51 protein-coding genes and 1 pseudogene (1 of these 52 running past the window's edge) are annotated in these 57,671 nt (G+C 53.4%); 41 read left to right on the top strand and 11 right to left on the bottom strand.

What is annotated here, in order from left to right; all coding sequences use genetic code 11:
- From AC07NP_RS20330 to fucO, 7 genes are all read left to right on the top strand, one after another.
- Positions 1 to 443, top strand: the 3' end of a protein-coding gene (locus tag AC07NP_RS20330; protein WP_494661548.1) for a sugar ABC transporter ATP-binding protein. 1,057 nt of this gene lie to the left of the window's left edge; the window shows 443 of its 1,500 coding nt (coding positions 1,058–1,500); its start codon lies beyond the left edge, outside the window; the stop codon is at positions 441 to 443.
- Between the two features lie 3 nt (positions 444 to 446).
- Positions 447 to 1,430, top strand: coding sequence for an ABC transporter permease (locus tag AC07NP_RS20325; RefSeq protein ID WP_203360161.1), 984 nt, complete (start codon positions 447 to 449; stop codon positions 1,428 to 1,430).
- Positions 1,431 to 1,503: 73 nt separating this feature from the next.
- On the top strand, positions 1,504 to 2,454 hold the full coding sequence (locus AC07NP_RS20320) for an ABC transporter substrate-binding protein (protein ID WP_192613305.1): 951 nt from the start codon (positions 1,504 to 1,506) through the stop codon (positions 2,452 to 2,454).
- 54 nt (positions 2,455 to 2,508) lie between these two features.
- A complete protein-coding gene (locus AC07NP_RS20315; protein WP_494661547.1) occupies positions 2,509 to 4,089 on the top strand; it encodes an FGGY-family carbohydrate kinase in 1,581 nt (526 codons plus the stop codon).
- 64 nt (positions 4,090 to 4,153) lie between these two features.
- Positions 4,154 to 5,152, top strand: coding sequence for a LacI family DNA-binding transcriptional regulator (locus AC07NP_RS20310; RefSeq protein ID WP_494661546.1), 999 nt, complete (start codon positions 4,154 to 4,156; stop codon positions 5,150 to 5,152).
- Between the two features lie 146 nt (positions 5,153 to 5,298).
- Positions 5,299 to 5,946, top strand: coding sequence for an L-fuculose-phosphate aldolase (fucA, locus tag AC07NP_RS20305; protein WP_494661545.1), 648 nt, complete (start codon positions 5,299 to 5,301; stop codon positions 5,944 to 5,946).
- A 27-nt stretch (positions 5,947 to 5,973) separates the two neighbouring features.
- Entirely contained in the window at positions 5,974 to 7,122 is a 1,149-nt protein-coding gene (gene fucO / locus AC07NP_RS20300; RefSeq protein ID WP_494661556.1) for a lactaldehyde reductase, read from the top strand.
- A gap of 105 nt (positions 7,123 to 7,227) precedes the next feature.
- Here the strand turns inward: fucO and xni are convergent, their stop codons facing one another.
- The 5 genes from xni to queF all read right to left on the bottom strand — a co-directional run bounded on the left by xni (position 7,228) and on the right by queF (position 13,673).
- Positions 7,228 to 7,983: a flap endonuclease Xni gene (gene xni / locus AC07NP_RS20295; protein ID WP_494661544.1), complete on the bottom strand. Its 756-nt coding sequence runs from the start codon at positions 7,981 to 7,983 to the stop codon at positions 7,228 to 7,230.
- A 110-nt stretch (positions 7,984 to 8,093) separates the two neighbouring features.
- On the bottom strand, positions 8,094 to 9,461 hold the full coding sequence (gene sdaB / locus AC07NP_RS20290) for an L-serine ammonia-lyase II (RefSeq protein ID WP_192613299.1): 1,368 nt from the start codon (positions 9,459 to 9,461) through the stop codon (positions 8,094 to 8,096).
- Between the two features lie 59 nt (positions 9,462 to 9,520).
- The gene (locus AC07NP_RS20285; RefSeq protein WP_192613298.1) at positions 9,521 to 10,810 is read right to left on the bottom strand and encodes an HAAAP family serine/threonine permease; all 1,290 of its coding nucleotides are present in this window, start codon (positions 10,808 to 10,810) and stop codon (positions 9,521 to 9,523) included.
- Between the two features lie 537 nt (positions 10,811 to 11,347).
- Positions 11,348 to 12,712 (bottom strand): nucleotide 5'-monophosphate nucleosidase PpnN, encoded by a 1,365-nt coding sequence (gene ppnN / locus AC07NP_RS20280; RefSeq protein ID WP_203360167.1) that lies wholly within the window; start codon positions 12,710 to 12,712, stop codon positions 11,348 to 11,350.
- 112 nt (positions 12,713 to 12,824) lie between these two features.
- Complete coding sequence (queF, locus tag AC07NP_RS20275; RefSeq protein ID WP_192613296.1) at positions 12,825 to 13,673, bottom strand: NADPH-dependent 7-cyano-7-deazaguanine reductase QueF; 849 nt, start codon at positions 13,671 to 13,673, stop codon at positions 12,825 to 12,827.
- 67 nt (positions 13,674 to 13,740) lie between these two features.
- Here queF and syd point away from each other — a divergent pair, with 67 nt between their 5' ends.
- The 6 genes and pseudogenes from syd to AC07NP_RS20245 all read left to right on the top strand — a co-directional run bounded on the left by syd (position 13,741) and on the right by AC07NP_RS20245 (position 18,069).
- Complete coding sequence (gene syd / locus AC07NP_RS20270; protein ID WP_494661543.1) at positions 13,741 to 14,286, top strand: SecY-interacting protein; 546 nt, start codon at positions 13,741 to 13,743, stop codon at positions 14,284 to 14,286.
- Positions 14,287 to 14,919: 633 nt separating this feature from the next.
- The gene (locus tag AC07NP_RS20265) at positions 14,920 to 15,249 is read left to right on the top strand and encodes a YqcC family protein (protein WP_192613294.1); all 330 of its coding nucleotides are present in this window, start codon (positions 14,920 to 14,922) and stop codon (positions 15,247 to 15,249) included.
- Complete coding sequence (gene truC / locus AC07NP_RS20260) at positions 15,249 to 16,031, top strand: tRNA pseudouridine(65) synthase TruC (protein WP_494661542.1); 783 nt, start codon at positions 15,249 to 15,251, stop codon at positions 16,029 to 16,031. Before AC07NP_RS20265 ends, truC begins: the two co-directional genes overlap by 1 nt.
- A gap of 18 nt (positions 16,032 to 16,049) precedes the next feature.
- The gene (locus tag AC07NP_RS20255; RefSeq protein ID WP_203360172.1) at positions 16,050 to 16,499 is read left to right on the top strand and encodes a flavodoxin; all 450 of its coding nucleotides are present in this window, start codon (positions 16,050 to 16,052) and stop codon (positions 16,497 to 16,499) included.
- Between the two features lie 117 nt (positions 16,500 to 16,616).
- Positions 16,617 to 16,845, top strand: a pseudogene (gudD, locus tag AC07NP_RS20250) (glucarate dehydratase); the annotation flags it as partial.
- Positions 16,846 to 16,926: 81 nt separating this feature from the next.
- Complete coding sequence (locus AC07NP_RS20245) at positions 16,927 to 18,069, top strand: glycerate kinase (protein ID WP_494661541.1); 1,143 nt, start codon at positions 16,927 to 16,929, stop codon at positions 18,067 to 18,069.
- Between the two features lie 83 nt (positions 18,070 to 18,152).
- Here AC07NP_RS20245 and barA read toward each other — a convergent pair whose 3' ends face one another.
- A complete protein-coding gene (barA, locus tag AC07NP_RS20240; RefSeq protein WP_494661540.1) occupies positions 18,153 to 20,909 on the bottom strand; it encodes a two-component sensor histidine kinase BarA in 2,757 nt (918 codons plus the stop codon).
- Between the two features lie 57 nt (positions 20,910 to 20,966).
- On the opposite strand from barA, the gene rlmD reads away from it, so the two are divergent.
- The 5 genes from rlmD to eno all read left to right on the top strand — a co-directional run bounded on the left by rlmD (position 20,967) and on the right by eno (position 28,706).
- On the top strand, positions 20,967 to 22,265 hold the full coding sequence (gene rlmD, locus AC07NP_RS20235; RefSeq protein ID WP_494661539.1) for a 23S rRNA (uracil(1939)-C(5))-methyltransferase RlmD: 1,299 nt from the start codon (positions 20,967 to 20,969) through the stop codon (positions 22,263 to 22,265).
- A gap of 51 nt (positions 22,266 to 22,316) precedes the next feature.
- Positions 22,317 to 24,554, top strand: coding sequence for a GTP diphosphokinase (gene relA / locus AC07NP_RS20230; protein ID WP_203360176.1), 2,238 nt, complete (start codon positions 22,317 to 22,319; stop codon positions 24,552 to 24,554).
- 112 nt (positions 24,555 to 24,666) lie between these two features.
- The gene (gene mazG, locus AC07NP_RS20225; protein ID WP_494661538.1) at positions 24,667 to 25,458 is read left to right on the top strand and encodes a nucleoside triphosphate pyrophosphohydrolase; all 792 of its coding nucleotides are present in this window, start codon (positions 24,667 to 24,669) and stop codon (positions 25,456 to 25,458) included.
- 227 nt (positions 25,459 to 25,685) lie between these two features.
- On the top strand, positions 25,686 to 27,323 hold the full coding sequence (gene pyrG, locus AC07NP_RS20220) for a glutamine hydrolyzing CTP synthase (RefSeq protein WP_135324499.1): 1,638 nt from the start codon (positions 25,686 to 25,688) through the stop codon (positions 27,321 to 27,323).
- Between the two features lie 87 nt (positions 27,324 to 27,410).
- On the top strand, positions 27,411 to 28,706 hold the full coding sequence (eno, locus tag AC07NP_RS20215; RefSeq protein ID WP_203360178.1) for a phosphopyruvate hydratase: 1,296 nt from the start codon (positions 27,411 to 27,413) through the stop codon (positions 28,704 to 28,706).
- A 56-nt stretch (positions 28,707 to 28,762) separates the two neighbouring features.
- On the opposite strand, the gene AC07NP_RS20210 is transcribed toward eno, so the two are convergent.
- Positions 28,763 to 29,587, bottom strand: coding sequence for a MurR/RpiR family transcriptional regulator (locus tag AC07NP_RS20210; RefSeq protein WP_494661537.1), 825 nt, complete (start codon positions 29,585 to 29,587; stop codon positions 28,763 to 28,765).
- 166 nt (positions 29,588 to 29,753) lie between these two features.
- On the opposite strand from AC07NP_RS20210, the gene AC07NP_RS20205 reads away from it, so the two are divergent.
- The 3 genes from AC07NP_RS20205 (at position 29,754) to queE (ending at position 32,742) form a co-directional block, all read left to right on the top strand.
- Positions 29,754 to 31,313 carry a PTS transporter subunit EIIC gene (locus tag AC07NP_RS20205; protein WP_494661536.1) on the top strand — a complete coding sequence of 520 codons (1,560 nt, stop codon included), beginning with the start codon at positions 29,754 to 29,756 and terminating at the stop codon, positions 31,311 to 31,313.
- On the top strand, positions 31,310 to 31,999 hold the full coding sequence (locus AC07NP_RS20200; RefSeq protein ID WP_192613280.1) for an N-acetylmannosamine-6-phosphate 2-epimerase: 690 nt from the start codon (positions 31,310 to 31,312) through the stop codon (positions 31,997 to 31,999). Before AC07NP_RS20205 ends, AC07NP_RS20200 begins: the two co-directional genes overlap by 4 nt.
- Before the next feature lie 71 nt (positions 32,000 to 32,070).
- Positions 32,071 to 32,742 carry a 7-carboxy-7-deazaguanine synthase QueE gene (gene queE / locus AC07NP_RS20195; RefSeq protein ID WP_203360182.1) on the top strand — a complete coding sequence of 224 codons (672 nt, stop codon included), beginning with the start codon at positions 32,071 to 32,073 and terminating at the stop codon, positions 32,740 to 32,742.
- Between the two features lie 97 nt (positions 32,743 to 32,839).
- On the opposite strand, the gene queD is transcribed toward queE, so the two are convergent.
- Positions 32,840 to 33,202, bottom strand: coding sequence for a 6-carboxytetrahydropterin synthase QueD (gene queD, locus AC07NP_RS20190; protein WP_203360183.1), 363 nt, complete (start codon positions 33,200 to 33,202; stop codon positions 32,840 to 32,842).
- A 305-nt stretch (positions 33,203 to 33,507) separates the two neighbouring features.
- On the opposite strand from queD, the gene cysJ reads away from it, so the two are divergent.
- The 3 genes from cysJ to cysH all read left to right on the top strand — a co-directional run bounded on the left by cysJ (position 33,508) and on the right by cysH (position 37,856).
- Positions 33,508 to 35,307, top strand: a complete 1,800-nt coding sequence (gene cysJ / locus AC07NP_RS20185; RefSeq protein WP_494661535.1) for an NADPH-dependent assimilatory sulfite reductase flavoprotein subunit — start codon at positions 33,508 to 33,510, stop codon at positions 35,305 to 35,307.
- Complete coding sequence (gene cysI / locus AC07NP_RS20180) at positions 35,307 to 37,019, top strand: assimilatory sulfite reductase (NADPH) hemoprotein subunit (RefSeq protein WP_494661534.1); 1,713 nt, start codon at positions 35,307 to 35,309, stop codon at positions 37,017 to 37,019. Before cysJ ends, cysI begins: the two co-directional genes overlap by 1 nt.
- 102 nt (positions 37,020 to 37,121) lie before the next feature.
- A complete protein-coding gene (gene cysH / locus AC07NP_RS20175; RefSeq protein WP_494661533.1) occupies positions 37,122 to 37,856 on the top strand; it encodes a phosphoadenosine phosphosulfate reductase in 735 nt (244 codons plus the stop codon).
- Between the two features lie 65 nt (positions 37,857 to 37,921).
- On the opposite strand, the gene AC07NP_RS20170 is transcribed toward cysH, so the two are convergent.
- On the bottom strand, positions 37,922 to 38,965 hold the full coding sequence (locus AC07NP_RS20170; protein WP_494661532.1) for an aminopeptidase: 1,044 nt from the start codon (positions 38,963 to 38,965) through the stop codon (positions 37,922 to 37,924).
- A 247-nt stretch (positions 38,966 to 39,212) separates the two neighbouring features.
- Between AC07NP_RS20170 and cysG the strand changes: the two genes are divergently transcribed.
- From cysG to rpoS, 13 genes are all read left to right on the top strand, one after another.
- The gene (cysG, locus tag AC07NP_RS20165) at positions 39,213 to 40,562 is read left to right on the top strand and encodes a siroheme synthase CysG (RefSeq protein WP_494661555.1); all 1,350 of its coding nucleotides are present in this window, start codon (positions 39,213 to 39,215) and stop codon (positions 40,560 to 40,562) included.
- Between the two features lie 9 nt (positions 40,563 to 40,571).
- Positions 40,572 to 41,480 carry a sulfate adenylyltransferase subunit CysD gene (gene cysD, locus AC07NP_RS20160; protein ID WP_203360188.1) on the top strand — a complete coding sequence of 303 codons (909 nt, stop codon included), beginning with the start codon at positions 40,572 to 40,574 and terminating at the stop codon, positions 41,478 to 41,480.
- 9 nt (positions 41,481 to 41,489) lie between these two features.
- A complete protein-coding gene (gene cysN / locus AC07NP_RS20155; RefSeq protein WP_494661531.1) occupies positions 41,490 to 42,917 on the top strand; it encodes a sulfate adenylyltransferase subunit CysN in 1,428 nt (475 codons plus the stop codon).
- Complete coding sequence (gene cysC / locus AC07NP_RS20150; RefSeq protein ID WP_203360190.1) at positions 42,917 to 43,522, top strand: adenylyl-sulfate kinase; 606 nt, start codon at positions 42,917 to 42,919, stop codon at positions 43,520 to 43,522. The genes cysN and cysC overlap by 1 nt, the downstream gene beginning before the upstream one ends.
- Before the next feature lie 49 nt (positions 43,523 to 43,571).
- Entirely contained in the window at positions 43,572 to 43,895 is a 324-nt protein-coding gene (locus AC07NP_RS20145) for a DUF3561 family protein (protein WP_203360191.1), read from the top strand.
- Positions 43,896 to 44,100: 205 nt separating this feature from the next.
- Positions 44,101 to 44,412, top strand: a complete 312-nt coding sequence (gene ftsB / locus AC07NP_RS20140; RefSeq protein ID WP_192613270.1) for a cell division protein FtsB — start codon at positions 44,101 to 44,103, stop codon at positions 44,410 to 44,412.
- A gap of 17 nt (positions 44,413 to 44,429) precedes the next feature.
- Positions 44,430 to 45,140: a 2-C-methyl-D-erythritol 4-phosphate cytidylyltransferase gene (gene ispD, locus AC07NP_RS20135; protein WP_203360192.1), complete on the top strand. Its 711-nt coding sequence runs from the start codon at positions 44,430 to 44,432 to the stop codon at positions 45,138 to 45,140.
- Complete coding sequence (ispF, locus tag AC07NP_RS20130; protein WP_192613268.1) at positions 45,140 to 45,619, top strand: 2-C-methyl-D-erythritol 2,4-cyclodiphosphate synthase; 480 nt, start codon at positions 45,140 to 45,142, stop codon at positions 45,617 to 45,619. Before ispD ends, ispF begins: the two co-directional genes overlap by 1 nt.
- Positions 45,616 to 46,665: a tRNA pseudouridine(13) synthase TruD gene (gene truD, locus AC07NP_RS20125; RefSeq protein WP_494661530.1), complete on the top strand. Its 1,050-nt coding sequence runs from the start codon at positions 45,616 to 45,618 to the stop codon at positions 46,663 to 46,665. Before ispF ends, truD begins: the two co-directional genes overlap by 4 nt.
- Positions 46,646 to 47,407, top strand: coding sequence for a 5'/3'-nucleotidase SurE (gene surE, locus AC07NP_RS20120; protein WP_203360194.1), 762 nt, complete (start codon positions 46,646 to 46,648; stop codon positions 47,405 to 47,407). The genes truD and surE overlap by 20 nt, the downstream gene beginning before the upstream one ends.
- On the top strand, positions 47,401 to 48,027 hold the full coding sequence (locus AC07NP_RS20115; protein ID WP_192613265.1) for a protein-L-isoaspartate(D-aspartate) O-methyltransferase: 627 nt from the start codon (positions 47,401 to 47,403) through the stop codon (positions 48,025 to 48,027). The genes surE and AC07NP_RS20115 overlap by 7 nt, the downstream gene beginning before the upstream one ends.
- Before the next feature lie 140 nt (positions 48,028 to 48,167).
- Positions 48,168 to 49,295: a murein hydrolase activator NlpD gene (nlpD, locus tag AC07NP_RS20110; RefSeq protein WP_494661529.1), complete on the top strand. Its 1,128-nt coding sequence runs from the start codon at positions 48,168 to 48,170 to the stop codon at positions 49,293 to 49,295.
- A 62-nt stretch (positions 49,296 to 49,357) separates the two neighbouring features.
- Positions 49,358 to 50,350 carry an RNA polymerase sigma factor RpoS gene (rpoS, locus tag AC07NP_RS20105; protein ID WP_000081498.1) on the top strand — a complete coding sequence of 331 codons (993 nt, stop codon included), beginning with the start codon at positions 49,358 to 49,360 and terminating at the stop codon, positions 50,348 to 50,350.
- A 118-nt stretch (positions 50,351 to 50,468) separates the two neighbouring features.
- Here rpoS and AC07NP_RS20100 read toward each other — a convergent pair whose 3' ends face one another.
- Positions 50,469 to 50,873, bottom strand: coding sequence for a MarR family winged helix-turn-helix transcriptional regulator (locus AC07NP_RS20100; RefSeq protein ID WP_203360196.1), 405 nt, complete (start codon positions 50,871 to 50,873; stop codon positions 50,469 to 50,471).
- Between the two features lie 170 nt (positions 50,874 to 51,043).
- Between AC07NP_RS20100 and AC07NP_RS20095 the strand changes: the two genes are divergently transcribed.
- From AC07NP_RS20095 to AC07NP_RS20085, 3 genes are read left to right on the top strand one after another with little or no spacing between them, the layout of a single operon-like run.
- Entirely contained in the window at positions 51,044 to 51,637 is a 594-nt protein-coding gene (locus AC07NP_RS20095; protein WP_203360197.1) for a non-oxidative hydroxyarylic acid decarboxylases subunit B, read from the top strand.
- Positions 51,637 to 53,064, top strand: a complete 1,428-nt coding sequence (locus AC07NP_RS20090) for a non-oxidative hydroxyarylic acid decarboxylases subunit C (RefSeq protein ID WP_203360198.1) — start codon at positions 51,637 to 51,639, stop codon at positions 53,062 to 53,064. The genes AC07NP_RS20095 and AC07NP_RS20090 overlap by 1 nt, the downstream gene beginning before the upstream one ends.
- A 10-nt stretch (positions 53,065 to 53,074) precedes the next feature.
- Positions 53,075 to 53,311 carry a non-oxidative hydroxyarylic acid decarboxylases subunit D gene (locus AC07NP_RS20085; RefSeq protein ID WP_203361219.1) on the top strand — a complete coding sequence of 79 codons (237 nt, stop codon included), beginning with the start codon at positions 53,075 to 53,077 and terminating at the stop codon, positions 53,309 to 53,311.
- An 82-nt stretch (positions 53,312 to 53,393) separates the two neighbouring features.
- Here AC07NP_RS20085 and mutS read toward each other — a convergent pair whose 3' ends face one another.
- Positions 53,394 to 55,961, bottom strand: coding sequence for a DNA mismatch repair protein MutS (gene mutS, locus AC07NP_RS20080; RefSeq protein ID WP_494661528.1), 2,568 nt, complete (start codon positions 55,959 to 55,961; stop codon positions 53,394 to 53,396).
- A 159-nt stretch (positions 55,962 to 56,120) separates the two neighbouring features.
- Here mutS and AC07NP_RS20075 point away from each other — a divergent pair, with 159 nt between their 5' ends.
- A complete protein-coding gene (locus AC07NP_RS20075) occupies positions 56,121 to 57,572 on the top strand; it encodes a tyrosine-type recombinase/integrase (protein WP_494661527.1) in 1,452 nt (483 codons plus the stop codon).
- The last annotated feature ends 99 nt before the right edge of the window (positions 57,573 to 57,671 follow it).

The raw sequence follows: 57,671 nt of genomic DNA, 5'->3' as shown, positions 1-57,671 counted from the left end.
GCAATATTATGCTGGGAAATTACCCTGAATATTCCGATCGCTATGGCAATGTGGACAGCAAACGCTGCCAGACTACGAGCCAGGAACAGGTTAGCGCCCTAAGAATTAAGACCCCGCATCTGGAACAAGCGGCCTTGAATTTAAGTGGTGGTAATCAGCAGAAAATCATTATTGCGCGTTGGGTATGTAAGGATACCGATATTCTCATTTTTGATGAGCCTACCCGAGGTATTGATGTCGGTGCGAAACTGGAAATTTATGAATTAATGAATCGCCTTGTGGCAAAAGGAAAGTCAATTATTATGATTTCCTCTGAATTACCGGAAGTACTGGGTATGTGCGATCGCATTTTAGTGATGCGTAATGGACGTATTACCGGAGAGTTAACTTCTGATGACGCCACACAAGAAAAAATCATGCAATATGCGACGTTAGAGGATTAAATTATGACCATCTCTGTAACCTCTTCAGACAGCAATAATAAGAAGATAAAAATTAATAAAGAACTCTTGATGCGCCTTGCGCCACTTTTTAGCCTGATTATTTTAGTGGTGTTTTTCAGTTTCAGTTCACCTTTTTTCTTTAATACCGAAAACATTATGACGATTGCTCTGCAAACGTCGGTGATCGGGATTATGGCGATTGGCGTCACTTTTGTGATTATTACTGCCGGGATCGATCTCTCTCTGGGATCGGTGGTGGCCTTTTCCGGCGTCGCCGTCGGGATTTGCGCCAGTTTCGGTATGCCGTTGCCCGTCTGCATTCTGGCGGGGGTACTGGCGGGAGGGCTGTGCGGTTATGCCAATGCGCTGCTGGTCACGAAAGCAACCATCCCCCCGTTTATTGCCACGCTGGGTCTGATGATGTCTATCAGGGGGATCAATATGGTCATGACCGATGGCCGCGCCATTTACTTTGCTGACTACCCCTCATTCAAAATGCTGGCACAGGGACGGTTATTCGATGTGCTTCCTTATCCGGTGTTTTACCTCGTCATCGTGGCGCTGGTGGCCAGCTACATCCTGAAGAAAACCGTTATTGGCCGCTATGTTTACGCAGTCGGCAGCAATGAAGTGGCGGCTCACCTTTCCGGGATCAAAGTTCAGCGCGTCAAGGTTTTCGTCTACGCCTTCTGTGGCCTGCTGACCGGGATCGCGGGCGTCATTCTGGCATCGCGTCTGAACTCAGGACAGCCGACGGTCGGTGTGGGTTATGAGCTGGAAGCTATCGCGGCAGTCGTCATTGGCGGCACGAGCCTGATGGGTGGCATTGGCACTATTGGCGGCACGATTATTGGCGCATTCATTATGAGTGTGCTGAAAAATGGCCTGAACCTGATGGGCGTTTCACAGTTCTGGCAAATGGTGGCGATGGGTATCGTGGTGATTGCTGCCGTCTATCTCGACACATTACGCAAAAAGATTCGTTGATTTACGCTCCCGGAAGTCACGGGGAACAATGACCCTGACGTTAAGGGTGACTCACTTAAAACGGAGTACCACAATGAAAACCAGGCATTTTGTCTATGCGTTATCTCTGCTGGCTTGCATGACATCCAGCGCGTTGGCTAAAGATTTGAATCTTCCTGTCGTCAGCAAAGGTTTCCAGCATGAATTCTGGCAAACCGTAAAAATGGGGACAGAAGCAGCGGCTAAAGAGCTGGGCGATAAAACCAGCTATGTTGGTCCTGCGGATGAAACCCAGATTGCTGAGCAAATCCAGCTGGTTGAAAACGCGATGGCGAAAAAACCGAACGGATTGCTGCTGGCTGCGTTAGACGCCAATGCCCTTGCCCCGCTGGTGGAAACCGCCAATTCGCGCGGGATCAAGGTGGTGACGTTTGATTCTGGCGTCAATTCCGATATTCCGGTCAGTTTTGTGGCGACAAACAACCGTAAAGCGGGGGCCGAAGCCGCCGATGCGCTGGCTGCACAAGTCAATAATAAAGGCAAAGTCGGCATTATTGCTCACGTGGCAGGCACCTCTTCGGCGATCGAACGTTCGGAAGGTTTTGTCGCCCGTATGAAGGAAAAATATCCTGATATCAAAGTATTGCCGGTGCAGTACAGTGATGGCGACCCGCAAAAGGCGATGGACAAAACCATTGATATGATTCAGGCGAACCCGGATCTGGCGGGGATCTACGGTACCAATGAAGGATCGACGCTGGGCGTCGCGAACGCAATTGATAGCCAAAACCTGAAAGGCAAAGTCAAGGTCATTGGTTTTGACAGCACTGAGGCCATTATTAATTTCCTGAACTCAGGCGTCATTCAGGGCTTCGTCGTCCAGGACGCTTTCCAGATTGGCTACCAGGGGATCAAAACGCTGAACGCCTCGCTGTCTGGTCAAACCGTACCGAAAGAAATCGATATTCCGGTGAAATTCGTTAATGCGCAGAACATTAATACGCCGGAAATTGAGAAGTTATTACACCCATTTGGTAAGAAATAAACCCGTGGGGGCAACCCTTTTGCCCCCCTTTTAAGCCAGCGTCAGGGAGTCATTATGCGTAGTGGATATTTCCTCGGTGTGGATGTCGGTTCGGAAAGCGTCAGGGCGGGGGTATTTGATGCCAGCGGAACGCGACTGTCTTTTGCCACGCTCCCTATTTCTCAATTTCGACCTGGTGGGGAGCGGGTGGAGCAATCTTCCGCTGAAATCTGGCGGCAGGTTTGCCTGGTTGTCAAAGGGGCGGTAGCCAGTGCAGGTATTTCTGTCAGTGCGATTCGCTCGTTAGGTTTCGATGCAACGTGCTCTCTGGTTGCGCTGGATGAGCAGGGAAAAGGGCTGGCGGTCTCGCCTGAAGGCGTAGCCGACCACGACATTATTATGTGGATGGATCACCGAGCAACCGCAGAGGCTGAGCGCATTAATGCCACCCAGGATCCTGCACTGCGTTACGTTGGCGGTGAAGTTAGCGTTGAAATGGAACTGCCCAAGGTGCTCTGGTTGAAAAACCATTTTCCAGAAACCTGGCAGCAGGCCCATCGCTTCTTCGATCTGGCCGATTTCCTGGTCTGGAAAGCGACCGGCAATGATGTTGCCGGGCTGTGCACACTGACCTGCAAATGGAACTACTTAGCGCACGAACAACGTTTTAGCGATTCTCTGCTGGGGGCTGTCGGGTTGACCGACTTGCTCAGTAAAATTCCTCGGCAGATCCTCCCGCCTGGCGCCGCCGCAGGAACGCTCAGTCCTGACGCCGCACAGGCCTTAGGGTTGACGACAGACGTTGTGGTGGCCAGCGGAATGATTGATGCCCATGCTGGCGGCGTTGCGCTCGCGGGGGCGCAGCCTGCGGGGACGCTGGCGCTGATCAGCGGAACGTCAAACTGTCACATGCTGTGCAGCGAGCAGGAGATCCACACGGCGGGTGTGTGGGGGCCTTACTGGTCGGCGATGCTACCGGGCTACTGGCTGACGGAAGGTGGGCAAAGTGCCGCAGGGGCGTTGGTTGACTGGACGCTACAGGAATCCGGGGCCAGCGCGGCGTTGTTTAGCAAGGCTGAACAGCGGGGATGTCATCCGGTTGAATTGGTCAATGAATGGGTGGCGGCGCTGGAAGAGAAAGAACATGAACCGACCCGCTATCTGCATGTGCTGGCCGATCATCACGGTAACCGTTCGCCACGTGCGCGTCCGGATGCCAGGGGGAGCGTTTGCGGCCTGACGCTGGAGCGAGGAGAATCTCAGGTGGCGCGGTTGTACCTTGCCACACTACAGGCTATCGCCTGCGGTACGCGGCATATTATGGATGCCATGCGCGAAAGCGGGCATACGATTTCCCGACTGACATTATGCGGCGGCGCAACGCACAACCCGCTGTGGTTGCGTGAATATGCGGATGCCACGGGGTGCGACATCCATCTTATGCAAGAGGAGGATGCGGTAACGCTGGGAGCGGCGATTACCGGAGCTGTGGCAAGCGGTAGCTGGCCAGATTTCTCTTCCGCATGTCAGGAGATGGTGGCGGCGGGTGAGGTGATTAAGGCAAACCCCGAGAGGCAGGACTTTTTTGAACGCAAGTATCAGGCTTACCTTGCGCTCTGGGAGCAGCAGCAGTTACTTAACCGACTGATGCAGTAAGACAAATGTTCAAAATACTTTTATGATTGGGCATAGGTGTTTGGAAGTGTACTGGGGCGCATAAATGGCTAAAACAGTAGAGCAGATAGCCAGTGATCTGGATTTATCGGTGACGACCGTAAGACTGGTGCTAAATGGAAAAGCTGAACAGTATAGGATCAGCGTCAAAACACAAACGCGCATCAATGAGTATGTAGAACGATATGGTTATGTGATTAATCATTCGGCCCGGAGTCTGAAGCTTAATAAGACGGACACATTGGGTTTGATCGTGCCTAATATTTCTAACGTCTTTTTTGCCACGCTTGCTGAAAAACTTGAACAGCGCTGTCGTCGTTCGGGTTATCAATTAACGATCAGCTGTACTTATGATGATGTTGATTACGAAAATAAATTAACAAAAGCGTTAATTGCCAGGAATGTTGACGGCCTTTTTATTGTGCCTTCAACATTAGAGAACCAACAGCATCATTTACGCCAGGTCAGAAAGCCAATGGTATTACTTGACCGTGACTTTAAGTATACGGATAACGCTCTGGTCGAAAGTCACAATATCGCTGGCGGTGAAAAATTGACGCAAAGCATATTGGATGCCGGCAAATCGCCAGTATGGCTTTTAGTTGGCGATGCCGGGTTGCCCAGTATTAGCGACCGTATTACCGGTTATCTTAACGCACTGGAAAAAAATGGAATTTGTCATCGGGAGTGGGTTCGCGAAGGACCGGTTAATACACCGGAAGGCGGCTATCTGATTATGGAGCGGTTGATCAGTGAATGGGGCTGCCCGCAGGCGTTTATCGCCTCATCGTTGCCGGTACTGGAAGGGGCTGTCAGCGCTATTCGCGATCGCTTCGGTGTGGTTCCACCAGAGATCAACATTGGCACATTCGATGAACACCCCATGTTGGGGTTCCTGTCCAATAATGTATGGTCAATGCAACAGGATGAAAATGCCTGGGCGGAAAAAGCATTCGATATGATGTTGAGTGCTATTGAGGAACGACCCATTAAAGAGACGGTAAAAGTTGAGATGAAACTTATCAAGCGCGTACGACAAAAATAATACGTGACAGTAATATAAATAAAACAGCCATATGAATCAGAATAAAAGTATTCAGTGGCTGCCCTTACCTGAAACCTGACCCGTCTTCATTTGCGGTTGTTTCTTTTCGCGATAAAGACGAGGGGAACTGTACCCGGAGAATAAAGATGGAAAGATCGCGTTTATCTCGTGAAATAATTGAAACCTGTCTTGAAATGACACGTCTTGGTTTAAATCAAGGCACCGCAGGTAATGTGAGCGCTCGCTATGAACAAGGCATGTTAATTACGCCTAGCGGAATTCCTTATGAGCGACTTACTGAAAATATGATCGTGTATGTCGATAACAATGGGAAATATGCCGAAGGGCAGCTACCTTCCAGCGAATGGCGTTTTCATCTTGCGGCTTATCAGACGCGGCCTGATGCAAATGCCGTGGTACACAATCACGCCATTCATTGTACCGCTGTCTCGATCCTCAACCGTCCTATTCCGGCGATCCACTACATGATTGCCGCCGCAGGGGGAAACTCGATTCCTTGTGCTCCGTACGCCACATTTGGCACGCAGGCCCTGTCCGAATTCGTCGTAACGGCGTTAAAAGATCGCAAAGCAACGCTGTTACAGCATCACGGGCTCATCGCCTGTGAAATTAATCTGGAAAAAGCCCTGTGGCTGGCACATGAAGTGGAAGTGTTGGCGCAGCTTTACCTCAGTACGCTGGCGATTACCGATCCCGTACCGGTGTTGGATGATGAAGAAATTGCCGTGGTACTGGAGAAATTTAAAACCTACGGGTTACGTATTGAAGAGTAATTTCGCAAGGCGAAAAGGAGACGGATGATGGCGAACAGAATGATTCTGAATGAAACGGCATGGTTTGGCCGTGGGGCGGTAGAGGCGTTAACCGGTGAGGTGACACGCCGTGGTTATCTTAAGGCGCTGATTGTGACCGATGAAACGCTGGTACAGTGCGGCGTGGTTGCGAAAGTCACCGATAAGATGGATGCAGCAGGGTTGGCCTGGGAGATTTACTCCGGCGTAATTCCAAATCCGACAATCGGTGTCGTCAAAGAGGGGCTGAGCGTATTTCAGCAAAGCGGGGCGGATTATCTCATCGCGGTTGGCGGTGGTTCTCCACAGGATACCTGCAAGGCAATCGGCATTATCAGCAATAACCCGGAGTTTGCGGACGTGTGCAGCCTGGAAGGATTGTCACCGACACGTCACCCGAGCGTGCCGATTATGGCGATCCCCACCACGGCGGGTACTGCGGCCGAAGTTACCATTAACTACGTGATCACCGATGAAGAAAAGCGGCGCAAGTTTGTCTGCGTGGATCCGCATGATATTCCTCAGGTCGCGTTTATTGATGCCGACATGATGGATGGCATGCCTGCCGCGCTCAAAGCGGCAACTGGCGTTGATGCGCTGACGCACGCCATTGAGGGGTATATCACGCGTGCCGCCTGGGCTCTGACCGATGCGCTGCATATCAAAGCGATTGAAATTATTGCTGGCGCGTTGCGGGGGTCTGTTGCCGGAGATCGTGACGCAGGAGAGGCCATGGCGCTGGGGCAGTATGTTGCCGGCATGGGTTTTTCCAATGTCGGGCTGGGACTGGTGCATGGGATGGCGCATCCGCTAGGCGCGTTTTATAACACGCCTCATGGTGTCGCCAATGCGATTCTGCTCCCCCATATCATGCGCTATAACGCGGAATTTACCGGGGAAAAATTCCGTGATATTGCCAGAGTCATGGGGGTAAACGTAGAACACCTGAGCCTGGAAGAGGCACGCAATGCGGCGGTTGATGCTGTCTTTGCCCTTAACCGTGATGTCGGTATCCCGTTGCACCTGCGCGATGTCGGTGTGCTTAAAGAGGATATTCCGGCGCTGGCGCAGGCTGCGTTTGACGATGTTTGCACTGGCGGTAACCCACGGGAAGCGACGCTTTCCGATATCGTCGAGTTGTACCATACAGCCTGGTAATTGGGCGGAGTAAAAATGGCCGGATGGCGCTGCGCATATCCGGCTTACAGTGTCAGTGATATTGTCGGCCGGATACGGTGTTTGCACCGCTATCCGGCAGCACAGTCACCGCGCCAGCCGAAGCTGCTGTAAATTTCCGTCGAGATGTAAATCCGTTTGCAGGCGGGCAATGTCGCGGCATAAAAACGCCATCTCTTTATGCGCTTCAAGTTTTTTCCGCCACTTTTCCGGCACCTCGTCTAACTGCGCGTAGATCCCTTCCAGCGTCTGGAACTGAACCAACAGTTGCGTGGCGCTTTTCGGGCCTATCCCGGCCACACCTGGCACTTTCGAACTGCTGATTCCCGCCAGCCCCCAGTAATCGGGGAGTTGTTGAGGAAGTACGCCAAACTCTTTCTCAATAAAGGGGGCATCCAGCCAACGTTTTTGGAAATAATCACGAATGCGCAATGTGGGGGAGAGCAACTGACAGTAGCCTTTGTCGGTTGAGACAATGGTGGCCTGGTGTCCGGCCTGCGTGACTTTTACGGCCAGGGTGGCCGCTAAATCATCGGCTTCATTCCCGTCTGAGACCCAACAGGGCACCCCGTGCTGTTCAAAGGCGGCGCGTAACGTGGGCATTTCGCGATGCAGATCGTCGGGCATAGGCGGTCGGCCCGCTTTGTAATCCGGGAGTCGCTGGTGGCGCCAGCTATCGTTGCGTGCTTCGTCATCAAACACGGCGACAGCGTGTGTTGGCTGGCTGTGCATGATTAATTGATCGAGTGCGCGCTGACAGGTTTCGACGCAGGGGGACCCCTGAACCGCATGAATACGGCGAATCAAATTAAGTGCATCGACAATGAGCAGATGGACGGCCACGGCGTTCTCCCTGATAGATCATGCGCTAAGGGTAACATTCACGGCAAAGTCAGGCTATTCACAGCGGTGAAAATGGGAAAGGGCTTCGCAAAACGAAGCCCTTTGGGAGATTAATCGCAGGTGACAATCTTCATGGCCAGACCACCACGAGAGGTTTCGCGGTATTTGGCGTTCATGTCTTTACCGGTTTCGTACATGGTCTCGATGACTTTATCGAGGCACACACGCGGCTCACTGGTGCGACGCAGCGCCATGCGCGCGGCATTGACTGCTTTCACAGAGGCGATCGCATTACGCTCGATGCAAGGAACCTGTACCTGACCGGCAACCGGGTCGCAGGTCAGACCGAGGTTGTGTTCCATGCCGATTTCTGCGGCAATGCACACCTGAGTCGGGCTACCGCCCAGTAACTCGGCTAAACCCGCAGCGGCCATAGAGCACGCCACGCCGACTTCACCCTGACAACCGACTTCCGCACCGGAAATAGAGGCGTTCATCTTGTACAGGGAGCCAATCGCGCTGGCGACCAGCATATAGCGCGCCAGTGAGTTAGCGTTTACTTCGCGGATAAACTTGTCGTAGTACGCCAGCACTGCCGGAACAATACCGCAGGCCCCGTTGGTTGGCGCTGTGACCACGCGTCCACCGGCGGCGTTTTCTTCGTTAACCGCCAGCGCGAACATATTGATCCAGTCAACAACCGCCATCGGGTCGGTGGTGGTTTTGTCGCTGCTGACCAGCATACGGCGAAGCGCTGCCGCGCGACGCGGAACGCGCAGTTTACCCGGCAGTACGCCTTCGGTGGTGATACCGCGCTCAATACCGCCGCGCATCACTTCCCAGACGTTGGCAAAGTGCTGTTCCAGCTCTTCTTTGCTATGCAGCGCCAGCTCGTTTTGCATCATCAAACCGGAAAGCGACAATCCCGTTTCCTGACAATGTTTCTGCAGATCTGCTGCGGATTTATACGGATACGGTACGTTTACCGGCGCACTGTTCGGCAAACCAAAATGTTCTTCATCAACGATGAAACCACCGCCGATGGAGTAGTAGGTCTGGCTATAAATGGCCTTTTCGCCTGCCAGCGCCGTAATACGCATCCCGTTCTCATGGAGAGACAGGTTGTCGGCATGAAAATTCATGCACTTGTCTACCGGGAATTCGACTTCATGCTGACCGTTTGCCAGCAGCAAACGCCCGTGGGTATTCACATCCTGAATAAAGGAGGGAATAGAATCGATGTCGACGGTGTCCGGCAGATTTCCTGCCAGGCCCATAATAATGGCGATGTCGGTATGGTGACCTTTCCCCGTCAATGACAGTGAGCCATAAACATCAACGACGACGCGGGTGACATCAGTGAGTAAGTTGCGTGAAATCAGGTCATCCGTGAATTGTTTGCCTGCTTTCATTGGTCCGACGGTGTGAGAACTGGAAGGGCCAATGCCGATTTTGAAGATATCGAATACGCTAATCATAAGGCATCCATTGCGGTTGTGTCGGAAAGAGGCGCCGCCCGCAAGCGGCGCTTAAGAACTTAGCTGAACAGAGAGTAGAAAATTGCAGAGATAGCAATCAGACCCATCACGACAACGAATACGTTGCTGATGTGGCCGCTGTACTTACGCATTGCAGGTACTTTCTGGATAGCATACATCGGCATCAGGAACAGAATCATCGCGATGATTGGGCCGCCCAGGGTTTCAATCATGCCCAGGATGCTTGGGTTCAGGGTTGCCACGATCCAGGTGGTCACCAGCATGAACAGCGCCGTGATTTTGTTCAGTTTGTTGATTTCGATGGTTTTACCTTTACCACGCAGTGACTTGATAACCATCCCGTTAAAGCCTTCACGTGCGCCCAGATAGTGGCCAAGGAAGGATTTGGTGATAGCAATCATTGCAATGATCGGCGCCATCCATTCGATAAACGAGACGTTAAAGTGGTTTGCCAGGTAAGACAGAATCGAGATGTTCTGTGCTTTCGCGGCAGCCAGGTCTGCTGGGGTCAGGCTCAGTACGCAACTGAAGACGAAGAACATAACCGTCAGCACCATCATCACGTGTGCACACGCCAGGATTTTGGAACACTTCTTCTCAGCTTCCTGACCGTACTCTTCACGTTTCGCCACCGCGAAAGAGGAGATGATCGGGGAGTGGTTAAAGGAGAAAACCATCACCGGGATTGCCAGCCACAGGGTCATCCACAGACCTTTACCGGTCGTCGCAGCGGAATCAAAGGACAGGGTTTCCAGCGCCGCGCCGCTCCACTGAGGGATCAGGTACAGTGCCAGCAGCATCAGGGCTGCAACAAACGGGAACACCAGAATACTCATCGCCTTCACGATCATCTGTTCGCCAAAACGAACGATGGTCATCATACCGACGATCAGGATCAGTGACAGAATCGCACGCGGCGGTGCTGACATCTGTAACTGGTGAGTCATGAAGCTTTCAACGGTGTTGGTGATTGCAACGCTGTAGACCAACAGAATCGGGTAGATAGCGAAGAAGTAGAGCAGGGTAATCAGTTTACCTGCGCCAACGCCGAAGTGTTCTTCAACAACTTCAGTGATGTCTTCGCCCGGGTTTTTACCGGACAGCACGAAGCGAGTCAGGCCGCGGTGGGCAAAGAAGGTCATCGGGAAGGCGAGGATCGCCATGATGATCAGCGGGATCATACCGCCAACGCCGGCGTTAATAGGCAGGAACAAAACGCCTGCGCCGATTGCTGTGCCGTACAGACCCAGCATCCACATGGTGTCCGTCTTGCGCCATCCGCTGCGGGTCTGGCCCGTAACGATAGTGCTGGTTTGGGTGGTTTCCATCTATTTCTCCTGGAGGAATTTAAATGTCAGTTTTTTGGACTTAGCCAATAAAAAAGAAGCCTGACCGTAAAATGAAATTCGTTAAGCGACGATTTTTATATAATTTTTCGCCGTAATTATTTGAGGGCGGAAAGATACATTTAAGTTATGAATGTATCAGTGATCTCGATCTCAAATGCCATAATCCACCTTTTATGTGGGTAAATTTGGACCATTAATCTGTCAAAAAATCATCAAAGCGGATTTATGGGCGCGAAGGCTACCATTAACGAGATATGTCCAGAAAGAGCAGACCGCGAGATACCCATTTTTGGCTATAAATTGTTCTGTTTTTGGTGAATTCTTGCGATTAATGGCGATTTTTTGTGATAAATCACGGTTTCACTTGCAAGGTAAACGTTTGCTTTTTTCGGGCTTTTAGGGGAAATATAAGCAGAATTAACGAATGGGAATTTGCTATGTGACTGGTATCACTAAAAAATCTGGTTCTGCGGGCAAAGCGTGAGGCCCGACAGCTGGCGCTGCCGGGCATGCGAACTACCTGCAAATTTCGTAGCAGGGGATATAGGCAGAGCCAGGTAACTTCATGCGGTGCTGCGCGACAAAGCCCTGTAGCAGGTCATCCATACGGCGCATCATCTCGCGATCGCCGTGGATTTTATACGGGCCAAACTCCTCGATGGCGCGAATGCCGACTTCTTTAACGTTACCCGCAACGATACCGGAGAAGGCGCGACGCAGGTCTGCCGCCAGGATCTCAACTGGTTGATCGGGATACAGTTTCAGGTTCGACATGTTGTCATGCGATGGCTCGAACGGCAGTTGCAGATCCGGCGCAATACGAATGGACCAGTTGAAGCTGTAGGCGTCACCGGTATCACGACGGTTTTCTTTGACCAGCGGCATCGCTTTTTTCATCAGTCGCGCCACTTCCGCCGCGTCGTCAATGATGATGCGATAATGACGTCGCGCTTCCTCGCCTAGCGTATGCACAATAAACTCATCAAGCACGCGGAAGTAGTCCGCACTCTCTTTGGGTCCGGTAAGGATCAGCGGCAGAACCTGATCTTTATTTGCCGGGTTCATCAGTATTCCCAGCAGATACAACAGCTCTTCCGCCGTACCGACGCCACCTGGGAAGATGATGATACCGTGCGCAATACGAACAAACGCCTCCAGCCGTTTTTCAATATCGGGCATGATGACCAATTCATTGACCAGCGGGTTAGGCGGTTCTGCCGCAATGATGGACGGCTCCGTCATACCGATAAAGCGACTGTCTTTATAGCGCTGCTGTGCGTGACCGACTGCGGCGCCTTTCATTGGGGCTTCCATCGCACCCGGCCCACAGCCGGTACAGATGTTCAGCTCACGCAAACCTAACTGGGTGCCAACGCGACGCGCGTACAGGTACTCATTTTCGTTAATGGAGTGACCGCCCCAGCACACCACCATATTCGGCGCTTCCCCGACGTGCAGCGCACGGGCGTTACGCAGAATGGAGAACACGAGGTTGGTGATGTGAACGGAACTGTCGAGTTTCAGATGTTGAAAACGCCCTGCGTTATGAATTTGACCGTTTACAAAAAGAATGTCGCGCAGCACGGCAAACAGGTTGGCTTGCAGGGCACGGATAATACGGCCGTCAACAAAAGCGTCTTCAGGTGGGTTGATCAATTCCAACTTCACGCCACGCTCGCGACGGAGCACGTTGATGTCGAAATTCTCAAAACGAGACAGCAGCTCTTTGCTGTTGTCGGTCAAACTGCCGGAGTTCAGTACAGCAAGAGAACAGTTACGAAACAGTTGATAAAGGTCGCTGCTGGCGGTGCGTTTAAGCATATCGACTTCCAGCTGCGACAACATGTCCATTGAGCCAAGCGGGCTAATATGTGTAATCAAGTAAACTCCTTATGGGATGCAACACGCCATTCCCTAATGATTACAATAGCGCCGGCTTATGACCTTTCACAACCTTGCGCGCGGAATCCGACGCGCAAAATTGAGAAAAAAATTACTGACGGACCAGTCTTCCAATGGCAGGCACGAAATCGGTGTTGGTTCGCCAGGGGTTAATATCAAGGCCGCCGCGTCGTGTGTAACGCGCGTAGACACTCAGTTTCTCCGGCTGGCAGAAGCGCAAAATGTCATTGAAAATTCGCTCTACACACTGTTCGTGGAACTCATTGTGATGGCGGAAAGAGACCAGGTAACGTAGCAATTTCTCACGATCTATTTTTCGGCCGCGATACTGAATTTGTATGGAACCCCAGTCTGGCTGGTGGGTGATCAGACAGTTAGATTTCAACAAGTGGCTGACCAGCGTCTCTTCTACCACTTTCTCGCCACTGACGGCATTTTCCAGATAGTCGGTGCTGAACTGGTAGTTATCAATGGCGATATCCTGGTCGTCGATGCAGCTACCGTGGAAATGGGCGATGGGTAGCCCTTCCAGCTCATCAAGTCGGTACAGCGCAACGCTGACATCACCCTGGGCGCAGGCGCGCAGATCGTTTTCCAGCGTTCGACGGACATCCTCCCAGCTCTCAAAGCGTGTCTGGTTAAAGCTGTTCAGGTAGAGTTTAAAGCTTTTTGATTCAATCAGATTGAGACTGGTGTAATCCAGCTCGACATGACCCACGGCAACTTGCGGCAGCCCTTTTGCATTCAGCCATGACAGTTCATACAACGTCCAGATATCCGCACCGTGAAAAGGCAAATTATCTGCTTTTAAATCCAGCGGATCGCGATTCAGGCTGCGCGGGACGCCCTGCAACAAACTTGCGTCGTAAATATCCCGATAATCAGTTGATTTACCGAGAGTCAGGCCGTCAAGCGCCTGATGGTTTTCATAAGAAGACATGTTTCACCGTCATAAACCAGATACACTATGCGTCAAGTGTATCCTGCTTTTGTTAAGAGAGAAATCGGTGGACGAACAGACAGCACAGGCCCTGAAGGCCTTTACAACACGCTATTGTGACGCCTGGCACGAAAAAAACGCCAGTTGGCCGCTGAGCGAAGAACTCTACGGCGTTCCTTCACCCTGTGTTATTTCTTCAACCGGTGAGGCAGTGTATTGGCAGCCGCAACCTTTTGAAGGCGAGGCGAATGTAAACTCGGTTGAACGGGCTTTTGATATTGTGATACAACCCGCAATTCATGCTTTTTATACCACCCAGTTTGCCGGGGATATGCCCGCGCAGTTTGCCAATGAGACATTGACGCTGTTGCAAACCTGGAGTGCAGATGATTTCAGACGCGTTCAGGAAAACCTGATCGGTCATCTGGTCACACAGAAACGTCTCAAGTTATCGCCGACGCTTTTCATTGCTACCCTGGAAAATGAACTTGAGGTCATTTCGGTGTGCAATTTGTCTGGAGAAGTGTGCAAAGAGACGCTGGGCACGCGTAATCGTACTGTCCTGGCCGCCTCTCTTGCGGATTTCCTGACTCAGCTCAAACCTCTTCTGTAATCCCCATCGCCCATTTCTTTGTGAGAGATCTCTTACAAACCCTGTAAGAGATCGCCAGGATATAAGTAAAAGCCTAACCCATTGCTAACGCAGTAAATCAATGATAATCAATTGGTTATCTGTTGAATGCTCACTTTCAAATGAAAATATCCTTAAGGTATTGCCTGTAAGTGCCTTGTAAGACATGACGAAACAGGCGATTCTATGTCTGTCGACAAGGAGTCGCACACCGAAGTGAACATCAGGATGATGACACTTCAGCAGGACACACCAGGACGGTGTAGCAAGGAAAGGCTTCAGGATGAAGTGAAGAGGACAGCGCAGGATGCGTTAATGGACACCTCCAGGAGGGAGAACGAGAGCCGGTCAGGATGTTCGGTGGGTCAGGATGGCCAGGAAACTTCAGGATGAAGTTGATCGCACTGGGGTGGTGTGAAGCAGGATGCTGACGTTCAGGATGAACAGGTCGCAAGACCACAGGAAAAGTTGTCATGGATGAGCAGGGAGCACTAAAAGTAGCTGGATGGCTGCGAAACGAACCGGGAGCACTGTTTATACAGTGCTCCCTTTTTTTATTTGCCCGTCTATAAATGCTATTCTTCGCGCCAATTTTTCATCAATGAGGTTTTTATCGTGACGACTCATGAACGTGTGCGCCAGCAGTTACATGCGCTTGAAGCTCTGCTGCGTGAACATCAACACTGGCGAATGGACGAACCACAAGCTCACCTGTTTACCAGCACACAGCCTTTTTGTATGGATACCATGGCGCCTGTCGAATGGTTGCAATGGGTGCTGATCCCTCGTATGCATGCGTTGATCGACAACGCGCAGCCGCTCCCGGACGCCTTTGCTATCGCCCCTTATTATGAAATGGCACTGGAGGCCGATCATCCTCAGCGCGAGATACTCCTGCAGGCGTTGCAGGAACTGGATGCGTTGTTCACAAGCGATAAAGCCTGATGCTGGAAATTCTGTACCAGGACGAGTGGCTGGTTGCCGTCAATAAACCCTCCGGTTGGTTAGTTCACCGAAGCTGGCTGGATCGCGATGAAAAAGTCGTGGTGATGCAAACGGTGCGTGACCAGATTGGTCAGCACGTATTTACCGCTCATCGACTCGACAGACCCACTTCCGGCGTACTGCTGATGGGATTATCCAGCGAAGCCGGGCGTCGGCTTTCGCAGCAATTTGAACAGCATCAAATCCAGAAACGCTACCATGCAATTGTCCGTGGCTGGTTAATGGATGACGCTGTACTGGACTACCCGCTGGTGGAAGAGCTGGATAAAATTGCCGATAAGTTTGCCCGTGATGATAAAGGGCCACAGCCTGCGGTGACGCATTATCGCGGCCTGGCGACCGTTGAAATGCCGGTGGCGACCGGACGCTACCCAACGACCCGTTATGGTTTAGTCGAGCTGGATCCCAAAACGGGTCGTAAGCACCAGCTCCGGCGCCATCTGGCGCATTTGCGTCATCCCATCATTGGTGACAGCAAACACGGTGATTTGCGCCAGAACCGCAGTGCCGCAGAACATTTTGGTTGCCAGAGATTGATGCTGCATGCGAGCCAGCTTGAGCTGACACATCCATTCACTGGCGAACCGCTGACGATTCGTGCCGGGCTGGACGCCGTCTGGATGCAGGCATTATCACAGTTTGGCTGGTGCGGACTTCTCCCTGAGAATGAAAGGGTTGAGTTTAGTGAGCTCTCCGGTCAGGATGAGAATCATCAGGTTTAATTCAGGGAGAAAATCGTCATGGCGGAAATTGGTATTTTTGTCGGCACAATGTATGGAAACGCGCTGCTGGTTGCGGAGGAGGCGGAAGCTATCCTTACCGCGCAGGGTCATAACGCGAAAGTGTTTGAAGATCCCGAATTGACCGACTGGCAGCCGTATCTGGATAAAGTCGTTCTGGTGGTGACCTCAACGACAGGTCAGGGCGATCTTCCCGACAGTATTGTGCCGTTGTTCCAGGGCATCAAAGAGAGTCTCGGTTTCCAGCCAAATCTGCGTTATGGCGTGATTGCATTGGGCGACAGTAGCTACACCAATTTCTGTAACGGCGGTAAGCAATTTGATGCGTTATTGCAGGAACAAAGCGCGCAACGGGTGGGGGAAATGTTGCTGATTGATGCCGGTGAGCATCCTGAACCTGAAAGCGAATCAAATCCCTGGGTTGAACACTGGGGCACGTTACTCTCCTGAACCCATGCCCCAATGAGGGGCATCTCTTCATTGTTATTTACCACTCAACAAAAGGCGATGCGCCAGGTGTTGCCTGTGACGTTCAGTTTGCGCGAGCGTTAGGCATCTGCACCAAAAGCGGCGGCGCCAGGTAAGATAACGGCGATCGATACGCACTGGATTTGGCAGGAAGGTAATCAACGCCTGACCAAAGAACCGTTTGAAATTAAAGGCGGTATGGGCCAGGTGATGAAAGCGCACGAGTTGTATCAGCGACACGGTCTGGGGGCGCGATGATGCTATGGGAATGCAGTACCTGATCCCTAACTGGACATTCGACAACAAGCGCCCGTGCATGGTACGCTAAGAGTTATGGTACCGCTCCCATGAGAGGCGGTTCTTCTCTCGGTGTATGCTTAACAGAGTCAACATGCATTAAGGATGCTTTATGAAAATAGTGATCGCGCCGGACTCATATAAGGAAAGTTTGAGTGCTCTTGAAGTGGCGACCGCCATCGAGCAGGGGTTTCGCGAAATCTGGCCTGATGCGGATTACGTGAAGATTCCGGTTGCTGACGGTGGAGAAGGAACGGTTGAGGCCATGGTGGAGGCGACGGCGGGTCGTATTGTTCGTGTTAACGTGACGGGACCTCTGGGTAAACCTGTTGACGCATTTTACGGATTGTCTGGCGATGAGCGCTCGGCCTTCATCGAAATGGCTGCTGCCAGCGGTCTGGAACTCGTCCCATCAGGACTGCGCGATCCGCTAAAAACGACCTCGTGGGGGACGGGTGAGCTTATTCGACACGCCTTAGATGCGGGCGTCGAACATATCATTATCGGTATTGGCGGCAGCGCCACGAATGATGGCGGCGCGGGCATGATGCAGGCGCTGGGCGCGAGATTACTGGATTCCCAACAAAACGAAATAGTGCCGGGCGGCGCAGCGCTGGAAACGCTCGCGCAGATCGAGATCGGCCAACTGGATACGCGCCTTGCCGCGTGCCGCATTGAAGTGGCGTGCGATGTGACCAATCCATTGACCGGAAACGAGGGCGCGTCGGCTGTTTTTGGTCCGCAGAAAGGGGCGACACCGGAAATGATCGTACGCCTGGATAAGGCACTGGCGCATTACGCGCAGTTGATTGCCCGCGATCTCAATGTTGATGTCTCCGGGCTGGCCGGCGGCGGCGCGGCGGGCGGAATGGGCGCGGCGCTGTACGCGTTTTGCGGTGCTGAATTGCGCAGAGGGATTGAGATAGTGACCGATGCCCTGCAGCTGGATGCCTGTGTCGTCGATGCAGATTTGGTGATTACCGGGGAAGGGCGGATCGACAGCCAGACGGTTCACGGCAAAGTCCCCGTCGGCGTTGCCAGCGTCGCGAAACGCTACAATAAGCCGGTGATCGGCATTGCCGGGAGTTTAACGGCGGATGTCGGTGTGGTGCATCAGCATGGCATTGATGCCGTGTTTAGTGTGATTTATAACATTTGCACACTCGATGATGCGCTGAAAAATGCCGCCGAGAATGTGCGGATGACCGCAAGAAACGTGGCTGCGACCATCAGGCTGGGGCAGCTTATACGCTGAGTGTCTGTTGAGACTCGCTTATCTGGCCTGGGCATGCGAGCCATCAGGCCAGATAAGACGCATTGCCATTCGGTCCTGGCGTTTTATCCCAGCATCTTTTTGGCTTCCCGCGCAACGTTATCCATTTCATCGAGCAGCTCCAGCAGTTCCGGCTCCAGCTCTTCTTCTTTGATCCCGCTACGCAGTTGTTGCTCAATGAACTGGCAAAGGCTTTTCATGCGCGGTACGCCGCTGTAACCGCAGCTACCATGCAATTTGTGGATTAAATCAACAAGGCCTTCCGGGTTTTCGCCGACCAGTTGCTCTTCAATCTTATTGCGAACCTCTGGCAAGAAGTCGAGCAACATTTGCAGCATATCCCGCGCCAGGGAGGATTTTCCGGCAGCCTGCCTGAGCGCCAGTTGCCAGTCGAGCGTGGCATTCGGGTTGAAGATAAATTCGGCCGGTTCGGGTACCTGTGGTCGGTTTATCACTCCCGTTCCTGGCTTGTAGCGCAGCAGCAGGTTGTAGAGCTTCTCTTCTTCAATCGGTTTAGCCAGATAGTCGTTCATTCCCGCACTCAGCAACTTCTCTTTTTGCCCCGCCATGGCATGTGCGGTGACGGCAATCACGGGGGTTTGCTGTTGGTGAGGGAGTTGATGAATCAGTTCGCAGGCGCGAATGCCATCCATATCAGGCATCTGAATATCCATCAGGATCAAATCAAACTGCAGCTGTTTGGCGCGATCCACCGCCTGATGGCCGCTGTCGCAAAGCTCGACGTGCTGCACGATATCTTCCAGCAGAGCGCCGATCAGCTTCAGGTTGGCAGGGTTATCATCCACCGCCATAACCGACATCGCAATTTTGCTTTCATTAACGGGCAGTAGCTCGGTGCTTTGATTCAGATGGCAATATTCGCTCAATACAGGCAGTAAACGGGTAGAGGTCAGCGGTTTCAATAGACAGGCAGCCGCACCTCCCTGTTTGAGTTCTTCCGCGTTGATTTGGGCATGGCAAGGCAACGCCAGCAGCAGGAATTCGGTCATTGATGCCGCTTTTGCCAGTCTTTCATGCTGCATGGTGAGTGGCTCGCGGAGCGTCACCGGCACGCTCAGCAGCAGAATATCGTAGTGATCGATCGGTAAGGCCGAAAACGTCGGGCTATAAATCACTTCAAGCGGCGTATCACTCAGCAGATCCAGGGTGCATTGTGCGGCGGTGGCATTAGGTTCGACATACGCCAGACGTTTACCCGCCAGACAGCGGGTCGAGGGACCATCGCTGATAACGTTAGGGTTGAGATCGAGATTGATGTGGAACCAGAAGGTGGAGCCGCGATTAGGCTGGCTGTGGAACGAGATATCCCCACCCATTTCGTTGACCAGTTTTTGCGTAATCACCAGCCCTAACCCGGTTCCCCCGTGGCGGCGCGAAATGCTGGCGTCAGCCTGGCGGAATGCCTGGAACAACCGCGACTGATCGCGTTCAGGAATACCGATACCGGTATCGCGGATCTGCACTTCAATCTGCACCTTGGTGTTACTGAGCGCGCGTTTCTCCACCAGAATATCGATATTACCGCTTTCGGTGAATTTAATGGCGTTCCCCACCAGATTGGTGATCACTTGCTGTAAACGCAGCGGATCGCCAATGACGTTGTCTGGCACGTCATTTTTAATATTGAGCGTCAGCTCCAGCCCTTTATCGTGCGAGGAATGGGCTAAGAGGGTCACGACTTCGTCGAGCGCATTACGCAGCGGGAAGGGAATACTCTCCAGTATCAGTTTGCCTGCTTCCAGCTTGGAGAAGTCGAGCACATCATTAATGATCGCCAGCAGATTATTCGCCGAACGTTCAATGGTATTCAGGTGATCGCGCTGGGTTGGGTTTAACTCGGTTTTTAACGTCAGACGGGTAAAGCCAATAACGCCATTGAGCGGGGTACGCAGTTCGTGGGACATGTTCGCCAGAAACTCAGACTTAATGCGTGCGGCCTCCTGGGCGCGTTTTTTCGCCAGGTCCAGTTCAACGTTCTGGATCTCCATCTGTTCCAGCGTTTCACGCAGGTCCGAGGTCGCCTGATCAATGTTGTGCTGCATCTCTTCATGATAAGCCGCAAGCGACATGGCCATCGAGTTGATGCCATTTTTCAGCATATCCAGCTCGCCGAGCATGAATCCTTCAACGCGACTGTCGAGCTGCCCACGGCGGATCCTGTCAACGGTATTCACCATATTACGAATAGGACCGGTGACGTCGCGCATCAGCCGCCAGCCGAAAATTAACGCGATGCCGATGCAAAACAGCATCATGACGCTGGAAATAAAGATTTCTTTGTACTGCTGTAGCCGCACCGAGCGAAGATCCAGTTCCAGCGCCACATATCCCAACATGTTTTTGGTGTTTTTGGCGTCGCTCACCGCAGACTCATCCGGCGAATAGCTCTCGGAAATAATGGGCGTGCGAAGGATCATGATATCCCCGTGGCGGGTCACACTTAGCCTGCGGGGGAAGGGTGCGCCAGTGGCGAGCTGCATGTCTGTCGGATCGAGGTGAAAATTCGAGGTGACGAACAGCCGATTGTTTTCATCAAAGACCGAAATCGCCCGCACAATATCGGAATGACGGCGATGCAGGACACTGATCAACTGACCGATGGATTCGCGGTTCTGCAGATTCATGCCATATTCGCTGGAGACAGCAAGGGGTTCGATAATGCTGGCACCGGCATCTTCCAGTTGACGCTGCAAGTCGTGATAGCGATGCACGACGAAAAAGATACTGAGCAGTAAACCAATAAGGACAGTCGGTGCCAGGATCAGAATCATCATGCGTGCGCGCAGGCTGTAGTTGGTCATGGAGTTCCGTTATGGGACAATTAGGGTCACACTGTTAAATTGAGAAAAATCTCGTCAATGGCGCAATTCTACTCTGCAAAACGACGCGTGACGACGCGTCAGATCATAACCGTTACAGTCAATGACCTGGATCCCTTTGGCCAGGGCGTTGCTCGCCACAATGGAAAAGCCTTGTTTATCCCGGGATTGCTGCCGCAAGAAAGCGCTGAAGTCGTTATTACCGAAGATAAAAAACAGTACGCCCGCGCCCAGGTTAAACGTCGTCTGAAAGCGAGTCCGGAGCGTGAAACGCCACGCTGTCCGCATTTTGGCGTCTGCGGTGGATGTCAGCAACAACATGCCAGCATTGCTCTGCAACAGCAAAGCAAAAGTGCGGCGCTCGCGCGTTTAATGAAAAATGAGGTTTCTGAAGTTATTGCCGGTTCTGCGTGGAATTACCGTCGTCGCGCGCGACTGAGCCTGAACTATCAGCCCAAAACGCAGCATCTTCAGATGGGATTTCGCAAAGCCAACTCCAGTGACATTGTCGAGGTGATGCAGTGCCCCGTTTTGGTGCCCCAGCTTGAGGCCTTGTTGCCCGGTCTTAGGGCATGCCTTGCCGACCTGCAGGCCCTTCGCCATCTTGGCCATGTTGAGCTGGTGCAGGCAGAGAATGGCACGCTGATGATCCTGCGTCATACCGGACCCTTAAGTGCGGCAGACAAAGAAAAACTGGAACGCTTTTCGCATTCTGAGGGACTGTTTCTGTTTCTGGCGCCCCAAAGCGACATACTTGAGCCGATTTCCGGGGAGGCGCCCTGGTACGATTCAAACGGGCTACGCTTAACCTTCAGTCCGCGTGACTTTATCCAGGTTAACGCCAGGGTAAACCAACTCATGGTCGCGCGAGCGATGGAGTGGCTGGATATCCAACCCGACGATCGCGTATTAGATCTTTTCTGCGGTATGGGCAATTTTACCCTGCCATTGGCAACGCGCGCGCGTCATGTGGTGGGCGTAGAAGGCGTTCCTGCCCTGGTAGAAAAAGGGCGTGAAAATGCGTTGCGCAACGGATTACACAATGTGACATTCTTTCACGAGAATCTCGAAGACGATGTGACTCAGCAGCCGTGGGCGGCTGAAGGCTTCGACAAAATCTTGCTCGATCCTGCTCGCGCTGGGGCTGCAGGCGTGATGCAACATATTATAAAATTGAACCCTGGTCGCATTGTTTATGTATCCTGTAACCCAGCCACGCTGGCTCGTGATAGCGAAGCGTTGTTGAGCGCAGGTTACCAAATTAAGCGGCTGGCGATGCTCGACATGTTCCCGCACACTGGGCACCTGGAGTCGATGGTGTTGTTTGAGCAGTTGTAATGAATTACGGTTTGCTGACGTTGGCAGGCCTGGTCCCTTAAGGAGAGGACAATGGTTGCGGTAAGAAGTGCACATCTTAATAAAGCGGGTGAATTTGATCCGAAAAAATGGATCACGAGTCTGGGAATCACCAACCAGCCGTCGTGTGAGCGCTTAGCCGAAACCTGGGCGTATTGCCTGCAACAGACACAGGGACACCCGAATGCCGAGTTGTTGCTGTGGCGCGGCGTGGAGATGGTGGAAATCCTCTCTATGCTGAGTATGGATATCGACACGTTGCGGGCTGCGCTGTTGTTCCCTCTGGCGGATGGTAATGTTGTCAGTGAGGATGTTCTGCGCGAGAGCGTAGGTAAGTCCATCGTCAATCTTATTCATGGTGTTCGCGACATGGCGGCAATCCGCCAGCTTAAAGCGACGCACACCGACTCCGTCTCGTCTGAACAGGTTGATAATGTTCGCCGGATGCTGCTGGCGATGGTGGACGATTTCCGCTGCGTGGTGATCAAGCTGGCGGAACGTATTGCGCATCTGCGTGAAGTGAAAGACGCGCCGGAAGACGAACGCGTGCTGGCGGCAAAAGAGTGCACCAACATCTACGCACCGCTGGCAAACCGCTTAGGGATCGGGCAACTGAAATGGGAACTGGAAGATTACTGCTTCCGTTACCTGCACCCGGCAGAATACAAACGCATTGCCAAACTGCTGCATGAACGGCGTATTGACCGTGAGCATTACATCGACGAGTTTGTCGGTCACCTGCGCGCGGAGATGAAGACCGAAGGCGTGAAAGCGGAAGTGTACGGTCGCCCGAAACACATTTACAGCATCTGGCGCAAAATGCAGAAAAAGCAGCTGGCGTTTGATGAGCTGTTCGATGTGCGCGCTGTACGCATCGTGGCGGAGCGTTTACAGGATTGCTACGCCGCGCTGGGGATTGTGCATACGCACTATCGCCATCTCCCCGATGAGTTTGACGACTACGTCGCCAATCCGAAACCCAATGGTTATCAGTCTATCCATACCGTTGTGCTTGGGCCGGGTGGAAAAACCATAGAAATTCAAATTCGTACCCGACAGATGCATGAAGACGCCGAATTGGGCGTCGCCGCGCACTGGAAGTACAAAGAGGGCCCCGCCTCGGGGGCGGCTGCACGTTCCGGTCACGAAGACCGGATCGCCTGGTTGCGTAAGCTGATTGCCTGGCAGGAAGAGATGGCGGATTCCGGCGAAATGCTGGACGAAGTCCGTAGCCAGGTCTTTGATGACCGTGTGTATGTCTTTACCCCAAAAGGCGATGTGGTGGACTTGCCCGCAGGCTCTACGCCGCTCGACTTTGCTTACCATATCCACAGTGATGTGGGGCACCGCTGCATTGGCGCGAAGATCGGCGGACGCATCGTGCCGTTTACCTATCAGCTGCAAATGGGCGATCAGATAGAAATCATCACCCAGAAGCAGCCGAATCCCAGTCGCGACTGGCTCAACCCGAACCTGGGCTATGTCACCACCAGCCGCGGCCGGTCGAAAATTCATGCCTGGTTCCGCAAACAGGACCGGGACAAAAACATCCTTGCGGGTCGCCAGATCCTTGACGACGAACTGGAACATTTGGGCATCAGCCTGAAGGAAGCGGAAAAGCACCTGCTGCCACGCTACAGCTTTAACGAGCTGGATGAACTGCTGGCGGCAATTGGCGGAGGGGATATCCGTCTTAACCAGATGGTGAACTTCCTGCAGTCACAGTTCAATAAACCCAGCGCCGCCGAACAGGATGCTGCCGCGCTGAAACAGCTACAGCAGAAATCGCAAGCGCCGCAGAACCGTCGCAAAGATGATGGCCGTGTAGTGGTCGAAGGTGTCGGGAACCTGATGCACCACATTGCCCGCTGCTGCCAGCCGATTCCGGGCGATGAGATTGTCGGTTTCATCACTCAGGGGCGTGGTATTTCCGTGCACCGTGCGGACTGCGAGCAACTGACAGAACTGCGTTCCCACGCGCCGGAGCGGATTGTGGATGCAGTCTGGGGCGAAAGTTATTCCGCCGGTTATTCGCTGGTTGTGCGTGTTCAGGCCAACGATCGCAGCGGGCTGCTGCGCGACATCACCACCATTCTGGCGAACGAAAAAGTGAACGTACTGGGCGTTGCCAGCCGCAGTGATACCAGGCAACAGCTTGCCACAATTGATATGACTATCGAAATTTACAACCTGCAGGTGCTGGGCCGCGTGCTCGGTAAGCTGAACCAGGTGCCGGATGTGATCGACGCACGTCGTTTGCACGGAAGTTAATTTTAATCTTTAGGCCGGATAAGGCATTAGCCGCTATCCGGCATTTTTTTGCCTGATGGCGACGCAAGACGTCTTATCAGGCCAACATTGGTTACAACTCTCAGGATCTCACATGAATCAAATCGACCGCCTGCTCGGCATCATGAAGCGTCTGCGTGACCCGGAAAATGGCTGTCCGTGGGATAAAGAGCAAACTTTTGCCACTATTGTGCCGCATACGCTGGAAGAGACTTACGAAGTGCTGGATGCCATTGCCCGCGAAGATTTTGACGATCTGCGTGGTGAATTGGGCGATCTGTTATTTCAGGTTGTGTTCTACGCCCAGATGGCGCAGGAAGAGGGGCGATTCGATTTTAACGATATTTGCGCCGCCATTAGCGACAAACTTGAACGCCGTCATCCGCATGTGTTTGCCGATGCGTGCGCCAATACCAGTACCGAAGTGCTTACCCGCTGGGAGCAGATCAAAACGGAAGAACGTGCCGACAAAGCGCAGCTTTCGGCACTGGATGACATTCCCCGCAGTTTACCGGCATTAATGCGCGCGCAAAAAATCCAGAAACGCTGTTCAAATGTTGGCTTTGACTGGACAACGCTCGGACCGGTCGTCGACAAGGTTTACGAAGAGATTGACGAGGTCATGTTTGAGGCGCGGCAGGTCGTCGTAGACCAGGCTAAACTGGAGGAGGAAATGGGCGATTTGCTGTTTGCGACAGTGAATATGGCCCGCCATTTAGGCACCAAAGCGGAGACTGCGTTACAAAAAGCGAACGAAAAGTTCGAACGTCGCTTTCGTGAGGTTGAACGTATTGTCGCAGCCCGCGGTCTGGAAATGACTGGGGTAGATTTGGAAACCATGGAAGAGGTCTGGCAGCAGGTAAAACGCCAGGAAATTGATCTCTAAGGAATTTAAGCGGTCAAGGGCGTTTTGTGTGATTTTTTAAATAACAAGCTCTTGATTTGCGTCAAAAACATTTAGCCCAAAGGGGCTATTTTCTCACTCCCAATATTAATGTGAGCCTGATGAAGAGGAGGAATAATGAAAGTTTGTGGCGTACGTCATGTTCGGGTATACTGCTTTCCCGTCTTGGTTATTCCATCGTCTTTTAAACCTAACTTCTCAGGTTCAGCATGACAACGAACTATATTTTTGTGACCGGCGGGGTTGTATCCTCTCTGGGAAAAGGCATTGCCGCAGCCTCCCTCGCAGCCATTCTTGAAGCCCGTGGTCTCAATGTGACCATGATGAAACTGGATCCGTATATCAACGTCGATCCGGGCACTATGAGCCCAATCCAACACGGGGAAGTGTTCGTTACTGAAGACGGCGCCGAAACCGATCTGGACCTGGGTCACTATGAGCGTTTCATCCGCACCAAAATGAGCCGCCGCAACAACTTCACCACAGGTCGTATCTACTCCGACGTTTTGCGTAAAGAACGCCGTGGCGATTATCTTGGCGCAACCGTACAGGTTATCCCGCACATCACCAATGCGATTAAAGAGCGCGTTCTGGCGGGTGGCGAAGGTCACGACGTGGTGCTGGTTGAAATCGGCGGTACCGTCGGTGATATCGAGTCCTTACCGTTCCTTGAAGCGATTCGCCAGCTGGCAGTGGATATCGGTCGTGAACACGCTCTGTTCATGCACCTGACCCTGGTGCCTTATCTGGCCGCGGCCGGTGAAGTCAAAACCAAACCGACTCAGCACTCTGTAAAAGAGCTGTTGTCCATCGGTATTCAGCCTGACATCCTGGTTTGCCGTTCTGACCGTGCGATTCCGGCCAACGAACGTGCAAAAATTGCATTGTTCTGTAACGTGCCAGAAAAAGCCGTTATTTCAATGAAAGATGTCGATTCCATTTATAAAATTCCAGGCCTGTTGAAATCTCAGGGTCTTGACGATTATATTTGTAAACGATTCAGCTTGAACTGTCCGGAAGCTAATCTGTCAGAATGGGAACAGGTTATCTACGAAGAAGCTAATCCGGCAGGCGAAGTGACGATTGGTATGGTCGGCAAGTACATTGAACTGCCGGACGCCTACAAATCAGTGATTGAAGCGCTGAAACACGGTGGCCTGAAAAACCGCGTGACCGTTAACATCAAGCTGATTGATTCGCAGGATGTGGAAACGCGCGGCGTCGAAATTCTGAAAGATTTGGATGCTATTCTTATCCCGGGCGGCTTCGGCTACCGTGGTGTAGAAGGCAAGATCGCTACCGCACGCTTTGCGCGTGAGAACAATATTCCTTATCTGGGCATTTGCTTGGGTATGCAGGTTGCGTTGATTGAGTTTGCACGTAACGTCGTCGGTATGGACAACGCCAACTCGACGGAATTTGTGCCAGACTGTAAGTACCCGGTGGTGGCCCTGATTACCGAATGGCGTGACGAAGACGGCAACGTTGAAGTCCGTACCGAAAAGAGCGATCTGGGCGGCACGATGCGCCTTGGCGCGCAGCAGTGTCAGTTGGACGACGAGAGTCTGGTGCGTAAGCTGTACGGTACGCCGACGATTGTTGAACGCCATCGCCACCGCTACGAAGTCAACAATATGCTGTTGAAACAAATTGAAGCTGCGGGTCTGCGCGTTGCAGGCCGTTCCGGTGATGATCAGTTGGTCGAGATCATTGAGGTACCGAATCATCCGTGGTTCGTGGCCTGTCAGTTCCATCCGGAATTTACTTCCACGCCACGTGATGGCCATCCGCTGTTTGCGGGCTTTGTGAAAGCCGCCAGCGAGCATCAGAAGCGTCAGGCGAAGTAAGAAGTAAAAAGTTAGAACGGCAACGCGTACCTTAGGTACGCGTTGTTTGTCTGGAGTTTTAGTTTAACTTGTACTGAGGAAAATCTAATGTCCAAAATCGTTAAAGTCATCGGTCGTGAAATCATCGACTCCCGTGGTAACCCGACTGTTGAAGCCGAAGTACACCTGGAGGGTGGTTTCGTAGGTATGGCAGCTGCTCCGTCAGGTGCTTCTACTGGTTCCCGCGAAGCGCTGGAACTGCGCGATGGCGACAAATCCCGTTTCCTGGGTAAAGGCGTAACCAAAGCTGTTGGCGCGGTTAACGGCCCGATCGCTCAGGCACTCCTTGGCAAAGACGCCAAAGATCAGGCCGGCATCGACAAGATCATGATCGACCTGGACGGTACTGAAAACAAATCCAACTTCGGTGCGAACGCAATCCTGGCTGTGTCTCTGGCTAACGCCAAAGCTGCTGCTGCCGCTAAAGGCATGCCGCTGTACGAGCACATCGCTGAGCTGAACGGTACTCCGGGCAAATACTCTATGCCGGTTCCGATGATGAACATCATCAACGGTGGTGAGCACGCTGACAACAACGTTGATATCCAAGAGTTCATGATTCAGCCTGTTGGCGCGAAAACGCTGAAAGAAGCCATCCGTATGGGTTCTGAAGTGTTCCACACCCTGGCTAAAGTTCTGAAATCTAAAGGCATGGGTACTGCTGTTGGTGACGAAGGTGGCTACGCGCCGAACCTGGGTTCCAACGCAGAAGCGCTGGCTGTTATTGCTGAAGCGGTTAAAGCTGCAGGTTACGAGCTGGGCACCGACATCACTCTGGCGATGGACTGTGCAGCGTCTGAATTCTACAAAGACGGTAAATACGTTCTGGCTGGCGAAGGCAACAAATCTTTCACCTCTGAAGAATTTACCCACTTCCTGGAAGACCTGACTAAACAGTACCCGATCGTTTCCATCGAAGACGGTCTGGACGAGTCTGACTGGGATGGTTTCGCATACCAGACTAAAGTTATGGGCGACAAACTTCAGTTAGTTGGTGACGACCTGTTCGTAACTAACACCAAAATCCTGAAACGTGGTATCGACAACGGTATCGCTAACTCCATTCTGATCAAATTCAACCAGATCGGTTCTCTGACCGAAACTCTGGCTGCGATCAAAATGGCGAAAGACGCTGGCTACACTGCAGTTATCTCTCACCGTTCTGGCGAAACTGAAGATGCGACCATCGCTGACCTGGCTGTTGGTACCGCTGCAGGCCAGATCAAAACCGGTTCTATGAGCCGTTCTGACCGTGTTGCTAAGTACAACCAGCTGATTCGTATCGAAGAAGCGCTGGGTGAAAAAGCACCGTACAACGGTCGTAAAGAGATCAAAGGTCAGTAATCTGAACCTTACCTCTTAAGAAAAAACCCGCCTCGGCGGGTTTTTTTATGCCTGCGCTACAGCAGCAGCGGTAGCGTCGCGCTGGCCGTTTGTTGGCTTACATTGCTGTAACCCTCGTCCAGTGCAATCAGCGATGTTGTGAGCAGTTCAACTAACAGCATTACCCCGACTTTGGCATTCAACGCCCCGGCGCTCAGCGGCCCTTCCGGTTTGGCGGCCACCAGTTGGAAATCACTCAATGAACCCAGCGGGCTACGCGGCGTATTACTCAGCACCAACACCGGAACGCCACGCTTGCGGGCAAGCTTAACCACATGCAGTAAATCGCGGGTCGAGCCTGAACTGGAGATCGCCACCACCAGCGTCTCTTTTGAAAGCGCTGTAGCATTCATGGCGGCACGATGCATGTCGCTGAACAGCTGCGCAGGTTTACCGAGTCGCAGGAGTTTGTAATGCAAATACTCCCCAAGAATTGCACTGGCGGCCACGCCGTAGATCTGCACAGCGTGCGCTTGATGCAGCGCCAGCGCGGCTTTTTCCAGCATCGCTCTGTCGAGTAATTTTGCCGTGTCCTGCAATGCCTGCACAGACTCATTGACGACGTTATCAATCTCATCGCCACTCTGCTGAACGGGTTGCCCCTGCTGGATATCCAGCGCCAGCGCCATCTTAAATTCGTTATAGCCTTTACATCCCAGCGTGCGGCATAAGCGCGTGACGCTTGCTTCACTGGTATCACTTTCCCGGGCCAGTTCGGTAATCGTCAGGTAGAGCACTTTTGCCGGATCGTTCAGGACAAACTCTCCCAGCTTTTGCTGAGTCGGGCTGTATCCGGAAACCCCCTGGCGCAGCCTCAGCAGCAGATTTTCATTTTCTGACATGCAAGATCCTTAATGCGTTTCTCTGCGGCTAGTGTGGCGGAAAGCAGGGGGGCGATGCCAGTTATTTTAAAAAAGTATGATCCGCTTCCTGGATTTTTGGTGATAATTTTCACTTTTATATATTTGTGTGGTAAAAATTTTCATCGATTGATGGGGAAGTGAAAAAATGATGCAAATATTCAGCGGTGCCTCCTCGGGTGCCTGGTTTGAAAAGGCGCAACGATTCGGTAAATCGTTCATGCTGCCGATTGCGGTGTTGCCTGCCGCGGGCTTGTTATTGGGGATCGGTGGCGCGCTCTCGAATCCGAACACCATAACAGCCTATCCGTTTTTGGATATCGGCTGGTTACAGGCCATTTTTACGATCATGAGCAGCGCGGGCTCGATTGTATTTGCCAACCTCTCGGTGCTGTTTGCTGTTGGGGTAGCGGTCGGGCTGGCGAAAACCGATAAAGGTACGGCCGGGCTTGCGGCGCTGCTGGCATTTTTAGTGATGAACGCCACGATCAACGCCTTGCTGATCCTGACCGGTACGCTGGCGCTCGAGAATCCTGGCGCGGTCGGGCAGGGGATGACGCTGGGTATCCAGACCCTGGAAACGGGGGTCTTCGGCGGCGTGGTGATTGGTCTGGTGACCTGCGTTCTGCATCAGCGCTTCAACAAAATTGCATTGCCGCAGTTCCTGGGCTTCTTTGGCGGCTCACGTTTTGTGCCAATCATCAGTTCGCTGGCGGCGATTCTGGTTGGCGCGGCGATGACCGTGGTGTGGCCGCATTTCCAGAAACTGATTTTTGGTCTGGGTGGCCTGGTGGATGCGACAGGGTATCTGGGGACGTTTCTGTACGGCTTTATTCTGCGTATGCTCGGTCCGTTTGGCCTGCACCATATCTTCTATCTGCCCTTCTGGACGACGGCGCTGGGGGGAAGTGAAATCGTCAATGGTCAACTGGTTGAAGGTACGCAGCGTATTTTCTTCGCCCAGCTTGCCGACCCTGCTGTTCAACAGTTTTACATCGGCACTTCGCGTTTTATGTCCGGTCGCTTTATCACCATGATGTTCGGCCTGATTGGCGCGTGTCTGGCGATGTATCACACGGCAAACGCTGAGAACAAGAAACGGGTTGCCGGGTTGCTGTTGTCTGCCGCGCTGACCTCTTTCCTGACGGGGATCACCGAACCGATTGAGTTCTCCTTCCTGTTTGTGGCGCCGGTTCTGTATGTCATTCATGCCTTCTTCGACGGGCTGGCGTTTATGATCGCGCATATTCTGCATATCACGATCGGCCAGACGTTCTCTGGCGGGTTTATCGATTTCATTCTCTTTGGCGTGCTGCAGGGCGAGGCCAAAACCCACTGGATGTATGTACCGCTGGTCGGTGTACCGTGGTTCTTCCTGTACTACTTTACGTTCCGCTACCTGATTAACCGCTTTGGTTTTCTGACGCCGGGGCGTGAGAAAGAGACAACAGTAGAAAGTGTGCTCCCGCAAAGCGAACGCGCGGCGGCAGTGATTGCCGGATTGGGCGGCAAAGACAACCTTGAAGAGGTGGACTGCTGTGCAACGCGTTTGCGCGTCACGGTCAAAGAGGGCGCAAAGGTGGATGAAGCGGCATTGAAAGCGACCGGCGCGCGTGGCGTCATCCTGCGTGGTAACGGGGTCCAGGTCATTTATGGCCCGCACGTCACGATCATCAAAAATGAAATTGAAGAGACATTATCGCAATGAAAACTGTACTGGATAACCTGAAAGGCAAGTTAGTCGTCTCCTGCCAGGCGCTGGAACATGAACCCTTACACAGCCCGTTTATTATGTCGCGCATGGCGCTGGCGGCAGCACAAGGCGGAGCGGTGGCGATCCGCGCAAATAGCGTGGTGGATATCGCCGCCATCAAACAGCAGGTTTCTTTACCGGTGATTGGCATCATCAAGCGTGATTACCCGGACAGCGAGGTATTTATTACTGCCACGATGAAAGAAGTGGATGAGCTGATGAGCGTGGGACCGGAAATTATTGCTCTCGACGCCACAGCGCGCCCTCGCCCGCAGGGTCAAACGCTGGAAGCGCTGGTTGCGCAGATCCGTTCCCGCTATCCGGCAGTTTTACTGATGGCGGATATTGCCAGCGTAGAAGAGGCGGTCACGGCGCAGGCACTGGGGTTCGACTGCGTAGGGACCACGCTCTATGGCTACACCGCAGAGACGGCAGGCCACCGCTTACCGGAGAATGACTGCGGCTTTTTACGCGATGTGCTGGCAGCCGTGACGGTTCCGGTGGTGGCGGAAGGGAATGTCGAGACGCCGGAGCTGGCAGCGCGCTGTCTTGCGTTAGGCGCACATACCGTTGTGGTGGGTGGTGCGATCACTCGTCCGCAGCAGATCACAGAGCGCTTTATTGCGGCAATCACAGCCTAAAGCACCGATGGGGCATGATACTTTGGCGGGGATCTGCGATAATTATCGTTTATCCCCACATTGAGATGATTATGCAGTACCCGATTAACGAGATGTTCCAGACCCTGCAAGGTGAGGGTTATTTTACCGGTGTCCCCGCCATTTTTATTCGTTTACAGGGATGCCCGGTTGGCTGTGCCTGGTGCGACACCAAACACACCTGGGATAAGCTTGAGGATCGGGAAGTTTCCCTGTATAGCATCCTGGCGAAAACCAAAGAGAGCGACAAATGGGGCGCGGCGAGCAGCGAAGATCTGCTGGCGGTAATTGGCCGACAGGGTTATACCGCACGTCATGTGGTGATTACCGGCGGTGAACCCTGCATTCATGATTTGATGCCGCTCACCGAGTTACTGGAAAAGAACGGTTTCAGCTGCCAGATTGAGACCAGCGGCACCCACGAAGTCCGCTGTTCGACCAACACCTGGGTGACGGTTTCTCCGAAAGTGAATATGCGTGGTGGCTATGACGTGCTCTCACAGGCGCTGGAGCGAGCCAATGAAATCAAGCATCCGGTTGGGCGGGTTCGCGATATCGAAGCGCTGGATGAACTGCTGGCCACATTGACCGATGATAAACCGCGCATTATTGCTCTGCAGCCTATCAGTCAGAAAGAAGACGCGACGCGTCTGTGCATTGAAACCTGTATCGCCCGCAACTGGCGTCTCTCCATGCAGACGCACAAATATCTGAATATCGCGTGACTTAAAAGCCGGATGGCGCTGCGCTTATCCGGCCTAAAAGGACGACGGGTTTTGTAGGCCGGGTAAGGCGAAGCCGCCACCCGGCAAAAAGCAAAAATCACTCGCCGCGATAAATGCAGCCCGCTGTGCAGGTTTCTTTCACCATCACCGCGCTTAGCAGAGGGACGACAGGTTTAACCTGGTCCCAAATCCAGTGCGCCAGCACTTCGCTGGTCGGATTCTCCAGACCAGGGATATCGTTCAGATAGTAGTGATCCAGACGATCGTAGGTCGGTTTGAACGCCGCTTTGAGTTCGGCGAAATCGATGATCCAACCTGTGTGCGGATCGACTTCACCGGTAATTTCGAGTCGCACCATGAACGAATGACCGTGCAGACGGCCACATTTATGCCCGGCCGGTACATGCGGCAGGCGGTGGGCGGCTTCGAAGGTGAAATCTTTAAACAGGGTGGTGGTCATGATTAGCTCTCAATGATACGAAAAACCGCCGTAGGGTACCGGAAAGTACATTTTTTATCATTAACTAAAACGGCGCTCAGCCGCTGATTACGCTATTTATCCCGATTAACTTTTTTATTTTCTTTAATTTCATGGAATTAGATAATCGTTTTTGCTGTTAATAAGTATAGTTAAAACAGGTTAGTCCATTTGGTTATTTGTTATTTCCATCCCTTCTTTAATTGTTACTATCCTCGCCGTTAACCTTATCATCAGTTTGGGTTTTATTGCTTAAATCCGCATAGCTTACTGGAACATAACGACGCATGACGACACAGGCCCCACCTTCCGCTTTGCTTCCGCTGAACCCGGAGCAACTGGCACGCCTTCAGGCGGCCGCGACCGATCTTACGCCTACGCAGCTTGCGTGGGTTTCCGGCTATTTCTGGGGCATGCTGAATCAGCAACCCGGTTCGACGGCTGCGGCACCCGCGCCTGCGGCTGAAATGCCGGGCATCACGTTGCTTTGCGCATCGCAAACCGGCAATGCGCGCCGTGTGGCCGAAGCCCTGCGCGACGATCTGCTGGCGGCAAAACTCAGCGTCACGTTGGTCAACGCGGGCGACTACAAATTCAAACAGATCGCCAATGAAAAACTGCTGATCGTTGTCGCGTCGACCCAGGGGGAAGGGGAGCCGGCAGAAGAAGCCGTCGCACTGCATAAATTCCTGTTCTCGAAAAAAGCGCCAAAACTCGACGGCACCGCGTTTGCGGTCTTTGGTCTCGGCGATACCTCGTATGAGTTTTTCTGCCAGTCTGGTAAAGATTTCGACAGCAAACTGGCGGAACTGGGCGCAGAGCGCTTGCTGGACAGGGTTGATGCCGATGTGGAATACCAGCCAGCCGCAAGCGAGTGGCGCGCACGGGTAATAGAGGTGCTGAAAGCGCGTGCACCGGTTGCCACACCTTCACTGTTGGTTGCGACAGGGGCGGTCAACGAAATTCATAGCAGCCCGTATACCAAAGAAGCGCCGCTTACTGCGAGCCTTTCCGTTAATCAGAAAATTACTGGTCGTGATTCTGAAAAAGACGTGCGCCATATCGAAATCGATTTAGGCGATTCTGGTCTGCGTTATCAGCCTGGTGATGCGCTGGGCGTCTGGTATCAAAACGATTCGGCGCTGGTCAAAGAGATGGTTGAGCTGCTGTGGCTGAAAGGGGATGAACCCGTCACCGTCGAGGGCAAAATTCTGCCGCTTTCAGACGCACTGGCGTGGCATTTTGAACTGACGGTCAACACCGCCAATATCGTTGAAAACTATGCCACGCTGACGCGCAGTGAATCGCTGCTGCCGCTGGTGGGCGATAAAGCGAAGTTGCAGCAGTACGCCGCGACCACCCCGATTGTCGATATGGTGCGCTTCTCTCCGGCGCAGCTGGACGCCGAAGTGTTAGCCGGTCTGCTGCGTCCGCTGACGCCGCGTTTATACTCCATCGCCTCGTCGCAGGCGGAGGTGGAGAGCGAAGTCCATGTTACCGTTGGTGTGGTGCGCTATGACATCGAAGGCCGTGCCCGTGCCGGTGGCGCCTCCAGCTTCCTCGCCGATCGCGTAGAGGAAGAAGGTGAAGTGCGCGTGTTTATCGAACACAACGACAACTTCCGTCTGCCAGCCAATCCGGAAACACCGGTCATTATGATTGGCCCGGGTACCGGTATCGCGCCGTTCCGCGCCTTTATGCAGCAGCGTGCGGCAGATGAAGCGCCGGGCAAAAACTGGCTCTTCTTCGGCAACCCGCACTTTACGGAAGATTTCCTTTACCAGGTCGAATGGCAGCGCTACGTCAAAGAGGGCGTGCTAAACCGCATCGATCTGGCCTGGTCACGCGACCAAAAACAAAAAATATACGTACAAGACAAACTGCGCGAACAGGGCGCGGAACTGTGGCGCTGGATCAATGATGGTGCCCACCTTTATGTCTGCGGCGACGCTAATCGCATGGCGAAAGACGTTGAACAGGCTTTGCTGGACGTGATTGCTGAATTCGGCGGTATGGACGCCGAAGCAGCGGATGAATTTTTAAGTGAGCTGCGCGTTGAGCGCCGTTATCAGCGAGATGTCTACTAATGAGCGAAAAACACCCTGGGCCTTTAGTGGTCGAAGGCAAACTGACGGACGCCGAGCGCATGAAGCTGGAAAGCAACTACCTGCGCGGCACCATTGCAGAAGATTTGAATGACACGCTTACCGGCGGTTTCAAAGGCGACAACTTCCTGCTGATCCGCTTCCACGGCATGTATCAGCAGGATGATCGTGATATCCGCGCCGAGCGTGCCGAACAGAAGCTGGAGCCGCGTCATGCGATGCTGCTGCGCTGCCGTCTGCCAGGTGGGGTGATCACCACCAAACAGTGGCAGGCGATTGATAAATTCGCCCATGACAACACGATCTACGGCAGCATTCGTCTGACTAACCGTCAGACTTTCCAGTTCCACGGCATTTTGAAGAAGAATGTCAAGCCGGTGCACCAGATGCTGCACTCCGTGGGCCTGGACGCGCTGGCAACCGCCAACGACATGAACCGTAACGTGCTCTGCACGTCGAACCCGTACGAGTCCGAACTGCACGCTGAAGCCTACGAATGGGCGAAAAAGATCTCTGAGCATCTGCTGCCGCGCACCCGCGCCTATGCGGAGATCTGGCTCGATCAGGAGAAGGTTGCGACCACCGATGAAGAACCGATCCTCGGTCAGACCTATCTGCCGCGTAAGTTCAAAACCACAGTAGTGATCCCGCCGCAGAACGATATCGATCTACACGCCAACGACATGAACTTCGTGGCGATTGCCGAAAACGGCAAACTGGTGGGCTTTAACCTGCTGGTGGGCGGTGGACTTTCCATCGAACACGGCAATAAAAAAACCTACGCCCGTACGGCGAGCGAGTTTGGCTATATTCCGCTGGAGCACACGCTGGCGGTGGCGGAAGCGGTGGTCACTACCCAGCGCGACTGGGGCAACCGTACCGACCGTAAAAATGCGAAAACCAAATACACGCTGGAGCGCGTCGGCGTTGAGACGTTCAAAGAAGAGGTGGAGCGTCGCGCGGGCATTAAATTTGCGCCAATCCGCCCCTATGAATTTACCGGACGTGGCGATCGCATCGGTTGGGTGAAAGGCATCGACAATAAATGGCATCTGACGCTGTTTATTGAGAACGGTCGTATTCTGGATTATCCGGGGCGTCCGCTGAAAACCGGTCTGCTGGAGATCTCGAAGATCCACAAAGGCGAGTTTCGTATTACCGCCAACCAGAATCTGATCATCGCCGGGGTGCCAGAGAGCCAGAAAGCGAAGATCGAAAAACTGGCGCGCGACAGCGGTCTGATGGACTCAGTCACGCCGCAGCGCGAAAACTCAATGGCCTGCGTGTCGTTCCCGACCTGTCCGCTGGCGATGGCGGAAGCAGAGCGTTTCCTGCCGACGTTTATCGATAATATCGACACGCTGATGGCGAAGCACGGCGTCAGCGACGAACATATTGTGATGCGTGTGACGGGGTGTCCGAACGGTTGCGGTCGCGCCATGCTGGCAGAAGTCGGCCTGGTCGGGAAAGCGCCAGGGCGTTACAACCTGCACCTGGGCGGTAATCGCATCGGGACGCGCATCCCGCGGATGTTCAAAGAGAATATCACCGAGCCGGAGATTCTGGCCTCTCTCGATGAACTGATTGGGCGCTGGGTGAAAGAGCGTGAAGCGGGTGAAGGCTTCGGTGATTTTACCGTGCGTGCGGGCATCATTCGCCCGGTGCTCGATCCGGCCCGCGATTTCTGGGAATAACGTCTCATTGCCGGATGGCGGCGTGAACGCCTTATCCGGCCTACGGATTTTGTAGGCCTGATAAGCGTAGCGCCATCAGGCAAAGCAAACAGTGAGGAACCTATGTCCGTATTCGATTTACAGGCGTTGAACGCGCTGCCGAAAGTTGAGCGGGTGATGGCGCTGGCGGAAATCAACAGCCAGCTGGAAAAACGGGACGCTGAAGGGCGCGTGGCGTGGGCGCTGGAAAATCTGCCCGGCGAATATGTGCTCTCTTCCAGCTTCGGCATCCAGGCGGCAGTCAGCCTGCATCTGGTCAATCAGATCCGCCCGGATATCCCGGTGATCCTCACCGATACCGGCTATCTGTTCCCGGAAACCTACCAGTTTATAGACGAGTTAGCAGACAAGCTCAGGCTGAACCTGAAGGTTTATCGCGCGACGGAGAGCGCCGCATGGCAGGAAGCGCGCTACGGTAAGCTGTGGGAGCAGGGCGTTGAAGGTATTGAAAAATACAATGAGATCAACAAAGTCGAACCGATGAATCGGGCGTTAAACGATCTTAACGCACAAACCTGGTTTGCTGGCCTACGCCGGGAGCAGTCCGGCAGTCGCGCGCATCTGCCCGTGTTGGCGATTCAGCGTGGGATCTTTAAAGTGCTGCCGATTATCGACTGGGACAACCGTACGGTTTATCAGTACCTGCAAAAACATGGCCTGAAATATCACCCGTTGTGGGATCAGGGGTATCTGTCGGTTGGTGACACTCACACGACCCGCAAATGGGAACCCGGAATGGCCGAAGAGGAAACCCGTTTCTTCGGACTCAAGCGCGAGTGCGGGCTGCACGAAGGTTGAGTTTTCCCAATGCAATTAACGCCTCCTGCCGCAAGGCCGGGGGCGTTTTTTTAATCTGTGAACCGCTAGGCTTTCTCTGCTTTTGCCAGCTCTTTCACCAGCGGCAGCATGATGCGAACCACGTCACGGCTACGATGCTCAATGCGTCCAGGCAGCGCCTTGTCGATATGCTGCTGGTTATCCAGCCGCACGTTGTGCCAGCTATTTCCGGCAGGGAAAGAGGCGGTTTTCGCGCGTTGCTGATAACCGTCTTTTTTACCCAGGTTCCAGTTAGTGGCTTCAACAGAGAGCACCGCAATCCCCGCTTTATCGAAAACCTCTGCATCGTTGCAGCATCCCGTTCCTTTTGGATAATTCTTGTTAAAACCGGGGTTGGAACTGGCGGCGATGCCATGATGACGGGCGATGGCCAGGGCGCGATCGCGCGTCAGTTTACGCACCGCTTCCGGCGTTTTTTGCCCGCTATTAAAGTAGAGCTTATCGCCGACGATCAGGTTATCGAGATTGATAACCAGCAGCGTATTTTTCTTCTCGGTGGCGCTCATCCGCTTAAGCAGGTTTTCGGCACCCAGTTTTCCCTCTTCTTCGCCGCTGGTGGCGATAAAGCGGATGCTGTATTCGGTGGGAACATCTTTCAGTCTTTCCGCCAGTTCCAGCATGACGCCCAACCCTGCTGCGTTATCGTCAATGCCCTGTAACGTCAGCCCGCCAAGATTGGCATCGGAGTCCGCATCGCTTTGCGGTGCGTAGGTATCCAGGTGCGCCATAATAATAATCTGCTGTGGCACTTTACCTTCATGCGCGGCAATAACAGTACTGCCCGTAATGTTATGCCAGTTTTTGCGATTGTCCCTGGCGGTATAAATATAACGACTGTTAAACGTCCGAATATCACTGCGATATCCCATCTGTTCAAATTGCTGACGAAGATAATCGGCAGACAGCATTTCCGCGGGAGAACCGGTCATTCGTCCCGGAAAAAAAGTCGCAATATGTCGAGCCTGGGTATTTGCAATAGTGCCAGTGTTCGGCGACGTCGCGTGTGCGGGAAGGATAAAGCATACGCCGAGCGCCAGGGCAGCGGTACGGTGGCGCAATGCGGAAAACATAGTGAGTCCTTAAATGCAAAGCAGAAATTTTTACCCGCCTAGTATGAAACCGTGACAGAAGTAAGACAATTTCATTTGCTCCGAAATGCCCGAATTTCGGTGGGTTAAGCACTTTTTGATATTTGCTTTCTCAAATCGTTATTCTTTTGAGGAACTACTCATTCCAATTCGTAATTTCATTCGTTCCCTTGCGCTCCCTATAGTCACTCTATTCCTGATTGGTAGCGAGTTGTAACTTGTGAACTATTTGCCCTTATTTGTTGCGATAAAAGAGAGACCCGTCCTGGTGGTGGGGACGGGTGAGATTGCCGATCGCAACGTCGCATTCTTGCATCGTGCGGGTGCGCAGGTGCAGGTAGTCAGCGACGCGGATTTTGTGGAATCGCAAATCGACAGCGTGGTGCTGGTCGTTGCCGCCACCCGTGACCGTGAACTCAACCAACGGATCTCCAGGGCCGCACAAGCCCGCCATCGCCTGGTCAACGTGGTGGATGATCCGCCGGAATGCTCATTTATCTTCCCGTCGATTGTCGATCGTTCACCGTTGTTAGTGGCGATCTCCTCCGGTGGTACCGCGCCGGTTCTGACGCGCGTGCTGCGGGAAAAAATCGAAGCGTTGCTACCGACGAGCCTGGGACGGATGGCGGAAAAAGCCAGCTACTGGCGTAACCATCTGAAAACGCGTCTGACCAGCGTGACCGAACGCCGCCGTTTCTGGGAGCGTGTTTTCCGTGGCCGCTTTGCCAGCCTGATGCATGCCGGTAATGAATCTGCCGCGCAGCAGATTCTGGAAGATGAACTGGATAACCCAGGCAGTAGCGCCGGGGAACTGATTCTGGTGGGCGCCGGGCCGGGAGATGCCGGGTTGCTGACCCTGCGCGGCTTACAGGTACTGCAGGATGCCGACGTGGTGTTCTATGACCACCTGGTGAGCGACGGCGTGCGGGAGCTGATTCGTCGCGATGCTGAACAGATCTGCGTGGGTAAACGGGCGGGTGAACACGCCGTGCCGCAGCACGAAACCAATCAGATGCTGATTGCGGCAGCGAAGGCGGGCAAAACCGTTGTCCGTCTCAAAGGGGGCGATCCGTTCATTTTTGGGCGCGGTGGTGAGGAACTTCAGGCGGCCGCCGAAGCGGGTGTGCCGTTTCAGGTGGTTCCGGGGATCACGGCGGCATCCGCCGTCACTGCATATGCCGGTATTCCGCTCACCCATCGCGATTACGCCCAGAGCGTGACGTTTGTGACGGGGCACTACAAGGCTGACAGCACCCCTTTTGATTGGGCGCATCTGGCCCAGAGCCGACAGACGCTTGCTATCTATATGGGCACGATGAAAGCGGCGGAAATCAGCGAACAACTCATTCAACACGGTCGCGATGCGACAACGCCGGTGGCGGTGATTTCTCGCGGAACGCGCGTCGATCAGCACGTTGCGACCGGCACACTACACAACCTTGCACACCTTGCGAAAGACGCCCCTATGCCCTCTCTGATCGTCGTAGGGGAAGTCGTGCAACTTCACGACACGCTCGCCTGGTTTCAACACACAACAGACGCAGAAGGCTTCGGTTCTTCTGTTATAAATCTGGCTTAAGGAACGGTTATGGACCAAAAACGACTCACCCACCTGCGGCAACTGGAAGCGGAAAGCATCCATATCATTCGCGAGGTGGCCGCCGAATTCTCTAATCCGGTGATGATGTATTCCATCGGTAAAGATTCCAGCGTGATGCTGCATCTGGCGCGTAAAGCGTTTTATCCAGGCTCGCTGCCGTTCCCGCTGCTGCATGTTGATACGGGCTGGAAATTTCGCGAGATGTATGAATTTCGTGACCGTACCGCCAAAACCTACGGCTGCGAATTGCTGGTCCACAAAAACCCGGAAGGGGTGGCGATGGGGATAAACCCCTTCGTCCACGGTAGCGCGAAACATACCGACATCATGAAGACCGAAGGGCTGAAACAGGCGCTGAATAAATACGGCTTTGATGCCGCTTTTGGCGGCGCACGCCGTGATGAAGAGAAATCCCGCGCCAAAGAACGTATCTATTCCTTCCGCGACCGTTTTCATCGTTGGGACCCGAAGAACCAGCGTCCGGAACTGTGGCACAACTACAACGGGCAGATAAACAAAGGCGAAAGCATTCGCGTTTTTCCGCTCTCCAACTGGACCGAACAGGATATCTGGCAGTACATCTGGCTGGAAAATATTGAGATCGTCCCGCTGTATCTGGCGGCTGAACGCCCGGTGCTGGAGCGTGACGGTATGCTGATGATGATCGATGACAATCGGATCGATCTGCAGCCTGGCGAAGTGATTAAAAAGCGGATGGTGCGTTTCCGTACTTTGGGCTGCTGGCCGCTGACCGGCGCGGTGGAGTCGAATGCGCAAACGTTGCCGGAGATCATCGAAGAGATGCTGGTTTCAACCACCAGTGAACGTCAGGGGCGCGTAATCGACCGCGACCAGGCGGGCTCCATGGAGCTGAAGAAACGTCAGGGGTATTTCTAAGGAGCCGCTATGAACATCGCACTTGCCCAACAAATCGCTAATGAAGGCGGCGTCGAAGCCTGGATGGTCGCCCAACAACATAAAAGTCTGCTGCGCTTTTTAACCTGCGGTAGCGTGGACGACGGTAAAAGTACGCTGATTGGCCGCTTGCTGCACGATACGCGCCAGATTTACGAAGATCAGCTTTCTTCGCTGCACAATGACAGCAAACGTCACGGTACGCAGGGCGAGAAACTCGATCTGGCGCTGCTGGTGGATGGCCTGCAGGCCGAACGCGAGCAGGGGATCACGATTGACGTGGCCTACCGCTATTTCTCTACCGAGAAACGTAAATTTATCATTGCCGATACCCCGGGCCATGAGCAGTACACCCGTAATATGGCGACAGGCGCCTCAACCTGCGATCTGGCGATCTTACTGATCGATGCCCGTAAAGGGGTGTTGGATCAGACCCGTCGCCACAGTTTCATCTCTACGCTGCTTGGGATCAAACACCTGGTGGTCGCGATCAACAAAATGGATCTGGTGGATTTCAGCGAAGAGACATTTGTCCGTATTCGCGAAGATTACCTGACGTTTGCCGAACAGTTGCCGGGGAATCTGGATATTCGTTTTGTCCCGCTCTCTGCGCTGGAAGGCGATAACGTGGCGTCTCAGAGCGTGAACATGCGGTGGTACAGTGGTCCGACGCTGTTGGAAATGCTGGAAACTGTCGAAATTCAGCGCGTGGTCGATAGCCAGCCGATGCGTTTCCCGGTGCAGTATGTGAACCGCCCGAATCTGGATTTTCGCGGTTACGCCGGAACGCTCGCGTCTGGCACCGTGAAGGTTGGCCAGCGAATCAAAGTGCTGCCCTCCGGCGTTGAATCCAGCGTGGCGCGCATTGTGACCTTTGACGGCGATTTGCCACAGGCCCATGCGGGTGAAGCCATCACCCTGGTGCTGAAGGATGAAATCGACATCAGTCGCGGCGACCTGCTGCTTGATGCCAGCGAAGCATTACCTGCGGTGCAGCGTGCCGCCATTGATGTGGTCTGGATGGCGGAGCAGCCGCTGTCGGCGGGGCAGAGTTATGATATTAAGATTGCCGGGAAAAAGACCCGCGCCCGTGTTGATCATGTTCAATATCAGGTTGATATCAATAATCTGACCCAGCGCGAGGTTGAAAATCTGCCGCTGAACGGCATCGGCCTGGTGAATTTCACCTTCGATGAACCCCTGGCCCTGGAGAGCTATCAGCAAAACCCGGTGACCGGAGGGCTGATTATTATAGATCGCCTGAGTAATGTGACCGTCGGGGCGGGTATGGTACGCCAACCGCTCGCAGAATCTGTCTCAACGCCGTCTGAATTCAGCGCGTTTGAGCTGGAACTGAATGCATTGGTTCGCCGTCACTTCCCGCACTGGGGTGCGCGTGATTTGCTGGGAGGCCAATAATGGCGCTGCATGACGAAAACGTCGTCTGGCATGCGCATCCCGTAACACCGCAACAGCGCGAGCAACACCACGGTCACCGTGGTGTCGTTCTGTGGTTTACCGGGCTTTCCGGCTCGGGTAAATCCACGGTGGCGGGGGCGCTGGAAGAGGCGCTGCATCAACGCGGTGTGAGTACATATCTGTTGGATGGCGACAACGTACGCCACGGCTTGTGCAGCGATCTCGGCTTTAGCGAAGCCGATCGCAAAGAGAACATCCGTCGGGTGGGGGAAGTCGCCAATCTGATGGTCGATGCCGGACTGGTGGTGTTGACGGCGTTTATTTCCCCGCATCGCGCCGAGAGACAGGCGGTACGTGAACGCGTCGGGAGCGGGCGCTTTATCGAAGTCTTTGTGGATACCCCGCTGGCCACCTGCGAAGCGCGCGATCCAAAAGGCTTGTACAAAAAAGCGCGGGCGGGTGAGTTACGTCATTTCACCGGCATTGACTCGGTTTATGAAGCGCCAGAATCACCAGAAATTCACCTGGATGGTGAACAATTAGTAACAAATTTAGTCCGCCAATTATTAGATCTACTGAGAGAGGGCGATATGATCAGATCCTGAGACACTACCGGGCTTGCGTGCCTGGCTCGTCAAGGTCACAGGATTTCATATGCGTAATAGCCATAACATTACTATCACAACGTCAGATACGTTCACCGTCGAAGACGAAACCACCTGGTCGCTATCCGGGGCCGTGGTCGGTTTCGTGTCGTGGCTGCTGGCGTTGGGTTTCCCTTTCCTCATTTATGGCTCTAACACGCTGTTTTTCTTTCTTTATACCTGGCCCTTCTTTCTGGCGCTCATGCCCGTTGCCGTGGTGGTAGGCATTGCCCTACATTCACTGATGAAGGGCAAACTGCTGTTCAGTATTATCTCAACCTTGTTAACCGTCGGCGCGATGTTTGGCGCTTTGTTCATGTGGTTGCTGGGGTAGGTCGCTTCTCTTCTTTTTTGATGACTGCTGCGGCTGGTCATAATTCAAACCGTAACCAACAATTAGATTATGTTCTCCCTGTTCGAGGTGTGCGGATCGGGGGATAAATGTGGTACATTTGCCCGCGTTGTCGCGGCATTCCCGCCCTCTGAGTAGAGTCTCAGAGGAAGTTATGGGATGATGGCGCCGTTTTTCAGGGGGCAGGATGGGTAAACTAACGCTGCTGTTGCTGGCTTTACTGGTCTGGCTGCAGTATTCACTGTGGTTCGGTAAGAACGGCTTACACGACTATAGCCGCGTCAATGATGACGTCGTCGCGCAGCAAGATACAAATGCGAAGCTCAAAGCGCGTAACGATCAGCTTTTTGCCGAAATTGACGATCTTAATGGCGGCCAGGAAGCCATTGAAGAGCGTGCTCGCAACGAACTGAGTATGACTAAACCGGGCGAAACCTTTTTCCGTCTGGTGCCCGATGCGTCTAAGCGCGCTCAGACGACGGGGCAAAACAATCGATAAACAGCCAAGGATTTAACATGGCAGCCACTTTTTTGGACGTTTGCGCCGTGGTGCCGGCTGCCGGATTTGGCCGTCGGATGCAAACGGAATGTCCGAAGCAGTACCTCTCAATCGGTGATAAAACCATTCTTGAACACTCGGTTCATGCGCTATTGGCGCATCCCCGGGTGACGCGTGTTGTCATTGCGATCAGCCCCGGCGACAGCCGCTTTGCACAACTGCCTTTGGCGCAACATCCGCAGATTACGGTCGTCGATGGCGGCAATGAGCGCGCAGACTCCGTGCTCGCCGGGCTGCAGGCCGTCGGCGAAGCGCAGTGGGTGCTGGTACATGACGCCGCCAGACCTTGTCTGCATCAGGACGATCTCGCCCGCCTGCTCGCCCTCAGTGAAACCAGTCGTACGGGAGGCATCCTTGCCGCGCCGGTACGCGACACCATGAAACGCGCCGAGCCGGGTAAAACCGCCATTGCGCATACCGTGGAGCGTACCGATTTATGGCATGCGTTAACCCCGCAATTTTTCCCCCGCGAGCTGTTGCACGACTGCCTGACCCGCGCGCTCAATGACGGCGCGACCATCACCGATGAAGCCTCCGCGCTGGAATATTGTGGTTATCATCCTGCGCTTGTTGAAGGGCGCGCTGATAATATTAAAGTGACCCGTCCGGAAGATTTGGCGCTGGCTGAATTCTATTTGACCCGAACCATCCACCAGGAGAATGCATAATGCGAATTGGACACGGTTTTGACGTACACGCCTTTGGTGGCGTAGGCCCAATTATCATTGGTGGCGTGCGTATTCCGTATGAAAAAGGGTTACTGGCGCATTCGGATGGCGATGTTGCGCTGCATGCGTTGACCGACGCGTTATTAGGGGCGGCGGCGCTGGGGGATATCGGTAAACTTTTCCCTGACACCGATCCGGCCTTTAAAGGGGCGGACAGCCGTGAACTGCTGCGTGAAGCTTGGCGTCGTATACAGGCCAAAGGCTATACCCTGGGTAACGTGGATGTAACCATCATTGCCCAGGCACCAAAGATGTTGACCCATATTCCGCAAATGCGCGTGTTCATTGCCGAAGATCTCGGCTGCCATATGGATGACGTTAACGTTAAAGCGACCACCACGGAAAAACTCGGCTTTACCGGGCGTGGGGAAGGGATTGCCTGTGAAGCGGTGGCGCTCCTCATTAAGGCAACGAAATGACACAGTTTGAAAACCTGACTTACCTCCACGGGAAACCACAAGGGAGCGGTTTGTTGAAAGCAAACCCGGAAGACTTTGTGGTCATCGAAGATTTAGGCTTCGAGCCAGACGGGGAAGGTGAGCATATTCTGGTGCGTATTCTCAAAAACGGCTGCAATACCCGTTTTGTGGCAGATGCGCTGGCAAAGTTCCTGAAAATTCATGCCCGTGAAGTCAGCTTTGCCGGGCAGAAAGACAAACACGCGGTCACGGAACAGTGGCTGTGCGCGCGCCTACCGGGCAAAGACCTGCCCGATCTGAGCGCATTTCAGCTAGAAGGTTGTAAAGTGCTGGAATACGCCCGTCACAAGCGTAAGCTGCGGTTAGGTGCCCTGAAAGGTAACGCGTTTACGCTGGTTCTGCGTGAAGTGAGTCATCGTGATGACGTTGAAGCGCGTCTGCAGGCGATTAGCCAGCAGGGTGTGCCGAACTATTTTGGCGCGCAGCGCTTCGGCATTGGCGGCAGTAACCTGCTGGGCGCGCTACGTTGGGCGCAAAGCGATGCACCGGTACGCGATCGCAATAAACGCAGTTTTTGGTTGTCGGCAGCCCGCAGTACGTTGTTTAATCAAATTGTCGACGAACGTTTGAAAAAAACAGACTTTAATCAAGTTGTTGACGGCGATGCGCTACAATTAGCGGGGCGCGGCAGCTGGTTTGTTGCCACAACCGAAGAACAGGCTGAATTACAACGCCGCGTCGATGATAAAGAATTAATGATTACAGCTGCGTTACCTGGCAGCGGTGAGTGGGGAACCCAGCGTGAGGCGCTGGCGTTTGAAGAAGCTGCCATCGCCAGTGAAACTGAGCTGCAATCGCTGTTGTTGCGGGAAAAGGTGGAGGCTTCACGCCGCGCCATGCTGCTGTATCCGCAACAATTAAGCTGGAACTGGTGGGATGACGTAACCGTCGAGTTAAGCTTTTGGCTACCGGCAGGGAGTTTTGCCACCAGTGTTGTAAGGGAACTTATCAACACATTGGGTGATTATGCGCATATTGCTGAGTAACGATGATGGGGTTCACGCGCCTGGTATACAAACGCTGGCAAAAGCCCTGCGTGAGTTTGCTGACGTACAGGTGGTTGCCCCCGATCGTAACCGCAGCGGCGCGTCTAACTCGCTGACGCTGGAATCTTCGCTTCGCACTTTTACCTTTGATAACGGTGATATCGCCGTACAAATGGGGACGCCAACGGACTGCGTATATCTCGGGGTCAACGCATTGATGCGTCCGCGTCCGGACATTGTGGTGTCAGGAATTAACGCGGGCCCGAATCTGGGTGATGATGTCATCTATTCCGGCACGGTCGCTGCGGCGATGGAAGGACGTCACCTCGGTTATCCGGCGCTGGCGGTCTCACTGGATGGTCATAAACATTACGATACCGCCGCCGCAATCACCTGTACTATTTTGCGTGCTCTACGTCGTGAACCTCTGCGAACCGGCCGTATTCTGAATATCAACGTACCGGATCTTCCGTTGGATCAAATCAAAGGCATTCGTGTAACGCGTTGCGGCACCCGTCATCCGGCGGATAAAGTGATCCCGCAGCAAGATCCTCGTGGTAATACGTTGTACTGGATTGGCCCGCCAGGCGATAAATGCGACGCCGGGCCGGACACCGATTTTGCTGCGGTCGATGAAGGCTACGTCTCCGTAACGCCGCTGCATGTGGATTTAACCGCCTACAGCGCGCATGATGTTGTTTCAACGTGGTTAGAAAGCGTGGGAGTTGACACGCAATGGTAAGCAGACGCGTACACACCCTTCTTGAACAATTGCGCGCTCAGGGGATCCGCGATGAGCTGGTGCTGAACGCACTTGCCGCAGTACCGCGCGAAAAATTCATTGATGAAGCGTTTGAACACAAAGCCTGGGAAAACATTGCATTGCCGATTGGCCAGGGACAGACGATTTCGCAGCCCTATATGGTGGCGCGAATGACGGAGTTACTGGAACTGACGCCGCAATCCCGGGTGCTGGAAATAGGTACCGGTTCGGGATACCAGACGGCGATACTGGCGCATCTGGTGCACCATGTATGCTCCGTCGAGCGTATCAAAGGGCTGCAATGGCAGGCGCGTCGCCGCCTGAAGCAGCTCGACTTACACAATGTTTCGACCCGTCATGGCGATGGCTGGCAAGGCTGGCAAGCTCGTGCCCCGTTTGATGCCATCATTGTGACGGCTGCGCCGCCGGAGATTCCCACTGCGTTAATGGCACAGTTGGATGAAGGCGGTATTCTCGTCTTGCCTGTGGGTGATGAGCACCAGTATTTGAAACGGGTGCGTCGTCGGGGAGGCGAATTTATTATCGATACCGTGGAAGCCGTTCGCTTTGTTCCTTTAGTCAAAGGTGAACTGGCATAGCGCATTCCTGAATACCTGGATTTTTCCTGGTTATTTTGTAAAGGGTAAGCGTATGGTGAACACGTTTTCCAGTGTTCAGCCTGATGCATTGCACGGTTATTACGTCACTGGTTATTAACCAAAATTTTCCTGGGGGATAAATGAGCGCGGGAAGCCCAAAATTCACCGTTAGCCGCATTGCGGCATTGTCACTGGTTTCGCTGTGGCTGGCAGGTTGTTCCAACACCTCTAATCCGCCTGCACCCGTCAACTCTGTTGATGGCGGCGCACCGTCAAGCACCAATTCAGGTATGCTGATCACCCCTCCACCAAAAATGGGGACAGCGGCGACGCAACAAACGCCGCAAATTCAGCCCGTGCAGCAGCCTCAGATAACCCAACCTGCGCAAATCCAGCCTGTCGCGCAACAGCCCGTGCAGACGGAAAATGGCCGTATTGTTTACAACCGCAAATACGGCGACATTCCGAAAGGTAGCTACACCGGCGGCAGCACCTACACCGTTAAGAAAGGCGACACTCTTTTCTATATTGCCTGGATAACCGGAAACGACTTCCGTGACCTTGCTCAGCGCAATAATGTTGCAGCTCCCTACGGGTTGAACGTAGGACAAACGCTTCAGGTGGGTAATGCATCCGGCGCGCCAATTACGGGTGGAAACGCCATCACCCAGGCGGATGCAGCACAGCAAGGAGTTGTGACCAACCCTGCACAAAATTCCACCGTTGCTGTTGCGTCCAAACCGACAATTACGTATTCTGAGGACTCAGGTGAACAAAGTGCTAATAAAATGTTGCCGAACAACCAGCCTGCTGGGACAGTTGTCACAGCCCCTGTAACGGCATCATCAACGAGCGCAACCCAACCGACTGCAAGCAGTATGTCTACCAGTGCGCCAATCTCTAAATGGCTCTGGCCGACCGACGGCAAAGTGATCGAAAACTTCGCGGCTACCGAGGGTGGCAATAAAGGTATCGACATTGCAGGCAGTAAAGGACAGGCAATCGTCGCGACCGGAGATGGACGCGTTGTGTATGCCGGTAATGCTCTGCGCGGTTACGGTAATTTAATTATCATCAAACACAATGATGATTACCTGAGTGCCTACGCCCATAACGATACGATGCTGGTCCGGGAACAACAAGACATCAAGGCGGGGCAAAAAATCGCTACCATGGGTAGCACCGGAACCAGTTCAACACGCTTGCATTTTGAAATTCGTTACAAGGGGAAATCCGTAAACCCGCTGCAATATTTGCCGCAGCGATAAAGCGTCGGAACCAGGCTTTCACTTGCTAGTTCCGTCAAGGGATCACGGGTAGGAGCCACCTTATGAGTCAGAATACGCTGAAAGTTCATGATTTAAATGAAGACGCGGAATTTGATGAGAACGGAGTAGAGGCTTTTGATGAAAAAGCCTTGAGTGAAGAGGAACCCAGTGATAACGACCTGGCTGAAGAAGAGCTGTTATCGCAGGGTGCTACACAGCGTGTGTTGGACGCGACTCAGCTTTACCTTGGTGAGATTGGTTATTCGCCACTGTTAACGGCCGAAGAAGAAGTTTATTTCGCGCGTCGCGCACTGCGTGGAGATGTTGCCTCTCGCCGTCGGATGATTGAAAGTAACCTGCGTCTGGTGGTGAAAATTGCCCGCCGTTATGGCAATCGCGGTCTGGCATTGCTGGATCTGATTGAAGAGGGCAATCTGGGACTTATCCGTGCCGTCGAGAAGTTTGACCCTGAGCGTGGGTTCCGCTTCTCAACATACGCAACCTGGTGGATCCGCCAGACGATTGAACGGGCGATTATGAACCAAACCCGTACGATTCGACTGCCGATTCACATTGTTAAAGAGCTGAACGTCTATCTGCGTACTGCGCGTGAGTTGTCGCATAAACTGGACCACGAACCAAGTGCGGAAGAGATTGCAGAGCAACTGGATAAACCGGTTGATGACGTTAGCCGCATGCTTCGTCTTAACGAGCGCATTACCTCGGTAGACACCCCGTTGGGTGGCGATTCCGAAAAAGCGTTGCTGGATATCCTGGCCGATGAAAAAGAAAACGGTCCGGAAGACACCACGCAAGATGATGATATGAAACAAAGTATCGTCAAATGGCTGTTCGAACTGAACGCCAAACAGCGTGAAGTGCTGGCACGTCGTTTCGGTCTGCTGGGATATGAAGCTGCGACACTGGAAGATGTGGGCCGTGAAATTGGCCTCACGCGTGAACGTGTTCGCCAGATTCAGGTAGAAGGCCTGCGTCGTCTGCGTGAAATCCTGCAGACTCAGGGGCTGAATATCGAAGCGTTGTTCCGCGAGTAAGCAAAGTTCTATCAAGAAAGGCCAGTCTCAATGAGACTGGCCTTTTTCTTTTGCGTGACTCGTCCTGAACAGTTGTAGGCCTGATAAGCGAAGCGCCATCAGACAATGTTTCCCGGAATCACCCCATCATCTTGCGGACCAGTTGCGTAAATTGCTCGCGCTCTTCATCACTTAAACGACCCAGAAACTCCTCATCAACGCAATTTCCCAGCGGCGTAACGCTCGCCAGTAATGTTTCCCCTTCTGTCGTCAGATGCACGAAACGACGTCGCTTATCCTGAGGATCGTTTTCCCGCTTCACCAGGCCCCGACTTTCCATCCGGCTCAGCATTTCAGCCAGCGTCGCTTTGGTACTGACCGCGGCTTCCATGAGGGCTACCTGCTCAATGCCGGGGCGCTCCGCAATGGCACGCATCACCGCATACTGAGGTTTGGTCAGACTCGGTAATTCATGCTGCCAGCGAGCAGTATGTTGCTGAAAAAGCTGACGTAGCAGGTGAAACGCTTTGTTTCGTAACTCCATGAGAACTCCGGGATGACTGTCTGCGTCTATCATAACGGGTTCCAGCCAGTTTTTTAATGTGGGAATTTTTAAGCGTTCAGTGCGGCGCGTTACGCTGCGACTTGTCGTGACGATATCTCAGGCGTATTTTATTCAAAACGTTCGTATGCGAACAAATATTGAGGCGATGAATGAGACTGATTGTTGGAATGACTGGCGCCACGGGTGCACCGCTCGGCGTCGCGCTACTTCAGGTGCTGCGCGAGATGCCAGACGTTGAAACCCACCTGGTGATGTCGACGTGGGCGAAAACCACTATTGCGCTGGAAACGCCCTGGAGTGCCCGCGAGGTTGCTGCGTTGGCCGATTATCGCTACAGCCCCACGGACCAGGCGGCGACCATTTCATCTGGCTCATTCCACACCGACGGCATGATTATCATTCCGTGCAGCATGAAAACGCTGGCGGGGATTCGCGCCGGTTACGCCGATGGCCTGGTGGGCCGTGCTGCCGACGTGGTGCTGAAAGAGGGGCGCAAGCTGGTGCTGGTGCCGCGCGAAATGCCGCTCAGCACCATTCATCTGGAAAACATGCTTGCACTTTCGCGCATGGGGGTGGCGATGGTGCCGCCCATGCCCGCGTTCTACAACCATCCACAAAGCGTTGATGACATCACACAGCACATTGTGGCGCGCGTGCTGGATCAATTTGGCCTGAAACACCCGCACACCAGGCGCTGGCAAGGATTGCAGCAGACACTGAATTTTTCTCAGGAGAATGAATAATGGCATTTGATGATTTGCGAAGCTTTTTACAGGCGCTCGACGACCACGGGCAGTTGCTGAAAATTAGCGAGGAGGTCAACGCCGAGCCGGACCTGGCTGCTGCCGCTAACGCCACCGGGCGTATTGGTGACGCTGCACCAGCGCTTTGGTTTGATAATATTCGCGGTTTTACCGACGCTCGCGTCGCAATGAACACTATCGGTTCCTGGCACAACCACGCGATTTCTCTCGGCCTGCCGCCCAATACTCCAGTCAAAAAGCAGATTGATGAGTTTATCCGCCGCTGGGATAACTTCCCCATTGCGCCGGAGCGTCGCGCTAACCCGGCATGGGCCGAGAATACCGTCGACGGCGAAGAGATTAATCTGTTCGATATTCTGCCGCTGTTTCGTTTAAACGACGGCGACGGCGGTTTTTATCTCGATAAAGCCTGCGTGGTGTCCCGCGACCCGCTTGATCCTGAACATTTCGGCAAGCAAAACGTTGGTATCTACCGCATGGAAGTGAAGGGAAAACGTAAGCTCGGCTTGCAACCGGTGCCGATGCACGATATCGCCCTGCACCTGCATAAAGCGGAGGAGCGCGGCGAAGATCTGCCCATCGCGATTACGCTGGGTAACGATCCGATCATCACCCTGATGGGCGCGACGCCGCTGAAATACGATCAGTCCGAATACGAAATGGCGGGCGCGCTGCGCGAAAGCCCGTACCCGATCGCCACCGCGCCGCTGACCGGTTTTGATGTGCCGTGGGGGTCAGAAGTCATTCTCGAAGGTGTCATCGAAAGCCGCAAACGTGAAATCGAAGGACCGTTCGGCGAATTTACCGGGCACTACTCCGGCGGGCGCAACATGACGGTGGTGCGCATCGATAAAGTCTCTTATCGCACGAAACCGATTTTTGAATCGCTGTATCTCGGCATGCCGTGGACCGAAATTGACTACCTGATGGGACCGGCCACCTGCGTCCCACTTTACCAGCAACTGAAAGCCGAATTCCCGGAAGTGCAGGCGGTAAACGCCATGTACACCCACGGCCTGCTGGCGATTATTTCCACCAAAAAACGCTACGGCGGTTTTGCCCGCGCGGTTGGCCTGCGTGCAATGACCACGCCGCATGGTCTGGGTTACGTGAAAATGGTGATCATGGTCGATGAAGACGTTGACCCGTTTAACCTGCCGCAGGTGATGTGGGCGCTCTCCTCGAAAGTGAACCCAGCGGGCGACCTGGTGCAGTTGCCGAATATGTCGGTGCTGGAACTTGACCCCGGCTCCAGTCCGGCGGGGATCACCGACAAACTGATTATCGACGCCACCACGCCGGTCGCGCCGGACAAGCGCGGTCACTATAGCCAGCCGGTGGTTGATTTACCGGAAACCAAAGCCTGGGCTGAAAAACTGACCGCCATGCTGGCCGCACGTAAATAAGGAGAAGATGATGATTTGCCCACGTTGTGCTGATGAACAGATTGAAGTGATGGCGACATCGCCGGTGAAAGGTGTGTGGACGGTTTACCAGTGCCAGCACTGCCTCTATACCTGGCGTGATACCGAACCGCTGCGCCGCACCAGCCGCGAACACTATCCCCAAGCGTTTCGGATGACGCAAAAAGATATTGATGATGCGCCGATGGTGCCGAGCATTCCGCCGCTGCTGGCGGAGGATAAGCGCTAATAAAACAGTGCCGGGTAAGGCTTCATCTTACCCGGCCTACAGGGTTATCCCCGAGGGTCAATGCCTCCGGGGATCATTGGGGTTACACCAAACTTTTCAACCGATAAATCCACTCCAGCGCCTGGCGCGGCGTCAGGGAATCGGGATCAAGGTTCTCCAGCGCTTCAACGGCAGGGGAGGTCTCTTCCGGGGCTGACAGCAGGGACATCTGCGTACCGTCTACCTGCGTGGCGGCGGCATTCGGCGAAATGCTTTCCAGCTCGCGCAGCTTCTGGCGTGCGCGTTTAATCACCTCTTTCGGCACGCCCGCCAGCGCGGCAACCGCCAGACCGTAGCTCTTGCTGGCTGCGCCATCCTGCACGCTGTGCATAAACGCGATAGTTTCACCGTGCTCCAGCGCATCCAGATGGACGTTGGCAACGCCCTCCATTTTCTCCGGCAACTGAGTCAGTTCGAAGTAGTGGGTGGCAAACAACGTCAACGCTTTGATTTTATTTGCCAGATTTTCTGCACAGGCCCACGCCAGCGACAGGCCGTCGTAGGTGGAAGTGCCGCGGCCAATCTCATCCATTAACACCAGGCTGTTTTCGGTGGCGTTGTGCAGGATATTGGCGGTTTCAGTCATCTCCACCATAAAGGTTGAGCGACCGGAAGCCAGATCGTCCGCCGCGCCGACGCGGGTGAAAATACGGTCGATAGGACCGATCTCCACGCTTTGCGCAGGAACATAGCTGCCGATGTAGGCCAGTAACGCAATCAGCGCAGTTTGACGCATATAGGTACTTTTACCGCCCATATTCGGACCGGTAATAATCAGCATCCGCCGCTGCGGAGAGAGGGTTAGCGGGTTGGCGATAAACGGTTCAGAGAGCACCTGTTCCACCACCGGATGGCGACCTTCGATAATCCGAATACCGGGTTTATCCGTGAAGGTTGGGCAGGTGTAGTTCAGCGTATACGCGCGTTCGGCGAGATTGATCAGTACGTCCAGCTCAGCCAGTGCAGCCGCGCTCTGTTGCAGGTCTGCCAGGTGTGGCAACAGCAGGTCAAACAGCTCGTCATACAGCTGTTTTTCCAGCGCCAGCGCCTTGCCTTTGGAGGTGAGAACTTTGTCCTCGTACTCTTTCAGTTCAGGGATAATGTAGCGCTCGGCATTCTTCAGCGTCTGGCGGCGCACATAGTTGATTGGTGCAAGATGGCTCTGGCCACGGCTGATCTGAATGTAATAACCGTGCACCGCGTTATAGCCAACTTTCAGGGTATCCAGCCCAGTCCGTTCACGTTCGCGAATTTCCAGTCTGTCGAGATAGTCGGTTGCGCCATCTGCCAGCGCACGCCACTCGTCCAGTTCTTCATTGTAACCCGGAGCAATGACGCCGCCGTCGCGGACCAGCACCGGCGGTGCATCGACAACCGCCCGTTCCAGTAGCTCACGCAGCTCCGTAAACTCGCCCATTTTTTCACGCAACATCTGTACGGGATCGCTGTTCACCGTTGCCAACTGAGTGCGCAGTTCTGGCAACTGCTGGAAGGCGTGACGCATGCGGGCGAGATCGCGTGGGCGGGCGGTTCGCAGCGCCAGACGGGCGAGAATACGTTCCAGATCGCCAACCTGTCGCAGTACCGGTTGCAGTTCGCCGGTGGCGTCCTGCAACGCGCCAATGGTTTGCTGGCGTTCGGTCAGAATTTTGGTGTCGCGCACCGGCATATGCAGCCAGCGTTTGAGCATTCGACTGCCCATTGGGGTAACGGTGCAATCAAGCACGGAAGCCAGCGTATTCTCCACGCCCCCCGCCAGGTTTTGCGTGATCTCCAGGTTGCGGCGTGTGGCCGCATCCATGATGATGCTGTCCTGCTGGTGTTCCATGGTGATGGAGCGAATGTGCGGCAGCGACGTGCGCTGAGTATCCTTCACGTACTGCAACAGGCAGCCCGCGGCGCATAATCCGCGCGGAGCGTTCTCCACACCAAAGCCAATCAGATCCCGCGTGCCAAATTGCAGGTTCAGCTGCTGGCGAGCAGTATCGATTTCAAATTCCCACAGCGGACGGCGGCGTAAACCGCGACGGCCTTCAATCAGCGCGGTTTCAGCGAAATCTTCCGCGTAGAGCAGTTCGGCGGGGTTGGTCCGCTGTAACTCAGCGGCCATGATTTCACGGTCGGCGGGCTCGCTCACGCGAAAACGCCCGGAACTGATATCCAGCGTGGCGTAACCGTAGCCTTTACCGTCTTGCCAGATAGCGGCCAACAGGTTGTCCTGGCGTTCCTGCAACAACGCTTCATCACTGATGGTGCCTGGCGTAACAATACGCACGACCTTGCGCTCAACCGGGCCTTTACTGGTCGCCGGATCGCCTATCTGTTCGCAAATCGCAACGGACTCGCCCTGATTGACCAATTTGGCGAGGTAATTTTCGACCGCATGATGCGGGATGCCCGCCATCGGGATAGGTTCGCCTGCAGAGGCGCCGCGTTTGGTCAGCGAGATATCGAGCAGTTGAGACGCACGCTTAGCATCGTCATAAAACAGTTCGTAAAAATCGCCCATGCGATAGAACAGCAGGATCTCAGGGTGCTGTGCTTTCAGCTTGAGATACTGCTGCATCATGGGCGTATGGCTAGAGAAGTCCTTATCAAGATCATCATTCATATTGATTTTACTCGTTTTTTAATTCTTTCAAGTGCTCATGTGGCCCCAGGTAAAACCTTTTTAAACCCACATTAACCCATAAATTTGTAGCTCATTTGTAGCCCAAGGCGTGATAGATTGGTTTTACTCCTTCTCTGGGCTACAAATGGTGGTGATACTTTGAAAACAACTCTCAATCAGGCTTTTATTATCAACAAGTTAAGTATCAATGTTAAACCTGAACTCAGTAGCTCTGGAAAAGTCGTTTTCGAAGCTAACCCGGAGCAAAAACCTTACATAGTTTTTGACGATCATCGAGATTCACCTGTTGGCTTCGGTGTGAAGGTCAGTTTGACGAAAAAAACCTATGTAATCCAGCGAAGAGTAGCCTCGTCAGATCGTAATGTCAGTGAGGGTAAGAAGCCAAGCTCTGTCTTGAAAGTAAAGGTTGGAAATGTGTCTGATTTTCCAAGTATCGATCAAGCCCGTGAGGCAGCTCGGCAGTTGGTTCAGACAATGATTGCAACAAAGAGAAATCCCAACAAGATTAAAAGGGAACTCGATCTGGCTGAATTGACCGTGAGTGAAGCTTTTGCCCAATACAGGAGTCACTTACTTGGCAGAACCAAACCTGCTAAACCAAACACTCTCAATGTGTTAGACAAAGCTGAGAATCGGTTGAAAGAATGGCAAAACCTTCGAATCAAGGATCTTACTGGTAATGAAATCCTTCGGAAGTTTGACGAGATTGCTTCAAGAGCCAGAACAGCAGCAGAACAGACTTTTAGGTGGGCCAATGTTGCTGTAAAACACGCAATCGAGATTGAAGCTGGGAATGCTCAGACACAACAGCGGCAACCTTCGTTGTCATACAACCCATTTTCTATCCTGAAAGTGCAGAAAAAGTTCAGGACTCGTTCTGAACTGGAAGACAGCTATAAAGCCAAAGGTGTTCGAAACCCACTTTCTCCGAAAGATACACTGGGTCGGTTCTTAACTGCATTGTACAACAAGAGAAGCTTCAACCGGCTTGGGTGCGATTATCTGCTACTCACCGTTCTCTTAGGTGCCCGTAAGGAAGAAACAGCTTCTCTGTGCTGGCGAGAGTCACTTACAAAGGAAGAAGCTAAAACGACAAGTTATGTTGATCTTGATAAACGGGTCATTCGTTTTTACGACACTAAGAATCGAAATGATCATGAGCTTCCGATTTGTGATGCTGTGAAACGATTGTTGGAAGACAGAAGGGACATTGTTCAGGAATCAGAAACTCGTCAAGAAAGACTTATGTGGGTTTTCCCGGCCCGTTCCAAAAGAAGCAAAGTCGGGCATTACTCTGACAGTAAAAGCTTGCGAGAATACTTGTGCCAGGAAGCTGGCATTACAAAACTTGGTATGCATGACCTGCGACGAACTTTCGGCAGGATTGCAGAAGAGCTTACTTCTTATGCTGTCGTTAAGAGACTGCTCAATCACCGTAATACCACCGACCCGACAGAACGATATGCTGTTCCCGACGAAGAACGAATCTATGAGGCATTACAACGGATTGAGTTGCATATGCTTATTACGGCACCTAAATTGTATAATGCACTTTTAGCATCAGCAAAATATCCACCATTGCCAGAGTAAAAGGATAAAAGATGAGTGTTGTAGTGATCCTACCCACGTAATGTGGACACGGCCCTAAGCGAGGTTCTGGTTTTCAAACTGTTCCGGGCTGAGTCCGCC

This window comes from Citrobacter sp. GW821-FHT07H02, from assembly GCF_059418505.1.
The sequence above is the reverse complement of the archived record's forward strand: the minus strand, read 5'-3'. Positions and strand labels throughout refer to the sequence as shown.

Excerpts from the sequence above, each read along its gene's own strand:
- AC07NP_RS20325 (WP_203360161.1), top strand. The coding sequence starts at position 447 with ATGACCATCTCTGTAACCTCTTCAGACAGCAATAATAAGAAGATAAAA.
- AC07NP_RS20320 (WP_192613305.1), top strand. The coding sequence starts at position 1,504 with ATGAAAACCAGGCATTTTGTCTATGCGTTATCTCTGCTGGCTTGCATG.
- AC07NP_RS20315 (WP_494661547.1), top strand. The coding sequence starts at position 2,509 with ATGCGTAGTGGATATTTCCTCGGTGTGGATGTCGGTTCGGAAAGCGTC.
- AC07NP_RS20310 (WP_494661546.1), top strand. The coding sequence starts at position 4,154 with ATGGCTAAAACAGTAGAGCAGATAGCCAGTGATCTGGATTTATCGGTG.
- fucA (WP_494661545.1), top strand. The coding sequence starts at position 5,299 with ATGGAAAGATCGCGTTTATCTCGTGAAATAATTGAAACCTGTCTTGAA.
- fucO (WP_494661556.1), top strand. The coding sequence starts at position 5,974 with ATGGCGAACAGAATGATTCTGAATGAAACGGCATGGTTTGGCCGTGGG.
- sdaB (WP_192613299.1), bottom strand. The coding sequence starts at position 9,461 with ATGATTAGCGTATTCGATATCTTCAAAATCGGCATTGGCCCTTCCAGT.
- AC07NP_RS20285 (WP_192613298.1), bottom strand. The coding sequence starts at position 10,810 with ATGGAAACCACCCAAACCAGCACTATCGTTACGGGCCAGACCCGCAGC.
- queF (WP_192613296.1), bottom strand. The coding sequence starts at position 13,673 with ATGTCTTCTTATGAAAACCATCAGGCGCTTGACGGCCTGACTCTCGGT.
- truC (WP_494661542.1), top strand. The coding sequence starts at position 15,249 with ATGCTGGAAATTCTGTACCAGGACGAGTGGCTGGTTGCCGTCAATAAA.
- AC07NP_RS20255 (WP_203360172.1), top strand. The coding sequence starts at position 16,050 with ATGGCGGAAATTGGTATTTTTGTCGGCACAATGTATGGAAACGCGCTG.
- AC07NP_RS20245 (WP_494661541.1), top strand. The coding sequence starts at position 16,927 with ATGAAAATAGTGATCGCGCCGGACTCATATAAGGAAAGTTTGAGTGCT.
- barA (WP_494661540.1), bottom strand. The coding sequence starts at position 20,909 with ATGACCAACTACAGCCTGCGCGCACGCATGATGATTCTGATCCTGGCA.
- rlmD (WP_494661539.1), top strand. The coding sequence starts at position 20,967 with ATGGCGCAATTCTACTCTGCAAAACGACGCGTGACGACGCGTCAGATC.
- relA (WP_203360176.1), top strand. The coding sequence starts at position 22,317 with ATGGTTGCGGTAAGAAGTGCACATCTTAATAAAGCGGGTGAATTTGAT.
- mazG (WP_494661538.1), top strand. The coding sequence starts at position 24,667 with ATGAATCAAATCGACCGCCTGCTCGGCATCATGAAGCGTCTGCGTGAC.
- pyrG (WP_135324499.1), top strand. The coding sequence starts at position 25,686 with ATGACAACGAACTATATTTTTGTGACCGGCGGGGTTGTATCCTCTCTG.
- eno (WP_203360178.1), top strand. The coding sequence starts at position 27,411 with ATGTCCAAAATCGTTAAAGTCATCGGTCGTGAAATCATCGACTCCCGT.
- AC07NP_RS20210 (WP_494661537.1), bottom strand. The coding sequence starts at position 29,587 with ATGTCAGAAAATGAAAATCTGCTGCTGAGGCTGCGCCAGGGGGTTTCC.
- AC07NP_RS20205 (WP_494661536.1), top strand. The coding sequence starts at position 29,754 with ATGATGCAAATATTCAGCGGTGCCTCCTCGGGTGCCTGGTTTGAAAAG.
- AC07NP_RS20200 (WP_192613280.1), top strand. The coding sequence starts at position 31,310 with ATGAAAACTGTACTGGATAACCTGAAAGGCAAGTTAGTCGTCTCCTGC.
- queE (WP_203360182.1), top strand. The coding sequence starts at position 32,071 with ATGCAGTACCCGATTAACGAGATGTTCCAGACCCTGCAAGGTGAGGGT.
- queD (WP_203360183.1), bottom strand. The coding sequence starts at position 33,202 with ATGACCACCACCCTGTTTAAAGATTTCACCTTCGAAGCCGCCCACCGC.
- cysJ (WP_494661535.1), top strand. The coding sequence starts at position 33,508 with ATGACGACACAGGCCCCACCTTCCGCTTTGCTTCCGCTGAACCCGGAG.
- cysI (WP_494661534.1), top strand. The coding sequence starts at position 35,307 with ATGAGCGAAAAACACCCTGGGCCTTTAGTGGTCGAAGGCAAACTGACG.
- cysH (WP_494661533.1), top strand. The coding sequence starts at position 37,122 with ATGTCCGTATTCGATTTACAGGCGTTGAACGCGCTGCCGAAAGTTGAG.
- AC07NP_RS20170 (WP_494661532.1), bottom strand. The coding sequence starts at position 38,965 with ATGTTTTCCGCATTGCGCCACCGTACCGCTGCCCTGGCGCTCGGCGTA.
- cysD (WP_203360188.1), top strand. The coding sequence starts at position 40,572 with ATGGACCAAAAACGACTCACCCACCTGCGGCAACTGGAAGCGGAAAGC.
- cysN (WP_494661531.1), top strand. The coding sequence starts at position 41,490 with ATGAACATCGCACTTGCCCAACAAATCGCTAATGAAGGCGGCGTCGAA.
- cysC (WP_203360190.1), top strand. The coding sequence starts at position 42,917 with ATGGCGCTGCATGACGAAAACGTCGTCTGGCATGCGCATCCCGTAACA.
- AC07NP_RS20145 (WP_203360191.1), top strand. The coding sequence starts at position 43,572 with ATGCGTAATAGCCATAACATTACTATCACAACGTCAGATACGTTCACC.
- ftsB (WP_192613270.1), top strand. The coding sequence starts at position 44,101 with ATGGGTAAACTAACGCTGCTGTTGCTGGCTTTACTGGTCTGGCTGCAG.
- ispD (WP_203360192.1), top strand. The coding sequence starts at position 44,430 with ATGGCAGCCACTTTTTTGGACGTTTGCGCCGTGGTGCCGGCTGCCGGA.
- ispF (WP_192613268.1), top strand. The coding sequence starts at position 45,140 with ATGCGAATTGGACACGGTTTTGACGTACACGCCTTTGGTGGCGTAGGC.
- truD (WP_494661530.1), top strand. The coding sequence starts at position 45,616 with ATGACACAGTTTGAAAACCTGACTTACCTCCACGGGAAACCACAAGGG.
- surE (WP_203360194.1), top strand. The coding sequence starts at position 46,646 with ATGCGCATATTGCTGAGTAACGATGATGGGGTTCACGCGCCTGGTATA.
- AC07NP_RS20115 (WP_192613265.1), top strand. The coding sequence starts at position 47,401 with ATGGTAAGCAGACGCGTACACACCCTTCTTGAACAATTGCGCGCTCAG.
- nlpD (WP_494661529.1), top strand. The coding sequence starts at position 48,168 with ATGAGCGCGGGAAGCCCAAAATTCACCGTTAGCCGCATTGCGGCATTG.
- rpoS (WP_000081498.1), top strand. The coding sequence starts at position 49,358 with ATGAGTCAGAATACGCTGAAAGTTCATGATTTAAATGAAGACGCGGAA.
- AC07NP_RS20100 (WP_203360196.1), bottom strand. The coding sequence starts at position 50,873 with ATGGAGTTACGAAACAAAGCGTTTCACCTGCTACGTCAGCTTTTTCAG.
- AC07NP_RS20095 (WP_203360197.1), top strand. The coding sequence starts at position 51,044 with ATGAGACTGATTGTTGGAATGACTGGCGCCACGGGTGCACCGCTCGGC.
- AC07NP_RS20090 (WP_203360198.1), top strand. The coding sequence starts at position 51,637 with ATGGCATTTGATGATTTGCGAAGCTTTTTACAGGCGCTCGACGACCAC.
- AC07NP_RS20085 (WP_203361219.1), top strand. The coding sequence starts at position 53,075 with ATGATTTGCCCACGTTGTGCTGATGAACAGATTGAAGTGATGGCGACA.
- mutS (WP_494661528.1), bottom strand. The coding sequence starts at position 55,961 with ATGAATGATGATCTTGATAAGGACTTCTCTAGCCATACGCCCATGATG.